The organism is Cryptosporangium sp. NPDC051539 (genome assembly GCF_044454545.1).
Classification (GTDB): Bacteria; Actinomycetota; Actinomycetes; order Mycobacteriales; family Cryptosporangiaceae; genus Cryptosporangium.
The window spans coordinates 1,103,066-1,158,739 of the sequence record NZ_JBITDV010000001.1; the positions used below are offsets into that span (position 1 = coordinate 1,103,066).

General features: G+C 70.2%; 56 protein-coding genes (2 of these 56 only partly in view). 26 read left to right on the plus strand and 30 right to left on the minus strand.

The features are described from left to right. The 5 genes in view from ACIBZJ_RS05250 to fabG are tightly spaced (each overlapping or abutting the next) and all read right to left on the minus strand, a layout consistent with a single transcriptional unit that may run on beyond the window. On the minus strand, nt 1-84 hold the 5' end (the start) of the coding sequence (locus ACIBZJ_RS05250) for an acyl-CoA dehydrogenase family protein (RefSeq protein WP_395925688.1). Its footprint begins 1,089 nt before the window's first position; the window shows 84 of its 1,173 coding nt (coding positions 1-84); its start codon is at nt 82-84; the stop codon falls past the left edge of the window. Then, nucleotides 84-1,301, minus strand: a complete 1,218-nt coding sequence (locus ACIBZJ_RS05255; RefSeq protein ID WP_395925690.1) for a CaiB/BaiF CoA transferase family protein — start codon at nt 1,299-1,301, stop codon at nt 84-86. The genes ACIBZJ_RS05250 and ACIBZJ_RS05255 overlap by 1 nt, the downstream gene beginning before the upstream one ends. Next, nucleotides 1,288-2,451 (minus strand): acetyl-CoA C-acyltransferase, encoded by a 1,164-nt coding sequence (locus ACIBZJ_RS05260; protein WP_395925692.1) that lies wholly within the window; start codon nt 2,449-2,451, stop codon nt 1,288-1,290. Before ACIBZJ_RS05260 ends, ACIBZJ_RS05255 begins: the two co-directional genes overlap by 14 nt. Continuing rightward, nucleotides 2,448-2,909 (minus strand): MaoC family dehydratase, encoded by a 462-nt coding sequence (locus ACIBZJ_RS05265; RefSeq protein ID WP_395925694.1) that lies wholly within the window; start codon nt 2,907-2,909, stop codon nt 2,448-2,450. The genes ACIBZJ_RS05260 and ACIBZJ_RS05265 overlap by 4 nt, the downstream gene beginning before the upstream one ends. Further along, complete coding sequence (gene fabG / locus ACIBZJ_RS05270) at nt 2,906-3,640, minus strand: 3-oxoacyl-ACP reductase FabG (RefSeq protein WP_395925696.1); 735 nt, start codon at nt 3,638-3,640, stop codon at nt 2,906-2,908. Before fabG ends, ACIBZJ_RS05265 begins: the two co-directional genes overlap by 4 nt. A 66-nt stretch (nt 3,641-3,706) precedes the next feature. On the opposite strand from fabG, the gene ACIBZJ_RS05275 reads away from it, so the two are divergent. Next, entirely contained in the window at nt 3,707-4,168 is a 462-nt protein-coding gene (locus tag ACIBZJ_RS05275) for a PaaI family thioesterase (protein WP_395925698.1), read from the plus strand. 100 nt (nt 4,169-4,268) lie between these two features. Beyond that, nucleotides 4,269-5,792 carry an AMP-binding protein gene (locus ACIBZJ_RS05280; protein WP_395926037.1) on the plus strand — a complete coding sequence of 508 codons (1,524 nt, stop codon included), beginning with the start codon at nt 4,269-4,271 and terminating at the stop codon, nt 5,790-5,792. On the opposite strand, the gene ACIBZJ_RS05285 is transcribed toward ACIBZJ_RS05280, so the two are convergent. The 4 genes from ACIBZJ_RS05285 to ACIBZJ_RS05300 form a co-directional block, all read right to left on the minus strand. Continuing rightward, on the minus strand, nt 5,778-6,587 hold the full coding sequence (locus ACIBZJ_RS05285; protein ID WP_395925700.1) for an acyl-CoA thioesterase domain-containing protein: 810 nt from the start codon (nt 6,585-6,587) through the stop codon (nt 5,778-5,780). The genes ACIBZJ_RS05280 and ACIBZJ_RS05285 overlap by 15 nt on opposite strands. A gap of 4 nt (nt 6,588-6,591) precedes the next feature. Next, nucleotides 6,592-7,368, minus strand: a complete 777-nt coding sequence (locus tag ACIBZJ_RS05290; protein WP_395925702.1) for a FadR/GntR family transcriptional regulator — start codon at nt 7,366-7,368, stop codon at nt 6,592-6,594. A 121-nt stretch (nt 7,369-7,489) separates the two neighbouring features. Next, the gene (locus ACIBZJ_RS05295) at nt 7,490-8,641 is read right to left on the minus strand and encodes a thiolase family protein (RefSeq protein WP_395925704.1); all 1,152 of its coding nucleotides are present in this window, start codon (nt 8,639-8,641) and stop codon (nt 7,490-7,492) included. Then, a complete protein-coding gene (locus ACIBZJ_RS05300) occupies nt 8,641-9,048 on the minus strand; it encodes a Zn-ribbon domain-containing OB-fold protein (protein WP_395925706.1) in 408 nt (135 codons plus the stop codon). Before ACIBZJ_RS05300 ends, ACIBZJ_RS05295 begins: the two co-directional genes overlap by 1 nt. 130 nt (nt 9,049-9,178) lie before the next feature. Here ACIBZJ_RS05300 and ACIBZJ_RS05305 point away from each other — a divergent pair, with 130 nt between their 5' ends. The 10 genes from ACIBZJ_RS05305 (at nt 9,179) to ACIBZJ_RS05350 (ending at nt 19,843) form a co-directional block, all read left to right on the plus strand. Next, nucleotides 9,179-10,225: a TIGR03617 family F420-dependent LLM class oxidoreductase gene (locus ACIBZJ_RS05305; protein ID WP_395926038.1), complete on the plus strand. Its 1,047-nt coding sequence runs from the start codon at nt 9,179-9,181 to the stop codon at nt 10,223-10,225. Between the two features lie 4 nt (nt 10,226-10,229). Then, nucleotides 10,230-10,739, plus strand: a complete 510-nt coding sequence (locus tag ACIBZJ_RS05310; protein ID WP_395925708.1) for a MaoC family dehydratase N-terminal domain-containing protein — start codon at nt 10,230-10,232, stop codon at nt 10,737-10,739. Further along, nucleotides 10,739-11,596, plus strand: a complete 858-nt coding sequence (locus ACIBZJ_RS05315) for an enoyl-CoA hydratase-related protein (RefSeq protein ID WP_395925710.1) — start codon at nt 10,739-10,741, stop codon at nt 11,594-11,596. The genes ACIBZJ_RS05310 and ACIBZJ_RS05315 overlap by 1 nt, the downstream gene beginning before the upstream one ends. 19 nt (nt 11,597-11,615) lie before the next feature. After that, nucleotides 11,616-13,151, plus strand: a complete 1,536-nt coding sequence (locus ACIBZJ_RS05320) for an APC family permease (RefSeq protein ID WP_395925712.1) — start codon at nt 11,616-11,618, stop codon at nt 13,149-13,151. Beyond that, a complete protein-coding gene (locus ACIBZJ_RS05325; protein ID WP_395925714.1) occupies nt 13,145-14,785 on the plus strand; it encodes a CoA transferase in 1,641 nt (546 codons plus the stop codon). The genes ACIBZJ_RS05320 and ACIBZJ_RS05325 overlap by 7 nt, the downstream gene beginning before the upstream one ends. Before the next feature lie 62 nt (nt 14,786-14,847). Then, nucleotides 14,848-15,663 carry an enoyl-CoA hydratase/isomerase family protein gene (locus tag ACIBZJ_RS05330; protein WP_395925716.1) on the plus strand — a complete coding sequence of 272 codons (816 nt, stop codon included), beginning with the start codon at nt 14,848-14,850 and terminating at the stop codon, nt 15,661-15,663. Continuing rightward, on the plus strand, nt 15,660-16,397 hold the full coding sequence (locus ACIBZJ_RS05335; protein WP_395925718.1) for an SDR family NAD(P)-dependent oxidoreductase: 738 nt from the start codon (nt 15,660-15,662) through the stop codon (nt 16,395-16,397). Before ACIBZJ_RS05330 ends, ACIBZJ_RS05335 begins: the two co-directional genes overlap by 4 nt. Further along, nucleotides 16,394-17,614, plus strand: a complete 1,221-nt coding sequence (locus ACIBZJ_RS05340) for an acyl-CoA dehydrogenase family protein (RefSeq protein WP_395925720.1) — start codon at nt 16,394-16,396, stop codon at nt 17,612-17,614. Before ACIBZJ_RS05335 ends, ACIBZJ_RS05340 begins: the two co-directional genes overlap by 4 nt. Beyond that, on the plus strand, nt 17,611-18,348 hold the full coding sequence (locus ACIBZJ_RS05345) for an SDR family oxidoreductase (RefSeq protein ID WP_395925722.1): 738 nt from the start codon (nt 17,611-17,613) through the stop codon (nt 18,346-18,348). Before ACIBZJ_RS05340 ends, ACIBZJ_RS05345 begins: the two co-directional genes overlap by 4 nt. Nucleotides 18,349-18,361: 13 nt before the next feature. Further along, nucleotides 18,362-19,843, plus strand: a complete 1,482-nt coding sequence (locus tag ACIBZJ_RS05350) for a class I adenylate-forming enzyme family protein (protein WP_395925724.1) — start codon at nt 18,362-18,364, stop codon at nt 19,841-19,843. On the opposite strand, the gene ACIBZJ_RS05355 is transcribed toward ACIBZJ_RS05350, so the two are convergent. Genes ACIBZJ_RS05355 through ACIBZJ_RS05370 form a run of 4 tightly spaced genes read right to left on the minus strand, consistent with a single transcriptional unit; the run spans nt 19,836 to nt 23,329 of the window. After that, nucleotides 19,836-20,573 (minus strand): enoyl-CoA hydratase, encoded by a 738-nt coding sequence (locus ACIBZJ_RS05355; protein WP_395925726.1) that lies wholly within the window; start codon nt 20,571-20,573, stop codon nt 19,836-19,838. The two genes, ACIBZJ_RS05350 and ACIBZJ_RS05355, sit on opposite strands and share 8 nt — an antisense overlap. An 8-nt stretch (nt 20,574-20,581) precedes the next feature. Then, nucleotides 20,582-21,730: an acyl-CoA dehydrogenase family protein gene (locus tag ACIBZJ_RS05360; RefSeq protein WP_395925728.1), complete on the minus strand. Its 1,149-nt coding sequence runs from the start codon at nt 21,728-21,730 to the stop codon at nt 20,582-20,584. Beyond that, complete coding sequence (locus tag ACIBZJ_RS05365) at nt 21,727-22,539, minus strand: NUDIX hydrolase (protein WP_395925730.1); 813 nt, start codon at nt 22,537-22,539, stop codon at nt 21,727-21,729. Before ACIBZJ_RS05365 ends, ACIBZJ_RS05360 begins: the two co-directional genes overlap by 4 nt. 16 nt (nt 22,540-22,555) lie before the next feature. Beyond that, nucleotides 22,556-23,329, minus strand: coding sequence for an SDR family NAD(P)-dependent oxidoreductase (locus tag ACIBZJ_RS05370; RefSeq protein WP_395925732.1), 774 nt, complete (start codon nt 23,327-23,329; stop codon nt 22,556-22,558). Nucleotides 23,330-23,394: 65 nt separating this feature from the next. Here ACIBZJ_RS05370 and ACIBZJ_RS05375 point away from each other — a divergent pair, with 65 nt between their 5' ends. Further along, nucleotides 23,395-24,891 carry an AMP-binding protein gene (locus tag ACIBZJ_RS05375; protein ID WP_395925734.1) on the plus strand — a complete coding sequence of 499 codons (1,497 nt, stop codon included), beginning with the start codon at nt 23,395-23,397 and terminating at the stop codon, nt 24,889-24,891. On the opposite strand, the gene ACIBZJ_RS05380 is transcribed toward ACIBZJ_RS05375, so the two are convergent. The 4 genes from ACIBZJ_RS05380 to ACIBZJ_RS05395 are packed head-to-tail and all read right to left on the minus strand — an operon-like array spanning nt 24,869 to nt 29,428. Beyond that, nucleotides 24,869-25,945: a serine hydrolase domain-containing protein gene (locus ACIBZJ_RS05380; RefSeq protein ID WP_395925736.1), complete on the minus strand. Its 1,077-nt coding sequence runs from the start codon at nt 25,943-25,945 to the stop codon at nt 24,869-24,871. The genes ACIBZJ_RS05375 and ACIBZJ_RS05380 overlap by 23 nt on opposite strands. Beyond that, nucleotides 25,942-27,072 (minus strand): acyl-CoA dehydrogenase family protein, encoded by a 1,131-nt coding sequence (locus ACIBZJ_RS05385; RefSeq protein ID WP_395925738.1) that lies wholly within the window; start codon nt 27,070-27,072, stop codon nt 25,942-25,944. The genes ACIBZJ_RS05380 and ACIBZJ_RS05385 overlap by 4 nt, the downstream gene beginning before the upstream one ends. After that, entirely contained in the window at nt 27,072-28,277 is a 1,206-nt protein-coding gene (locus ACIBZJ_RS05390) for an acetyl-CoA C-acetyltransferase (protein WP_395925740.1), read from the minus strand. The genes ACIBZJ_RS05385 and ACIBZJ_RS05390 overlap by 1 nt, the downstream gene beginning before the upstream one ends. After that, a complete protein-coding gene (locus ACIBZJ_RS05395; RefSeq protein ID WP_395925742.1) occupies nt 28,277-29,428 on the minus strand; it encodes an acyl-CoA dehydrogenase family protein in 1,152 nt (383 codons plus the stop codon). Before ACIBZJ_RS05395 ends, ACIBZJ_RS05390 begins: the two co-directional genes overlap by 1 nt. A 110-nt stretch (nt 29,429-29,538) precedes the next feature. Here ACIBZJ_RS05395 and ACIBZJ_RS05400 point away from each other — a divergent pair, with 110 nt between their 5' ends. The 9 genes from ACIBZJ_RS05400 to ACIBZJ_RS05440 all read left to right on the plus strand — a co-directional run bounded on the left by ACIBZJ_RS05400 (nt 29,539) and on the right by ACIBZJ_RS05440 (nt 37,728). Further along, entirely contained in the window at nt 29,539-30,681 is a 1,143-nt protein-coding gene (locus ACIBZJ_RS05400) for an acyl-CoA dehydrogenase family protein (protein WP_395925744.1), read from the plus strand. Further along, on the plus strand, nt 30,681-31,658 hold the full coding sequence (locus ACIBZJ_RS05405) for an LLM class flavin-dependent oxidoreductase (protein WP_395925746.1): 978 nt from the start codon (nt 30,681-30,683) through the stop codon (nt 31,656-31,658). The genes ACIBZJ_RS05400 and ACIBZJ_RS05405 overlap by 1 nt, the downstream gene beginning before the upstream one ends. Next, nucleotides 31,655-32,398 carry an SDR family NAD(P)-dependent oxidoreductase gene (locus ACIBZJ_RS05410; protein ID WP_395925748.1) on the plus strand — a complete coding sequence of 248 codons (744 nt, stop codon included), beginning with the start codon at nt 31,655-31,657 and terminating at the stop codon, nt 32,396-32,398. The genes ACIBZJ_RS05405 and ACIBZJ_RS05410 overlap by 4 nt, the downstream gene beginning before the upstream one ends. After that, on the plus strand, nt 32,398-32,970 hold the full coding sequence (locus tag ACIBZJ_RS05415; RefSeq protein WP_395925750.1) for a nuclear transport factor 2 family protein: 573 nt from the start codon (nt 32,398-32,400) through the stop codon (nt 32,968-32,970). Before ACIBZJ_RS05410 ends, ACIBZJ_RS05415 begins: the two co-directional genes overlap by 1 nt. A gap of 11 nt (nt 32,971-32,981) precedes the next feature. Continuing rightward, nucleotides 32,982-33,737 (plus strand): SDR family NAD(P)-dependent oxidoreductase, encoded by a 756-nt coding sequence (locus ACIBZJ_RS05420; RefSeq protein ID WP_395925752.1) that lies wholly within the window; start codon nt 32,982-32,984, stop codon nt 33,735-33,737. A 123-nt stretch (nt 33,738-33,860) separates the two neighbouring features. Next, complete coding sequence (locus tag ACIBZJ_RS05425; protein ID WP_395925754.1) at nt 33,861-35,222, plus strand: family 1 glycosylhydrolase; 1,362 nt, start codon at nt 33,861-33,863, stop codon at nt 35,220-35,222. A 64-nt stretch (nt 35,223-35,286) separates the two neighbouring features. Next, on the plus strand, nt 35,287-36,144 hold the full coding sequence (locus tag ACIBZJ_RS05430) for an enoyl-CoA hydratase/isomerase family protein (protein ID WP_395925756.1): 858 nt from the start codon (nt 35,287-35,289) through the stop codon (nt 36,142-36,144). After that, on the plus strand, nt 36,141-36,965 hold the full coding sequence (locus ACIBZJ_RS05435) for an enoyl-CoA hydratase-related protein (protein WP_395925758.1): 825 nt from the start codon (nt 36,141-36,143) through the stop codon (nt 36,963-36,965). The genes ACIBZJ_RS05430 and ACIBZJ_RS05435 overlap by 4 nt, the downstream gene beginning before the upstream one ends. Beyond that, the gene (locus ACIBZJ_RS05440; RefSeq protein WP_395925760.1) at nt 36,958-37,728 is read left to right on the plus strand and encodes an enoyl-CoA hydratase/isomerase family protein; all 771 of its coding nucleotides are present in this window, start codon (nt 36,958-36,960) and stop codon (nt 37,726-37,728) included. The genes ACIBZJ_RS05435 and ACIBZJ_RS05440 overlap by 8 nt, the downstream gene beginning before the upstream one ends. Here the strand turns inward: ACIBZJ_RS05440 and ACIBZJ_RS05445 are convergent. From ACIBZJ_RS05445 to ACIBZJ_RS05480, 8 genes are read right to left on the minus strand one after another with little or no spacing between them, the layout of a single operon-like run. Beyond that, entirely contained in the window at nt 37,725-39,017 is a 1,293-nt protein-coding gene (locus ACIBZJ_RS05445) for an MmgE/PrpD family protein (RefSeq protein WP_395925762.1), read from the minus strand. The genes ACIBZJ_RS05440 and ACIBZJ_RS05445 overlap by 4 nt on opposite strands. Then, nucleotides 39,014-41,062, minus strand: coding sequence for an acetate--CoA ligase family protein (locus ACIBZJ_RS05450; RefSeq protein WP_395925765.1), 2,049 nt, complete (start codon nt 41,060-41,062; stop codon nt 39,014-39,016). The genes ACIBZJ_RS05445 and ACIBZJ_RS05450 overlap by 4 nt, the downstream gene beginning before the upstream one ends. A gap of 1 nt (nt 41,063) precedes the next feature. Beyond that, on the minus strand, nt 41,064-42,203 hold the full coding sequence (locus tag ACIBZJ_RS05455) for an acyl-CoA dehydrogenase family protein (RefSeq protein ID WP_395925767.1): 1,140 nt from the start codon (nt 42,201-42,203) through the stop codon (nt 41,064-41,066). Then, on the minus strand, nt 42,200-43,000 hold the full coding sequence (locus ACIBZJ_RS05460; protein ID WP_395925769.1) for an N-acyl homoserine lactonase family protein: 801 nt from the start codon (nt 42,998-43,000) through the stop codon (nt 42,200-42,202). Before ACIBZJ_RS05460 ends, ACIBZJ_RS05455 begins: the two co-directional genes overlap by 4 nt. Further along, the gene (locus ACIBZJ_RS05465) at nt 42,993-43,853 is read right to left on the minus strand and encodes an NAD(P)-dependent oxidoreductase (RefSeq protein WP_395925771.1); all 861 of its coding nucleotides are present in this window, start codon (nt 43,851-43,853) and stop codon (nt 42,993-42,995) included. The genes ACIBZJ_RS05460 and ACIBZJ_RS05465 overlap by 8 nt, the downstream gene beginning before the upstream one ends. Further along, nucleotides 43,850-45,328 (minus strand): aldehyde dehydrogenase family protein, encoded by a 1,479-nt coding sequence (locus ACIBZJ_RS05470; RefSeq protein ID WP_395925773.1) that lies wholly within the window; start codon nt 45,326-45,328, stop codon nt 43,850-43,852. The genes ACIBZJ_RS05465 and ACIBZJ_RS05470 overlap by 4 nt, the downstream gene beginning before the upstream one ends. 45 nt (nt 45,329-45,373) lie before the next feature. Continuing rightward, nucleotides 45,374-45,706 carry a PaaI family thioesterase gene (locus tag ACIBZJ_RS05475; protein ID WP_395925775.1) on the minus strand — a complete coding sequence of 111 codons (333 nt, stop codon included), beginning with the start codon at nt 45,704-45,706 and terminating at the stop codon, nt 45,374-45,376. Nucleotides 45,707-45,712: 6 nt separating this feature from the next. Beyond that, nucleotides 45,713-45,979, minus strand: a complete 267-nt coding sequence (locus ACIBZJ_RS05480) for a hypothetical protein (RefSeq protein ID WP_395925777.1) — start codon at nt 45,977-45,979, stop codon at nt 45,713-45,715. Between the two features lie 89 nt (nt 45,980-46,068). Between ACIBZJ_RS05480 and ACIBZJ_RS05485 the strand changes: the two genes are divergently transcribed. Both ACIBZJ_RS05485 and ACIBZJ_RS05490 read left to right on the plus strand, forming a co-directional pair. Continuing rightward, complete coding sequence (locus ACIBZJ_RS05485; protein WP_395925779.1) at nt 46,069-46,311, plus strand: hypothetical protein; 243 nt, start codon at nt 46,069-46,071, stop codon at nt 46,309-46,311. Then, a complete protein-coding gene (locus ACIBZJ_RS05490; protein ID WP_395925781.1) occupies nt 46,311-47,111 on the plus strand; it encodes an SDR family oxidoreductase in 801 nt (266 codons plus the stop codon). Before ACIBZJ_RS05485 ends, ACIBZJ_RS05490 begins: the two co-directional genes overlap by 1 nt. A 37-nt stretch (nt 47,112-47,148) precedes the next feature. Here ACIBZJ_RS05490 and ACIBZJ_RS05495 read toward each other — a convergent pair whose 3' ends face one another. The 5 genes from ACIBZJ_RS05495 to ACIBZJ_RS05515 form a co-directional block, all read right to left on the minus strand. Continuing rightward, complete coding sequence (locus ACIBZJ_RS05495) at nt 47,149-47,976, minus strand: SDR family NAD(P)-dependent oxidoreductase (RefSeq protein WP_395925783.1); 828 nt, start codon at nt 47,974-47,976, stop codon at nt 47,149-47,151. Beyond that, nucleotides 47,969-48,703, minus strand: coding sequence for an ABC transporter ATP-binding protein (locus ACIBZJ_RS05500; protein ID WP_395925785.1), 735 nt, complete (start codon nt 48,701-48,703; stop codon nt 47,969-47,971). The genes ACIBZJ_RS05495 and ACIBZJ_RS05500 overlap by 8 nt, the downstream gene beginning before the upstream one ends. Continuing rightward, nucleotides 48,700-51,405 (minus strand): ATP-binding cassette domain-containing protein, encoded by a 2,706-nt coding sequence (locus ACIBZJ_RS05505; protein ID WP_395925787.1) that lies wholly within the window; start codon nt 51,403-51,405, stop codon nt 48,700-48,702. The genes ACIBZJ_RS05500 and ACIBZJ_RS05505 overlap by 4 nt, the downstream gene beginning before the upstream one ends. Before the next feature lie 93 nt (nt 51,406-51,498). Further along, complete coding sequence (locus tag ACIBZJ_RS05510; protein WP_395925789.1) at nt 51,499-52,728, minus strand: ABC transporter substrate-binding protein; 1,230 nt, start codon at nt 52,726-52,728, stop codon at nt 51,499-51,501. A gap of 135 nt (nt 52,729-52,863) precedes the next feature. Further along, a complete protein-coding gene (locus ACIBZJ_RS05515) occupies nt 52,864-54,066 on the minus strand; it encodes an amidohydrolase family protein (protein WP_395925791.1) in 1,203 nt (400 codons plus the stop codon). A 120-nt stretch (nt 54,067-54,186) separates the two neighbouring features. Here ACIBZJ_RS05515 and ACIBZJ_RS05520 point away from each other — a divergent pair, with 120 nt between their 5' ends. Further along, complete coding sequence (locus ACIBZJ_RS05520; RefSeq protein WP_395925793.1) at nt 54,187-54,756, plus strand: TetR family transcriptional regulator; 570 nt, start codon at nt 54,187-54,189, stop codon at nt 54,754-54,756. Between the two features lie 32 nt (nt 54,757-54,788). Then, nucleotides 54,789-55,674 carry the 5' portion of a phosphotransferase family protein gene (locus ACIBZJ_RS05525; protein WP_395925795.1) on the plus strand. Its footprint extends 155 nt past the window's final position, so 886 of the gene's 1,041 nt are visible here — the first part of the coding sequence; it begins with the start codon at nt 54,789-54,791; its stop codon lies off the right edge, out of view.

Genomic DNA, 55,674 nt, shown 5'->3' on the forward strand with positions numbered 1-55,674 from the left:
GAACTCACCGACGACGTGCTCGTCGAACCACGTCCGCACCTCGTCCCGGAATTCGATCAGCTCCGGGGTGAGCGAGAGATCCATCAGCACTCCTTCTGCGGCTCGGAAACGATGCCGGCCGCGACCAGCCGGTCGACGTCGGTCCGGGCCCGGCCCAGCTCGGCGAGAATCGCCCGGGTGTGCTCGCCGACCGCGGGCACCGCGTCCATCCGGGGCGCCCAGCCGTCGGACACCGGTGGAGGCAGGAGCGTACGCAACGCACCGACGGGCGAATCCACCTCGGTCCAGCGCTGCCGTGCGGCGAGCTGCGGATGGTCGAGCACGTCCTCCGGATAGTTGACGCGCCCACAGGCGATGTCGGCGGAGTCGAGCGCCGCGATCGCCTCCTCGAGTGACCACGCACCGAACACCGGCGCGCAGACCGCGGTGACCTCGGCTCGGTGCTCGGTGCGTGCCGGGCCGGTGGCGAACCGGCGATCCCCGACCAAATCCGGACGCCGGAGCACTTCGGTCGCCAGGCGCGCCCACTCGCGATCGTTCTGCACGGCCAGCACGAGTTTGCGCCCGTCGGCCGTGTCGAACGACTCGTACGGCGAGAGGCTCGGGTGGCTGATGCCGTTCGGCTCGTGGCGGCGTCCGCTGAACTGGGTGAAGTTGATGCTGTAGCCCATCAACTCGGCGATCGCGTCGAGCATGCTGACGCTCAACGCGCGGCCGCGGCCCGTGTGCTCGCGCTCGTAGAGCGCGGCGAGCACGCTGCTGAAGGCATACAGCCCGGCGGCGAGGTCGGCGATGGCGATCCCGGGTTTCGCCGGGCGATCCGGCCAGCCGGTGGTGGCGATCGAACCCGCTTCGGCCTGGACCACGAGGTCGTAGGCGCGACGCCGATCGTAGGGACCGCCCGAGCCGAATCCCGACACGTCGCACGCGATCAACCGGGGATGGCGGGCGACGAGTTGCGCGGCGTCGAGGCCCATCGACTCGGCGGTGCCCGGCGCGAGGTTCTGCACGACGACGTCGGCACCGGCGATCAGCTCGTCGAGGATCGCACGACCCTCGGCCGTCTTGAAGTCCAGCGCCAACGACTCCTTGTTGCGGTTGACCCACACGAAGTGGCTGGCCATGCCGCGGACTTCGGCGTCGTAGTAGCGGGCGAAGTCGCCTTCGCCGACGCGTTCGACCTTGACGACCCGCGCTCCCAGATCCGCGAGTTGCCGCGTCGCGAACGGTGCGCTCACCGCCTGCTCCAGCGCGACGACCCGGACGCCGTCGAGCGGTAGACGGGACTCAGATGCGCTCAAGGAGAGTCCCGGTGCCTTGTCCGCCACCTACACACATCGTGACCAGCGCGTACCGGCCCCCGGTCCGCTCCAGTTCGTGCAGCGCCTTGGTGAGGAGCACGCCGCCGGTCGCGCCCAGCGGGTGGCCGAGCGCGATCGCGCCGCCGTTGACGTTGACGCAGCTCAGGTCGGCTTTCAGCTCCTGTGCCCACGCCAGTACGACCGAGGCGAACGCCTCGTTGATCTCCACCACGTCGATGTCGTCGAGGGCCAGCTTGTTGCGGGACAGCAGTTTCTGCGTGGCCGGGATCGGGCCGGTCAGCATCATCACCGGATCGTTGCCGACGAGGATCGAATCCACGACTCGTGCGCGGGGCCGGAGCCCCAGTTCCGCAGCGCGCGCCTCGGTGGTCAGCAGCAGCGCCGACGCTCCATCGGAGATTTGCGAAGAGGTCCCGGCGGTGTGCAGCGCACCCGGCCGCTCCTTCAGGTTGACCTTCAATCCGGCCAGCCCCTCACGCGTCGTCGGACGCGGCCCCTCGTCGACCGAGATCGAGCGGGTGCCCGGCCCGTCACCTGCCGGTGCCTCGATCGGGACGATCTGTGACACGAAGCGACCTTCGGCGATCGCTTGTGCGGCCCGTCCCTGGGACAGCACGGCGTACTCCTCGAGGTCGGATCGGGCGAGCCCCCAGGTCTCGGCAATTCGGTCCGCGGCCTCGAACTGCGTGGTGTTCTCGTAGCGCTGCTCGTAGCGGGGCGTCTTGGCCGGCCCGTACTCGGGCATCGTGGTGGCGCCCATCGGCACCTGGTTCATCGACTCGACGCCACCCGCCACCGCGGCGTCCACGACCCCGGCGGCGACCAGCCCGTAGGCCAGGGTGAACGCCTGCTGCGACGAGCCGCACTGGGTGTGGATCGTCGACGCGCCCGTGTCGCGCGACAGCCCCGCAGCCAGCCAGGCGGTGCGCGTGAGGTTGCCCGACTGCTGACCGACTTGGCTCACGCAGCCGCCGGTGACCTGGCCGACGTGTGCGGAATCGATGCCTGCCCGTTCGATCACCGCGCCCAGAACTTCGCTGAACAGGTCTCCGGCGAGGTGATGCGAGAGCCCACCCCGCTTCTTGCCCACCGCGGACCGGACGGCCTCGGCGATCACGACGTCGTTCACTGCGCCTCCCGGAGGTAGTAGCGACCGACCGTCTCGGCCGCGAGCGCCGGTTTCGCGGCGTCCTTGACGGCGATCTCGGTGCGGACGATCAGCTGGACCGCGTCGCCCTGTTCGCTGACGTCGATCAGCGTCGAGCCGGCCCGAACCGACGAGCCGACCCGGACGGGTGCGGGGAACCGCAGCTTGTTGACGCCGTAGTTGATCGCCATCGTGGCGTCGACGGAGTAGATCTGCTTCGTGAGCACCGGCAGCAGCGAAGCGCTGAGCCACCCGTGAGCGATCGTCGCCCCGAACGGCCCGTCGGCGGCCCGCGACGGATCCACGTGGATCCACTGGTGGTCACCGGTGGCGCGAGCGAACTCGTCGATGCGGTCCTGCTCGATCGTGAGCCAGTCACTGTGGCCGAGGTGCTGGCCGACGGAGTCGCGGAGCTCCGCCAAAGTACGGAACGTGATCACATGTACCTCCCGCCGGTGACCTCGAGAACCGCACCGGTCATGTAGCTGGACATCGGGCCGGCCAGAAACGCGGCGACGGCGGCGACCTCCGACGGCTCACCGGCCCGGCGGAGCGGAATCTCGGCCATCTTCGAGTTCCAGGCCTGCTCGGGCATGGCCTCGGTCATCGCCGTGCGGATCAGGCCCGGCTGGATCGCGTTGACCCGGACGCCGTCCTTCGCGAACTCCTTCGCGCACGCCTTGGTGAGCCCGACGATCCCGGCCTTGGCGGCGCTATAGTTCGTCTGACCGAAATTGCCGACTTTTCCGGCGATCGACGAGATGTTGACGATCGCGCCGGACCCGCCGGCGCGCATGGCGGCGCCCGCGACCTTGCATCCGATCCAGGTGCCGGCGACGTGCACGTCGAGCACGATCCTCAGGTCGTCCAGCGACATCGTGCGGATCGTCGCATCGCGCGTGATTCCCGCGTTGTTGACCATCACGTCGAGCGCGCCGTAGCGGGTGACGGCCTCGCCGACGAGGGCTGTCATGTCCTGCTCGCTCGTGACGTCGCACCGCACCGCCGACGCTCCGGCGCCGAGTCCTCCGGCGGCCTTCTCGGCACCGTCGGCATCGAGATCACCGAGGACGACCCGCGCCCCGTCGGCGACCAGACGGGTCGCGATGGCCAAACCGATGCCCTGCGCCGCTCCGGTCACGACGGCGACCTTGCCTTCCAGTGAGCCCACCCGCGTTGTCCTCTCCACTGATCAGTGGGGCGACGTTAACAGCTAGATGATAGAACTATAACTGTGTTGAGCCCAGAGGAAGAGCGCGTACATCACGAGTGGTTCGAGGAGCACTGGCGCAAGCACGTGCCGTTCAACGTCGACATCGGTTTGGACATCCTCGACTGGGAGCCCGGCTTCGTCCGGGCGCAGCTGCCCTACCAGGCGCGGCTGTCCGCGCACGACGGGATCTTCCACGGCGGCGTGCTGGCGAGCGCCCTGGACACGATCGGGTCGGGCGCGGTCGTCGCCGGACACGACTTCAACCTCGGCAGCCGGTTCACGACCGTGTCGATGACGATCAACTACATGTCCGTCGCGAGGAACCAAGACGTGTTCGTCGAGGGTGTGTGCGCCAAGCGCGGCCGCCGGCTGAGCTTCGCCCGCGCCTCGGTTCTCGCCCCGGACGGATCCCCGCTGGCCGAGGCCGTGCTCACCGTCAGCACCGCCGGAACCCGGCCCCGGGTGGGCGAGCCCGAGGGACACTGAGGAGGACCGGACGATGGCCGACGAGCACTTGGCGACGGTGTGGGAACAGATCAGTGACCGGATTCCCGAAGCCGTCGCACTGTAGCACGGTGACCGGCGCATCTCCTGGCACGCGTTCGAACGGCGGTCCGCGGCGTTCGCCGGTGCCCTGCTCGCCGCGGGGGTACGACCGGGCGAGACGGTGGCGATCGATCTCCACAACTGCCCCGAGTACCTGGAAGTGTTCTTCGCCGCGCTGAAGATCCGCGCCGTTCCGGCCAACGTCAACTACCGATACTTCGGCGACGAACTGCGTCAGCTCCTCGGGCAGCTGAACACCGAGGTACTGGTGTACGACGCGGCGTTACGCGAGCGGGTGGGCGTCGCCCGGGGAAGGCGCCTGACCGTGGAAACCGGCTCGCCGGATGCGGCGCCCACCGGCGTCGCGGCCTACGAGGACCTGCTCGCCGCCCACGTCCCCGCGGCTCGTATCGATCGCTCCGGCCAGGACACGCTGCTGTCGTGCACCGGTGGGACCACCGGCCTGCCGCGAGCCGTCGAATACCTCCTGGCGCGGACCACCGAGAACGCCCGGGCGACCGCGCAGCGGATGCTCGGGCTCGACGATGCCGTCGACTGGGAGGCGCCCGCAGCGGTCCGCGCCGCGGAGTTGCACGCGCAGGGGCTGTCTCCGGTAGCGGTGCCCGCGTCTCCGCTCATGCACAGCACCGGCCTGGTCATGGCGTCTTTTCCGGTGCTCAGCGCCGGTGGCAGGGTGGTGACGCTGACCTCGCGCAGTTTTGATGCCGACGAGCTCTTCACCACCGTCGAGCACGACCGGCCCCGCACCGTCTCGATCGTCGGCGACGCGTTCGCCCGGCCGATGCTGCGCGCGCTCGATGCCCGGGCCGCAGAAGGCCGCCCCTACGACACGAGCTCGCTCGTCACGATCACGTCGGCAGGCGCCGCGTGGAGCTCCGAGGTGAAGTACCGGCTCCTCGCCCACATCCCGGAAGTCGCACTCGTCGACAACTGCGGTTCGTCCGAGGGCGGGTTCATCGGCACGAGTCACCTCGAACGGGGCGGGCTGGCGTCGACGGATCGGTTCGTGCCCGCACCGGGACTCCGGCTGGTGCGCGCGGACGGTAGCGACGTCCCGGCCTGGTCGCCGGAGCGCGGCATGTTTCTCGTGCCCACCGTGGCCCGCGGCTACCTCAACGATCCGGAGCGCACCGCGAAGGTGTTCCGTGTCATCAACGGCGCGCACTACGTGCTGACCGGTGACTGGGGCGAGTGGAACGACGACGGAACAGTGACACTGATCGGCCGGGGCACGTCGACGATCAACACCGGCGGGGAAAAAGTCTTTCCGGAGGAAGTCGAGAACCTGATTCGCGCGCTGCCCGGCGTGGAGGACTGCGTCGTCCTGGGGCGGCCCGACGAACAGTTCGGCCAGCGCGTCGCCGCGGTCGTGCAGCTGGAGACGGACGAGCCCCCGGCCACGGCCACGGCGCGCATCACCGCCGCGGTCCGGGCCGGATTGGCCAGCTACAAGGTGCCCCGCACCATCGTCTTCTCCCCCGTGCCCCGGGCCCCGAACGGGAAGATCCTGTACCCCCTGGCGCGTCGCTTACTCGACGCCTAGGACGGCGGTGCCCGTCGCGACGGCGACGGGCACACCGTCCTCCGGGCGGACGATCTCGGTGCGGACGGTCGAGAAGCGGTACCCCTGGCGGACGAAGGACGAACGGCAGTTCAGCAGGCCCAGCGCCAGCGGTGCGGGCCGCAGGAACTCGACCGTCAGCGATATCGGTTCGGCACGGACACCCGGTTCCCGGAGAAGCTCCTGAGCCCGGCCGGCGATGGCGGTCATCACCCCACCGTGGACGTGGCCCATGCTGTTGAGCATGCCGGGCGCGAGTGCGACCATCGCCGCGCCGGGCTCGCCGGCCACCGGGACGACGCCGATCGCGGACGGATCCAGTCGGTGCCCACCCTCCAGTGGGGCGGCCGACTCAGCCGAAGCGCGGCCGACCGCCATGACGCCGGTCGCATGTCCGATCAGTGCCCCGGAGTCGTGGTCGGTGATCTCGGCACGTCCGATGCCGAAGGTGGTCCCCACGTACAGCGCCGTGCCCTCGATCCGGAGCTCTCCGGACGTGGCGAACGGCTCGCCCACCAGGTCCACCCGCAGCTCGACGGTGGGACCGGCGGCCACACCCGGAACACTCGAGTTCACTGCCACGCCGACGCCGCAGTCCGCGGCGACCGCGAGGACGACGCCGGGGATCCGTCCGTCGGCACGCGTCGGCACGGGGATCCGGGCCCGGAGATAGCCGGGTCGTGCCTCGATCGGGGTGACGCCCAGTCCGCCCTCGACAGGCATGACGGCCAGGTGCGCGGCGAGGGTTGCTCGATCCGCCAGTGGCGAGACGGTCATCCGGTCAGCCCATCAGGTCGAGCAGAGTCGGACCGTCCGACGGAACCTGCCACGCCCTGGACTCGGTCAGGTGCTTCCGCCAGACCTCTTCCGCCCCGCCGGGCGCGCCGGCCTCGATCAGGTCGACGACACGGTGGTGCGCGCGAAGGCCCTGGCTCAGCCCCAGGGCGTCGCGTGGCGCGCCGAGGTGCTCCTCGACCCACTTCCAGTTCGCCAGCTCGATGATGTGCTGCACCATCCCCGTGAGAACACCGACGGTCTGGTTGCCGGCCAGCTCCACCAGCAGCGTGTGGAAAGCCGTATGGGAACGGATGGCCGCACGCGGATCGTCGGCCAGCGCGTCGTGATCGGCCAGCGCCTCGCGCAGGCGGGTGATGTCCTGCTCGGTACGCCTACTGGCCAGCAGACCTGCGGCGGCGGGCTCGAACAGGATGCGCGCTTCGAACACGTCGTCGAGCGTCGCGTTGCGGTGTTCCAGGATGAATCCGGCGTATCGGGCCGCGACGTCGAGCCGGGGAAGCATGACCCGGGCACCGCCGTGCGCACCCCGGCGCACCGTGATGAGGGACTCCGATTCCAGGATCCGGAACGCCTCACGCAACGTCGGCCGCGACACCCCGAACAGCGTCAGCAGCTCCGCCTCCGACGGCAGGGCATCACCTTCCTTCAGCTCGCCCCGCACGATCTGACGACGCAGGCTGTCGGCGATCAGCTCTGCCGCTTTCGGTAGACGCATCGGGCGCATCAGGTTGGACACGCCGGCCTCGAGAGCTTCGGCCACCGAAATCTCCCCTCACTTCCAGTGATCTCGGACAACGACACAGACGGCCGGGGTCGGACACCCGGCGCATCGGTGCGAGATCGGGTGGAATCGGAGGGCTGTGGTTCGACCGACGCCCGAATCAGCGGGAGAGGATCGTGACCACGGACGCGCCCGGCGCCCCGTAGAGATGGGTGTAGCCGACGCGGGGGTCGCCGGCGACTTGGCGATCGCCGGCCCGGCCTTGTAACTGCAGGACGGTTTCGTAGATCTGGCGCAGCCCGGACGCACCGATCGGCTCGCCGTTGGCGATCAGTCCGCCGTCGGTGTTGACCGGCAGGCGACCGGTGATCTCGGTGGCGCCCTCGGCGATCCACTTCTCCTGCTCGCCGTCGGCGCAGAAGCCGTTCTCCGCCAGGTGGATGACCTCGGAGCCGGCGTCGGTGTCCTGCAGCTGTGCCACGTCGACGTCCTCCGGCCCCAGGCCGGCCTCGTCGTAGGCCTGCTTCGACGCGTCGACCGTCGGGCTGGGCGCGGCGTCGAGAGGGAGCGACGGGCTCTGCAGTTCGAACGCACCGTTGCGGCGGCTTCGCAGTACCGACGCGCGCAGGTAGACCGGGGCGGACGTGAACTCCCGGGCGATGTCGGCCCGGCAGAGCACGACGGCGGCGGCACCCTCGCACGGATTGCAGTACATGTAGCGGGTCAGCGGGTAGTTGACGACCTCGCTGTCGCGGATCGTCTCCATCGGCAGCGCCTTGCGACGCCACGCGTGCGGCGTGAGAGCACCATTGGCCAGATTCTTCGCCGCGACCCGGGCGAGGCTGTCCTTCGAGATGCCGTGCAACCCCATGTAGCGGTTGATCTTCGTCCCGAAGAAGTGCGTGGTGAGGAAGAGCCCGGTCTGGCCGTACCAGGACGGGAGCCCGACCACCGACGGGTCGCCGGCGAACGCGCCGCGCGGGTGCTTGTCGAATCCGATCGCCATCGCGACGTCGGTCTCGCCGTACTGGATCGCCTTCGCCGCCATCTGCAGCGAGACACCCCCCGTGGCGCAGCCGTTGAACACCGCACGCACCGGGATGCCGGTCAGGCCGAGCGAGCCCACGATCGCGTCCGGGTTGCTGACCTCGTGGCTACCGACGAACGCGGTACCCACGCGCGACCACTCGGCCCCGGCGTCGGCGAGTGCGTCGCGGGCGGCATCGGCGCCCATCTCCAGTGCCTGTTTGGCGCCGTGCCGACCGAACGGATGCAGGCCGACGCCGACGATCGCCACGTCGTGTGCACTCATCACGGCTCCTTCGTCACGGGGGCGAACGCATACGTCAGCACCTCGGTGCCGTCCGGGCGCGTGGTGTAGGGGACGACCACCAGCTCCATCTCCATGCCCACCGTCAGGTTCGCCGGGTCGGGCTCGGTGAGCCGTCCCTGCACCAGCAACTCCCCGGGCAGCTCGACGTAGCCCAGGGCGTAGGGCTGGAAGTTCTCGGGGGTGTCGTCGCCGTCGTAGGGAGGAGACGGCGGACGGAACTGCTGCGTCGTGAAGGCCCACAGCGTGCCGCGCCGGCCCAGCAGGTGACGTCGCTCATCGGATCGGGCGGGGAACGACAGCACGCCGTCGCGCTCGGAGGCGATGAGCTGTGGCTGCTCGGACGGCCACGTGAACAGATCTGCTGCCACCGGTACCTGGGTCGCCATGATCGCGACCGTAGCAAGAGTTTGATGATTAAGCTATCTCGCCGGGCATTTCAGCCCCACAGGCCTCGCCGTCACGCTATAAAGCTAACTAATTGGCGGCCTCAGGCCTGTCTGGAGAAGGTGCATCCCACTGAAGATCGACACCAAGCTGATTCGGCCCACCGCAGCCGGCGCCGACTACCTCGGCACGCTCGCGCAGCAGAGCCGGGCTGTCGAAGACGCCGGCTACGACGGAATCTGGAGCACCGAGTCCAGTCACGATCCCTTCTTGCCGCTGGTGACGACGGCTCAGGCCACGTCGCGGCTGCGCATCGGCACGGCCATCGCCGTGGCGTTCGCCCGCAACCCGATGACGCTCGCCTACACCGCCCACGACCTGCAGGTCGCCAGCGGCGGCCGGTTCATGCTGGGCCTCGGGAGCCAGATCAAACCCCACATCGAGCGTCGGTTCTCGATGCCGTGGAGCCATCCGGCCCGCCGGATGCGGGAGTTCATCGAAGCGCTGCGCGCGATCTGGTCGTCTTGGGAGAGCGGCGAGCGGTTGTCCTTCCGTGGTGACTTCTACTCCCACACCCTGATGACGCCGTTCTTCTCGCCCGGCCCCAGCCCGTACGGACCGCCCGAGGTCTACCTGGCCGCGGTCGGCGACCAGATGACCGCGGTGGCCGGTGAGGTCTGCGACGGGTTCATGCCCCACCCGTTCACCACACTTCGGTATTTGGAGGAACGTACGCTCCCGACGCTGCGGCGCGGTCTCGCCGACCGCGGCCGCACCCTCGACGACCTGTCGATCAGCTTCTCCGGCCTGGTCGCCTCCGGCCGCACCGAGGAGGAGTTGGCCGCGGCCGTGCGCGCCGTCCGCGATCAGATCGCGTTCTACGGCAGCACTCCCGCCTACCACCCCGTTCTCGCCCTCCACGGCTGGGGGGACTTGGGCCAGGAGCTCAACCGGCTCTCCCGGACCGACGACGAGAACCGCTGGCGGCAGATGGGCGACCTGATCGACGACGAGGTGCTGCACACGTTCGCCGTGGTCTCCGAGCCCGACCGGGTGGGTGCCGAGGTCGCCGCCCGCTGGGGGTCGATCGCGGATCGGTTCCACTTCTACGCCCCCTATCCCCACGACTCCGACCTGTGGAAGCCGGCCCTCGCCGCGCTCGGCCGCAGTGAGAGGTGAGTTGATGACCACGATCGACGAGTTCCGCAAGAGCAGCGAAGTCGAGCCGCTGGTGCAGGGCCGGACCTGGGAGCAGATGCCTGCGGGTTCGGCGTTCCGCACCGCCAAGCGCACGGTCACCGAAGCCGACCTCGTGCAGTTCATCACCTGGGGCGGATTCAACGAACCGCTGTTCTACGACGCCTCGCACGCGGCGGCCGGCGGCTACACGGGGCGCCTCATTCCCGGCGCGATGATCTACTGCATCGCCGAGGGGCTGATCCTGCAGACCAACGTGCTCAACGGCACCGGGCTCGCATTCATGCACATGGAGCTGACGGTCAAGCGCCCGGTATACGTCGGCGACACGCTGCTCGCGATCGTGACGACGACCGACTCACGGGCGTCGAGCAGGCCCGGCCGGGGTGTGGTCACCGGTCACGTCAGCGTTCGTAACCAGCGCGACGAGGAAGTGCTGGTCTTCACGCCGGTCCGGCTGATCCGGGGCGCGGACTACGAAGAGCCCACGCACTGATGGTGCGGATCGAACGCCGCGGTCAGGTCGCAGTGGTGTATCTGTCCCGACCCGAGCAGCGCAACACGGTGACCTACGCCGTTCTCGACGCACTGATCGAAGCGGTCGACACCCTCGACCGGGACGACGACGTCCGGGCCGTGGTGCTCACCGGCGACGGCGAGTTCTTCTCCGCCGGCACCGATCTGTCGGCCCGGGACGGCTTCGCCGCCGACGGCGCCGACTTCCGGCCGCTGCGCGGCGGCGACCGGGACGTGGGCGGGGAACTGGCGCTGCGCATCTTCGAGGCGACCCTCCCGTTCCTCGCCGCCTTCAACGGCACGGCGGTCGGTATCGGGGTGACGATGACGTTGCCGATGGACTTCCGCATCGCCGACGAGCGTGCGCGCTTCGGACTGCCGTTCACCCGGCGGGGCATCGTGCCGGAGTCGTGCGCCTCGTGGTTCCTCCCTCGCCTGGTGGGCATCTCCCGCGCACTGGACTGGACGATGACCGGGCGTCTGTTCACCGCGCCGGAGGCGCTGGAGGCGGGCCTGATCAGCGAGGTGGTGCCGACCGGCACCGCGCTCGACCGCGCACTGGAGATCGCCGACGGTCTCGCCTCGACCTCGTCGCCGGTCGCCATCGCTCTGACGCGTCAGTTGCTCTGGAAGGGCCTCACCGCACGGCATCCGGTGAGCGCCAACCGGGCCGAGTCCGACGCGCTGCTGGCCCTGAGCGGATCACCCGACGCCCAGGAGGGTGTTCGCGCGTTCCGCGAGAAGCGCCCGGCCCGGTTCGTCTCGGGCCACTGGTCCGGCCTGCCGGATGTGCAGACCTGGTGGGACACCCCGCCGTTTCGTGAACCCGACCGATAAACCGTCTCTGGAGAATGCAGTGTCGCAAGTCCGGACGACTCCTGCCAGCCACCGGGGAACACGGGTCCTCGAGACCCGGCACCTCCTGATGATCCTGTTCGCCACCCACCTGCCGATCACCTCGCTGTGGGCGATCGTGCCGAACGTCCTGCAAGCGGGGAACGTCGTCGCCACCCCGCTGATCTTCCTACTCACCGGCGTGATCTTGCTCGGGTTCGTCACCAGCTACGCCAACATGGCGCGGCGACTCCGGCACCCGGGCGGCCTGTACGTCCAGATCACTCACGGGCTCGGACGGCCCGCCGGGCTCGGTGCCGCCGCCGTGTCCCTGGTCGGTTACCTCACACTGGGCGCCGTCCTGTTCAATTTCATCGGTCTGGTGCTGCACGGGCTGACGGTCTCGCTGTTCGACGTCGACCTGCCGATACCGGTCCTCATCGTCGCCGCGATCATCGCGGTGAGCGCGCTGGGAATGCTGGGCCTGCTCACCGTGGTACGGCTCTTCACCGGCGTCGCCGTGATCCAGGGATTGGCCCTGGCGCTCTTCGTCGTCGGCGCTTTCACCCAGCCCGCCGGCGGACACGTCTCGCTGATCGGGCTCAGCCCCAATTGGCTGCTCAGCGGATCTCTGGGCATCGCACTCTGCTACGCGCTGACGTCCTCGGTCGGCACGGACGTGGGAGTCAACTACAACAACGAATTGGTGGACCCCGAGCGGTCGGTTCCGCGCGCCAGTTACCTCGCCTACGGGCTCATGACCGCGGTACTGGCACTTTCGGCGCTCGCAGTGAGCGTGGCCGGCGGGCCGGAGCAGGTGTCCGACGGAAACGGTCAAGGTGGCGTGCCGTTGATGGCCACCGTCGTGGTCTCCATCGTGGGCGTGGAGCACGCCGCCGCCGTCACCAACTGCATTCTCGTGTTGCTGATCCTCGGTCTGCTCGCGACCGGCATCACCTACCAGAACGCGATCTCGCGTCAGCTGGCCGGCCTCGCCCGTGACCGGGTCCTGCCCGTCGACCTGTCGTTTCAGCACCCCGGCACCCGCTTGGTACTGCGGCTGTTCTACCCGATCGCGGCCGGAGTCATCGCCCTGCTCGTGCCGCGCAGTGTGGTGTACGGGGTGCCGCTGTGGCTGGTCATCGGCAGCGGGTTGTGCGTGCTCACCACGTTGACGCTGGCGGCCGCGGCGGCGTTCGTCTGGTTCCTCCATGGCAGCGAGGGAGACGAGAACCTCCTCGGCTGGGAGGGACCGGTCGTGGCCGGTGCGTTCTCCGTGGTGGTCGCCGGCGGCTGCGTGCTCTACGGCATCACCCATGTCTCCAGCTTCGGTTCGGGAACTCCGGGCAACGCCAGCTGGTACGTCGCGGCCATGATCGTCCTCCCGTTCGCACTCGGCGTCGGCATCGCCCTGGTCTTCCGGATGACCGACCCCTCGCGTTACCGGGCCATCGGCCGGCTCGGCTACGGCTCCGGCGGCCGGGACTGGGCAGCAGACGAAGCCACGTCCCCGCCGCCGAACGTTCCATCCCCGATTCGTGAGGAGGCCCGATGGTGACGGCCGCCGAGTCCGCCCGTCAGAGCCGCGGCCGCACGATCGCGATGACGGCCGAAGAGCGCGACGCATTCCTTTCCGAACAGCGCACCTGCCGCGTCGCCACGAACGGCGCCGACGGCGCGCCGCACCAGTCCCCGCTCTGGTACGCGTGGGACGGCGAGGCCATCTGGCTGAACTCGATCGTGAAGAGCCGCCGATGGAACGACCTGGTCCGCGACCCGCGCGTGTCGGTGATCGTCGACGCGGGCGAGGACTTCACCGAACTGCGCGGCGTCGAACTGATGGGCACTGTGGAGGTAGTCGGCGAGGTGCCCCGCACCGGCGCCGAGGTGCCCGAACTCGTCGAACCCGAGCGTCTCTTCGGCGCGAGGTACGCGGCGGGGCAGTTCCGGCCCGACGGCCGCCACGCCTGGCTGCGGCTGGTGCCGTCGCGGATCGTCTCCTGGGATTTCCGCAAGCGCCATGCTCCGGCCGCCGTGCCGACCGGCCCGCTCGGCGGAGTCAAGGTGATCGAGGTCGCCGGACTCGGTGCCGCGCCGTACACCGCCATGCTGCTCTCGGATCTCGGAGCCGACGTGATCCGCGTCGACCGGCCCGGGGCGAAGTCGGCCGGTGCGGAGCGCTACGCGCTGAGCCGCGGGCGTCGCTCCGTGACCATCGACATGAAGAAGTCCGGCGGCGTGGACACGTTCCTCTCTCTGGTCGACCGGGCCGACGTCCTCCTCGAAGGCTTCCGGCCCGGCGTCGCGGAGCGGCTGGGCTACGGGCCCGACGTGTGCCTTGCCCGCAATCCCCGTCTCGTGTTCGCCCGGATGACCGGCTGGGGCCGGACCGGGCCGCTGTCGCAGACCGCCGGCCACGACCTCAACTACCTGGGTCTCACCGGCGCGCTCACGCTCCTCCAGCGCTCCCGGCACGAACAGCCGGCCACTCCCCCGGGCTTCGTCGCCGACTTCGGCGGCGGCGGACTGATGCTGGCCTTCGGCATCGTGTGCGCGTTGCTCGAGACGCGCACGTCCGGCCGAGGTCAGGTCGTGGACGGTTCGATGGTCGACGGCGTCGCGTCGCTGACGACCCTCATCTACGCGATGACGGCTCAGGGGCGGTGGAAGGACGAGCCGGGCACGAACTTCAGCGACGGCGGGGCGCCCTACTACGATTCCTATCGGACCTCCGACGGCAAGTTCCTCGCTGTCGCTCCGATCGAGCCGCAGTTCTACCGCGTGATGGTGGAGAAGCTCGGGCTGGACCTGGACGAGCTGCCCGATCGCGACGACCCCGCCAACTGGCCGGCGCTCAAGAAGCTGTTCACCGACGTGTTCGCCCGCCGTACCCGCGACGAGTGGGCCGCAGTGTTCGCGGGCACCGACGCCTGCGTCACCCCGGTGCTTACCTTCACCGAGGCCCGCGAGCACCCCCACAACCAGCACCGGGAAACGTTCGTCGAGGCATTCGACGTGCTGCAGCCGGCGCCCGCGCCCCGGTTCGGCCGCACGCCCGGCGCCATCGCCGGACCACCGCCGGTTCCCGGTGCCCACTCGGCGCAAGTCCTCACGGACTGGGGATTTGCACCCGATGCCGTCGACGTACTGCTCGGATCCGGCGCGATCATCCAGGCGCGACCGGAAGCCTAGCTCCGGAATCAGATAGATGATAAACCTATTCATGTAGGGAGATCGTCTGGAGAGGACCCCGCATGACCAACCCGTACGCAGACTTCCCCAACCTGTGCCTGAAGTTGGGGGACCACGGCGTCATGCATTTGATCCTCGACGGGCCCAATCTCAACTCGGTCGGCCCGGGCCTGCACCGTGACCTCGCTGACGTCTGGCCGGCACTGAACCGCGATCCGGACGTCCGGGCCGTCCTGATCTACGGTGCGGGCGAGGCGTTCTCGTCCGGGGGCAACTTCGACCTCATCGACAACATGATCGACGGCTACGAGAGCCGGGCGCGTGTCATGCGCGAGGCCCGTGATCTCGTCCTGAACCTTATTGCCTTCGACAAGCCGCTGATCTCCGGTATCCGCGGGCCCGCCGTCGGCGCCGGGCTGGTCGCGGGGATGCTCGCCGACATCTCGGTGGCCGGCAAGACCGCGCGCATCATCGACGGCCATACCCGCCTCGGTGTCGCCGCGGGTGACCACGCCGTGGTCTGCTGGCCGCTGATGGCCGGCATGGCCAAGGCCAAGTACTACCTGCTCACGTGCGAGACGCTCACCGGCGAGGAGGCCGAGCGCATCGGCCTGATCTCCCGTTGCGTCGAGGACGACCAGGTCATCGAGGAGGCGACCCGGATCGCCACCAAGCTCGCGCAGGGCGCGCCCAGCGCGATCCAGTGGACCAAGCACAACCTCAACCACTTCTACCGCCAGGCCATCCCTGCCTTCGAAGCGTCCCTGGGCATGGAGTGGGTCGGCTTCGGCGGTCCGGAAGTGCGCGAGGGACTGGCCTCCCACCGCGAGAAGCGCCCCCCGCGCTTCGCCGATCTCGACGGAGGAACGCGAGCATGAGCACTCGTACCGCGCTGGTGACCGGTGGCGTGGGCGGCATCGGCCGCGCGATCTGCCGTCACCTGAGCGAGGCCGGCTACACGGTCGCGGTGTGCGACCTCAACGGGGATGCCGCCGTCGAGTTCGCCGGCACGCTGGCCGGAAAGGCCCGCGGTTATGCCGTGGACGTGTCCGACAGCACGAGCGTCGCGTCGGCCGTCAGCGCGGTGAACGACGACCTCGGCGCGGTCGACGTGCTGGTCAACAACGCCGGCATCGACAAGATCGAGCCGTTCGTCGAATCGACCGAGGACACCTGGCGCGCCGTGGTCGAGGTCAATTACCTCGGCACCGTCATCGTCACCCGAGCCGTGCTCGACGGCATGATCGAACGCCACTACGGCCGCATCATCAACATCAGCTCCGACGCCGGTCGCGTGGGCTCGTCGGGAGAAGTCGTCTACTCGGGTACCAAAGGCGCGGTGATCGCGTTCGGTAAGGCGCTGGCCCGGGAGACGGCCAGGAACGGCATCACGATCAACGCCGTCTGCCCCGGTCCCACCGACACGCCGCTGCTCAAGCAGGTCTCCGACCGCAGCCAGCGCATGTACGACGCCATGGCCAAGGCGGTGCCCATGAAGCGGATCGGCACGCCCGACGACGTCGCCCCGGCCGTGGTGTTCTTCGCCGGTGACGGCGCCGCCTTCATCACCGGCCAGACGCTGTCGGTCAGCGGCGGCCTGACGATGTCGTGAACGTCGACTACCCGCCCGGCACCGAGGAGTTCCGCGAGGAGATCCGGGCCTTTCTCCGCCGCGAGTTACCCGACGGCTGGCGCGGCCTCGGCACGCTGGCCGAGGACGAGGCGGTGGAGTTCACCGCCTGGTGGCGTGGGCGGCTCGCCGGCTCCGGCTATCTCACCCCCAGCTGGCCGACGGAGTACGGCGGCGCGGGGCTGTCGCGCCTCCAGCAGGTCGTGGTGTCCGAGGAACTGGCCCGGGCCGGCGTCCCGTTCAACGGGAAGAACGACACGTTCAGCATCAAGATGATCGGCAACCTGATCCTGCGGCTGGGCACCGAAGCGCAGAAGCAACGCTTCCTGCCGCGCATCGTGTCCGGCGAGGACCGGTGGTGCCAGGGGTTCTCCGAGCCCGGTGCCGGCTCCGACCTGGCCGGCCTGCGCACCCGCGCGCGGCTCGACGGCGACGAGTGGGTGATCGACGGACAGAAGATCTGGACGTCGGACGCGCGCACCGCCAACTGGATGTTCCTGCTCGCCCGCACCGACCCGGACGTCCCACGGCACCGCGGTATCAGCATGCTGCTCGTGCCGATGGACCAGCCGGGGATCACCGTGCGGCCGATCGAGATGATGACCGGTGGGAACAACTTCAACGAGGTCTTCCTCGACGGCGCCCGCACCGCCCGCGACCAGATCGTCCTCGGCCCCGGCGACGGCTGGAAAGCCGCGATGGCGCTGCTGGGCCTCGAGCGCGGCGACGAGGCGGCGACCAACCCGATCTTTTTCCGCGCGGAGGTCGACCGGCTCCTCGCGTTGGCCCGCGAACGCGGCCTCGCCGAGGACGCGGTGGTCCGCGACCAGCTCGCCCGCGCGTACACGCGGGTGGAGATCATGCGCTACCTGGGGTTGCGCACGCTGACCGGCTGGCTCAAGGGTGAGGTGCCCGGCCGGGACGCTTCGGTGTCAAAGCTCTACTGGAGCGAGCACCACAAGGCGGTCACCGATCTCGCGGTTTCCCTGCTCGGCACCGACGCGCTCGTACCGTCGGGGCGCCGGCCCGTCCGGCACTACCGCGCCGACGACCCGGACGCGCCCAACAGCTCCGGTTCGTGGGTGAGCACCTGGATGACCGCCATCTCCGGCACGATCTACGCCGGGACGTCGGAGGTGCAGCGCAACATCCTGGCCGAATCGGTGCTGGGTCTGCCGAAGGAGTCCCGCGGCGCATGACGCTCACCGTGGTCACCGGCGGGACACGCGGACTGGGCGCGGCGATCAGCCGCCGGGTGGCGCGTCAGGTCGGCCCCGTCGCGGCGATCTACGGAGCCGACGACCGGGCCGCGGGGTCCTTCGTCGCCGCGGCTCGGGCCGACGGTCTCGACGTCTCGGTGCACCGCGCCGATCTCGCCGACCCCGACGCCTGCGAGGCGGTGCTCACCGCGATCGCGGCCACGCGCGGCCCGGTCGCCCACCTGATCAACAACGCCGGGATCCTCCGCGAGGCCCGGGTCGCCGAGACGACCCGCGAGCTCTGGGACGAGACGTTCGACGTGAATTGCCGGGCCGCGTTCCTCCTCGCCCGCCACGTCTGGGACAGCATGGTCGCTGACCGATACGGCCGCATCGTCAACATCGGATCGGTGACGGCCACCAGTGGCAACGGCAAGCAGGCGGCGTACGGCGCCTCGAAAGGGGCGCTGGTCGGTCTGACCCGGTCGCTGGCGCGGGCCGGTGCCCGGAAAGGCATCACCGTCAACTGCGTGGTCCCCGGGGTGTACGAGACCGAGATGACGACATCGATGAGCGAGCAGGACCAGCGGGCGATCGCGCAGATGATTCCGCTGGGTCGGCGAGGACGGCCGGAGGAGCTGGCGCACCTGGTCGCCACTCTGCTGGATCCCGACGCCGGCTACATCACCGGAGCCGTGCTGCAGGCCGACGGCGGTCTGGGCATGGGCAACTGAGCGGGGGCACGGCGTGTACGAGGACTACCGGCCGGCCGGGTACTCGACCTGGACGCAGCGCGTCCTGGCCCGGCTCGGCGACGACCGGCCGGCACTGATCGAAACCACCTCCGACGGCGCCGAGGAATGGACCGGCGCGGAGTTCCGCCGGATGGTTTCCGGGGCCGTCGACCTTCTCGACCGGGAGGGGGTCACCGAAGGCACGATGGTGCCCGCGCTCCTGGCCACTCGGCCGGCGTCGGTGGCACTGCTGCTGGCCGGAGCACTCTCCGGCCGGCCCCTCGCTCCGCTGGCTCCACGCCTCACCGAGGCGGAGCTCGTGACGGTTGTCGCTGACCTTCCCGGCGAGGTCCTGGTGGCCGAGCCCGGCTCGGTCACCGTCGCCCGAGCCGTCGCGGCCGCCACCGGTAAGCGGGTCGTGCTGCTCGACGGCCCGCTGCACGGCACCCGGGAGTTGACCCCCCGGGACGATCCCGACGGCGTCGCGCTGGTCATGCACACCTCGGGCACCACCGGCCGGCCCAAGCGGGTGCTGGTGCGCGACTTCGCGATGGGCCGCCGCGCCGACGTCGTCGGCTACCTGCTCGATCTGCACCCCGGCGACCGGCTGGTCACCACCTCGCTCTTCCATCACATGGGCGCGCTGGGCAATATCGGTGTGGCGCTGGGCAACGGTGCGGCGCTCGTGACGTTCCCGGCCTTCAGCGTCGACGCGTGGCGCGAACTGGGGAGCGCCGGGCCCACCCACGCGGTCACGATCCCGTCCGTGTTCGAGATGCTCCTGGCCGCCGGCGCGCTCGAATCCCGCACGATGCGTGTACTCGGATACGGTGCGTCGCCGATCCATCCGGACACGATGAAGCAGATCCAGGAGTCGATGCCCGGCGTCGCGTTCGTCAACTTGTTCGGGCAGACCGAGGGCTCGCCGGTGAGCGCGTTGCTCCCCGAGGACCACCGCGCCGCCGCCGCCGGGCGCAAGGAATTGCTCCGGTCGGTGGGCCGCGCTGCGCCCGGCACCGAGCTGCGGATCGACGAGCCGGACGCCGACGGCGTCGGCGAGGTGTGGGCGCGGTGTCCGCACTCGTTCTCCGTCGACGCGGAGGGCTGGCAGCACACCGGCGATCTGGGCCGCATCGCCGAAGACGGCTACGTGTACCTGGTGGGCCGACGCGGCGACAAGATCATCCGCGGCGGCGAGAACGTCTATCCGCTGGAAGTGGAGCAGGTCCTGACGGCGCATCCGGGGGTGCGCCACGCCGTGGTGGTGCCCGTGCCCGATCGCCGGCTCGGTGAGACGATCGGGGCCTACCTGGTCCCGGCTGATCCCGCGAACCCGCCGGGCTTCGAGGAGTTGCGCGCGTTCGCCCGGGTCCGCCTGGCCGGCTTCAAGGTCCCCGTGCTGTGGCGCATGGTCGACGACCTGCCGCGCAACCCGAGCGGAAAGGTGCTCCGCCGGACGTTGATCGCCCGCGCGGAGGCCGCGTTCACTACGTGAAACGCGCCCGGTCGGTACCGGGCACGAGTGCCGCCCCGGCCGCGCGACGCCGGTCCCGCTCGGCGACCTCGTGCGCGAGCGACTCGGCCAGCGTGACGTCACGGCTGACGCGGTAGAGCTGTTTGAGTTCGCGCATGACGCGGGGCTGGCGCTGGGCGATCCCGGTGGCCATCGCGGTAACCGTTCCGAGCAGCTCCTCGTGCTGGACGACCCGGCTCACCAGCCCGGCGGCCAGCGCCTCGGCCGCCGTCAGCACCCGGCCGGTGTAGGACATGTCCATCGCCAGACGCCTGCCGACGGCACGCGGCAGGCGGGCGGTCATGCCACCGCCAGGCAGGATGCCGACGCTGGCATGGGTGTCGGCGAACGTCGCCCGCTCGGAGGCGACGAGCACGTCCAGACCGAGCGCGAACTCCAGACCGCCGGTCATCACCGGGCCGTTGATCGCGCCGATCGTCGGTTTGCTGAGCTCCGCCACGCCGAGGATCGCGTCGGACGACCGGGGCGGTGGCCGACGCGTCCGGGTGAACTCCTTCAGATCCAACCCCGCGCAGAACGCGGGGTCGGCACCGGTGAACAGCACCACGTGGACGTCGTCGTCGGTCTCGGCCCGTTCCAGGGCCTCGGCGAGGCCGGCGGCCAGCGGCGTGTCGATCGCGTTGCGGGCGTGCGGCCGGTTGAGGGTGACGGTGGCGACGCCACCATCCACCACGTAGAGCACGGGGTCCACGGTGTCTCCTAGAGCTGCGACGGGTGGGGCCGGAGGACGTGCTTGCCGACGATGACCCGCTGCAGCTCCATCGAGCCCTGCGCGACCTCGTAGAACTTGGCCTCGCGGTAGAGGCGCTCGACCGGCAGGTCGCGGGTGAGGCCGTAGGCCCCGCAGACCTGCAGCGCGGCGCTGGTCACCTCGCGGGCCGCGCGGCCGGTGACCAGGCGCAGCGCGGCGGCGCGAGGACCGATCGGCGCACCCGCGTCGTAGTGCTCCGCGGTCTCGTGCAACAACGCCCGCGCGGCGAGCACCGAGGCACTCATGTCGGCGAGCAGATTCTGGATCGAGGTGAACTTCTCCCCGATCGATTCGCCCCGGTGGGTGCGTTGCCGTGCGTAGGCGGTCGCTTCGTCCAGCGCACGCTGCGCCACCCCGACGTTGATCGCGGCGACACGCAGCTTCCCGAGCGCCTCGCCACTGAGCATCACGTCGAATCCCTGACCGGGCACGCCGACGAGGCCGTCCGACGGCACGCGCACGGCGTCGAGGTAGACCGGTCGTGCTTCGGTGCCGCCGAAGGCGAGCACGTCGACGGCGGGCCCGACGGTCCAGCCCGGCTGACCGGTCTCGACCAGGAACGCGGACACCTCGGCGTCGGCGGTGAGCGCGAAGACCAACGCGACGGTCGCGACGCCGGCGTAGGAGATGAACGCCTTCTGACCGTCGAGCACCCACCCGCCGCCGTCTCGGTCGCGCCGCGCCCGGGTGGTCAACTGCTTGGGGTCCGAGCCGGTCTGCGGTTCGGTGAACGCCCACGCCGCGACGACCTCACCGGTCACCACGCGCGACAGCCAGCGGTCGGTCAAGGACGGTTCGGCGTGAGCGAGCAACGTCTGACCGACCTGAGTGGTGGTGCCCGGGTAGAGGGCCGCGGTCGCGCAGGCGGAGGCGACTTGCTCGAGCGCGACGACGTACGCGAGCGTGGAGGCTCCGATCCCGCCCTTTTCCTCCGCGAACGGCAGCCGGAAGAGGTCGAGCTCACGCAGCTCCGCCCACACCTCGGGGGCGAAGGTTTGCGCCCGGTCGAGGTCGGCCGCCAGTGGCTCGAGCCGACGCCGGGCCCGCGTGCGGACGGTCTCCGCGATGTCGCGGAGCTCCGGATCGAGCACCGTCATCGTCGGGTACCGCCGTCCAGCTCCGGCGCCACGACCTGCCGTGCGCCGTCGTCCTCCACCACCCGGGGGTGAACCGTCGTGAGCGGCCGGTCCGCCGCCGCGGCCACGATGGCCGCGGCGTTCCCCCGGCCGAGCAGATCCGTGAGTGTGTGCCGTGTCGGTGTCATCAGGGTGAGTTCGCCGGCCTCCGCGGCCCGCAACGCCGCCGCGATGCCGACCCAGCCGCCGCTCTCCGCCTCGGACGTCAGACGGCCCACGGTCTGCCCCTCGGGCAACACCGCCACGAAGAACCGCGTATCGAACCGCCGGGGCTGGTGTTCGGGTGTGATCCAGCGCGCCCACGGGCCGAGCAGGTCCGCGCGGAGGCGTAGGCCGTGCTCGGCCAGCAGCGCGTCGAATCCGATCGCCTGCGATTCCACGGCCAGGCGAGCGTCCGGAGCGCCCTCGACCGGCCCCACCACGGTGCTTGCGTCCGGCCCGGCCAGCAGTACCCCGGTTTCCTCGAACACTTCGCGGACGGCGGCGACGAGGAGGGCCGCAGCCAGCCCGGACCCGCACGCCAGCCGAGCGCCCCAGGCGACGGGGTCCGGCCCGAGCCAGGGAACGGGACGGTAGTCGCTGGCCTGGACGCCGCCGCCGGGGAACACCGACATCCCGGCGGCGAAAGCCATGCTCGCCTGCCGGCGTAAGAGATAAGTCTCCACGCCGTCGTCGGAGTCCCGGAGCAGGACGACGGTAGCCGCGTCGCGGGGGGATGCCGCCCTTCCGTCCCAGGCGTCCAGCAACGCGCGGTCGCGCGGTGAGCTCATGCAATACCTCACTTGGTCAGAAGACGCCGTAACCGCCGTCGAGCCGGAACGTGTCGCCGGTGTGGAACGCGGACTGCTTGCTGGCCAGGTAGACAGCGATTCCACTCCAGTCCGCCTCCGTGCCCCACCGGCGCAGCGGTAAGCGGGCGAGAATCCGTTCTCCCACGCCGGGCTTCTCCAGCCAGGCGTCGAACTGCGGGGAGCGTGTCCAGCCCGGGACGAGTGTGTTCGCGCGAATGCCGTGCCGGCCGAGCTCGACGGCCAGACTCTGCATCAACGCGACGACCCCCGCCTTGGCGGCGGCGTATCCGGCCTCGTGCGGAGCACCGAATCGGACGGCCAGGCTGGCGGTGCCGACGAGGCTGCCGCCCTCACCCTGCGCGACCATCTGCCGGGCGGCCGCCCGCAAGGTCAGGTAGGCGCCGTCGAGGTTGACCGCCATCTCCGCGCGCCAGTCCGCCAGCGTCGAGTCGACGAACCGCGGCCGGCCGAATCGACCGGTGACCGCCGCGTTGGCGAAGCACGAGTCCAGCCGTCCGAACCGATCGACCAGCGCAGCCACGCCCTGCTCCACGGAAGCCTCGTGGCTGACATCGATGACGTCGGCCGCCACCCGGCCGTCGTCCGCGGCCTCGGCCGTCAGAGCATCGAGCGCAGCGGCGTTCTTCGCCGGGTTGGTTCCCCAGATGCACACCGACGCGCCCGCGCGGACCAGACCGGAGGCCAGCCCGAGCCCGATACCCGAATTGCCGCCGGTCACCAGCGCGACCGAGCCCGTGAGATCGAACATCTCCCCACCTCCCGCATTCAGTTATATGATTTACCACAACTACCGTCGAGGCGTAGAGGGTAGGCATGACCGCCGTCAGCTTTTACGAGTACGCGGAGCAGCAACCCGACCGCATCGCCGTGATCGACCCCGACGGCACCACGACCACCTACCGTGAGCTGCACGAGCGGGCGAACCAGATCGCGCACGCCCTGCGCGCGGCCGGGCTCGGTTCCGGGGCCCGGATCGCTCTGCTCGCGGAGAACAGCGTGCGGTACTTCGAGTGGGCGCTAGGCGCGGGTCAAGCGGGTGTCCAGTACGTTCCGGTCAACACGCACCTCACCACCGACGAGACGGCGTACATCCTCACCAACAGCGGCGCGGAGCTCGTCTTCGCCGATCCGCCGTACGTCAAGCGGGCGCGGGCATGCCTCCCGCCCACCGCCCACCTCGTCACCGATCCGGACGCGTTCCGCCGCGGCCGTCCGACGGAGCCTCCCATGCCGCGAGTCCACGCCCAAGTGCTGCTCTACACCTCCGGCACGACCGGGCGGCCGAAGGGTGTGACGTGGGCGGTCAGCGCGACCGTCGACCCGGAGACCGCCCTCGCGGCGCAGGATCCGCTGATGGCACGCCGCGGCCTGCGACACGACCCCGGGGCCGTCTCACTGGTCACCGGACCGCTTTACCACGGGGCTCCCGGCGCTTGGGGCCTGTACGGGCTCCACCACGGACACACCGTCGTCCTGGCCGGTAAGTGGGACAGCGAGCGCTTTCTGCGGCTGGTCGAGCGGTACGGCGTCACCACCGCGCAGCTCGCCCCGATCCACTTCCACCGGCTCCTCCAGCTCCCGGCCGAGATCCGGGAGCGCCATGACACCAGATCGCTCCAGGTCGTCAGCCACGCCGGCGCACCGACTCCGGTGGCCGTCAAGCGGCGGATGATGGAGTGGTGGGGTCCGGTTCTCTGGGAGTTCTACGCCTGCTCCGAGGGGTTCGGCACCTCGATCTCCCCGGTCGAATGGCTCGCCCATCCCGGCAGCGTCGGACGCGCGGACGGCGACGGCGCACAGATGACGATCCTCGACGACGACGGGAACGAACTACCGCCGGGAGAGCCCGGCACGCTGTGGGTCCGCAACCCCGGCGGCATCGGCTCGGAGTACCTCGGTGACCCGGAGAAGACCGCGGCCGGCCGGCGTGGCGAGTTCTACTCCGTCGGCGACATCGCCTACCTCGACGCGGACGGGTGGCTCTACCTGGTCGACCGCCGCACGGACCTCATTCTGTCCGGCGCGGTGAACATCTACCCGGCCGAAGTGGAGAACGCGCTGCGCGACCATCCCGACGTCGAGGACGTCGCCGTCGTCGGGGCACCGGACCCCGAGTGGGGCGAACGGGTGCGCGCGGTCGTCGTGCTACGGCCGGGGGCCGCCCCGGACGAGGACGGCCTCCGGCGTCACGCGGAACGGACGCTGGCCCGGTTCAAGGTTCCGGCCGAGTTCGAGTTCCGCGCCGCCCTCCCCTACACGCCGACCGGCAAGCTGCTCCGTCGCGTACTCAAAGAAGAGCGGCCAGGTTGACCGCGTCGTCCAGGAGCGCCCGGCCGCGCGGGCTGTAGTCGTAGCCGGCCTTCGGATAGCCGTTGCTCAGCAGCGCGAACGACAGCCCGCTCCGCGGGTCGGCGAACGCCGCCTGGTAGGCCGCACCGCTGTTGCCGAACGTCTCCGGCGAGCCCGTCGACGGCAGGTTCGGAGTGCCCGCACCCCGCACCAGCACGAACAACCCCATCGCGGTGTCCACCGTGCCACCGCCGTAGAGCTGATCGCCGGCCGGCACTCCGACCACGTGCGGGCGGACGGCGTCGGCCACCGCCGTCGGCGCCCAGATCCGGTCGTCGCCGTCCAGCGCGGCGAGCAGGGCCTGGTAGTGCAGTGCGACGTCCGCCGCCGTGCCCACCACCGCGTGGGAAGGCTCGCCCGCCGCCACGACAGCTGGATCGTTGAGGTACCACGGTCCCCACGGGTCGACCTCACTGCCGTCGCCGTCGGTGCAGCGCATCGGCGCCACGGTGGCCCGCTGCTCCGCCGGAGGCACGGCCAGGCCGAACGTCAGGCCCAGCGGCGCAACGATTTCCTCCTGCAGGTAGGCCGGCATCGTGCGGCCGTCGCGCCGTTCCACGAACTCCGCGATCAGCCAGGCGACCGACGTCAAGTGGTACTGGAGTACCTCGCCGGGCACCGTGTCGAGGCGCCACTTGCCGAACGACGCCAGTCGCGTCGCGCGGTCGAGCATCTTCGGGTAGCCCAGCGGCGCGAACGGGAACCCGCCGGTGTGCGTCAGCGCGTGCTCGACGGTCACGACGTCCTTGCCGTTGGCGCCGAACTCCGGGATGACGTCGGCGACCCGCTCGTCGAGGCGGAGCAGGCCGTCGCCCAGCAGCTTCCAGGCCACACTGGCGGCCACGGTGCGCCCGACCGACTGCAGCACGAACCGGGGCTGCTTCACCTCGGGGTCGCCGAACGTGTCGAACGTGATCAGTTCACCGTGCCGGGCCACCGCGATCTGCGCCGAGGGCAGATAGCCACTGTCCACCTCGCGGGAGACCCGCTCGCGGAGCGCGTCGACCGCGCTCATCGTCGCTCGCCGATCATCTGGCGGGCGATCACCAGCTGCTGGATCTGGCTGGTGCCCTCGTAGATCCGGAACAGGCGTACGTCGCGGTAGAACCGCTCGGCGGCGACGCCGCGCATGTACCCGGCGCCGCCGTGGATCTGCACCGCGCGGTCGGCGACCCGCCCGACGGCCTCGCTGGCGAAGTACTTCGCCGCCGAGGGCCCGAGCTTGGTGTCACTGCCGTCGTCGAACCGGGCGGCGACGTCCAGTACCAGCGCCCGGGCGGCGAGCGTGTCGGTTTTCGAATCGGCGAGCATGGCCTGCACCAGTTGGAGCTCGGCGATCGGACGACCACCTTGTTTGCGGTCGAGGGCGAAGGTCAACGACTCGTCGACCAGTCGCTGCGCCGCGCCGACGCACAGCGCGGCGATGTGCAGCCGGCCGTGCGCGAGGCTGCGCATCGCGGTGACGTAACCGGAGCCTTCCGCGCCGATCAGCGCTGACCCCGGCACCCGGACCTGATCGAGGTCGACGTCGGCGGTCCACGCTCCGGCCTGGCCCATCTTGTGGTCCCTGGGCCCGATCCGCAGCCCGGCGGCGTCGCGCGGCACCAGGAACACCGAGATGCCGCGGCTGGGCCGCGCTTCGGTCGAGGTGCGGGCGAACACCAGGAAGACGTCGGCGACCGGAGCGTTCGTGATGTAGCGCTTGGAGCCGGTGATCACCCAGTCGTCGCCGTCGGCGACCGCACGCGTGGTCATCGCCGCCGGATCGGAGCCGGCGTCGGGCTCGGTGAGCGCGAAGCTGGCGACCCATTCGCCGCTCGCCACCTTGGGCAGGTAGTCCTTCTTCTGCTCCTCCGTGCCGCCTTCGAGCAACGTGTGCCCGGCGATGCCGTTGTTGGTCCCGAACAGCGACCGGAACGCGGGCGTCGTGTAACCGAGCTCGAAGACCAGCCGCACCTCCTCGGCGGCGGAGAGCCCCAGCCCGCCGTACTGTTCCGGAATCGTGAACCCGTACAGGCCCATCTCCTTGGCGGCCGCCACGATGTCCGGCGGGAACTCGTCGGTGGCGTCGATCTGCTCTTCGAGAGGGACGACCTCGGTGCGGACGAAGTTTCGCACCAGGTCCAGGACAGCAGCCTCCATCACGCCACCCGCTCGAACAGCGCGGCCAGGCCCTGGCCGCCGCCGATGCACATCGTCTCGAGTCCGTAGCGGCCCTCGCGACGGTTCAGCTCGTTGAGCATCGTGGCGAGGATGCGTCCGCCCGTCGCACCGACGGGATGGCCGAGGGAGATGCCCGAGCCGTTGACGTTGAAGCGCTCGAAGTCACCCTCGCCGAATCCCCACTCACGTGTGCACGCGAGCACCTGGGCGGCGAACGCCTCGTTCAGCTCGATGAGGTCGACGGCGCGCAACTCGACGCCGGCCCGGGCGAGGGTCTTGGCGACCGCGGGTACCGGGCCGATCCCCATCGTGCGCGGCGGCACCCCGGCCACCGCCCACGACACGAGACGGGCCAGGGGCGTGAGACCGAGTTCCCCGGCGCGCTCCGGGGTGGTGACCAGGCAGGCCGACGCTCCGTCGTTCTGTCCGCTGGCGTTCCCCGCCGTGACGGTGGCCTCCGGATCCGACTTACCGAGTACGGGGCGCAGCCGGGCCAGGCTCTCGCGCGACGTGTCGGCTCGCGGGTGCTCGTCGGCCGTCACCGTCGTGACGTCGCCTTTCCGGCCCTTGACTTCCACCGGGACGATCTCGGCGTCGAAACGCCCGGCGCTCTGGGCGGCGACGGCCCGCGCGTGGGAGCGCACCGCGTAGTCGTCCTGCTCCTCGCGCGAGATGCCGTACTCCCGACGCAAGTTCTCGGCCGTCTCGAGCATGCCGCCGGGCACCGGGTAGTCCTGGCCGCCCGCGGTGACGCGAGCCCGCGCGAGCCGGTCGTGGAACACGAGTTGCTCGCCGCGCGCGCCCCACCGCACCGTCGGCGAGTAGAACTCGACCTGGCTCATGCTCTCCGCGCCGCCGGCGATCACCACGTCGGCGGCGCCGGTCCGCACCTGCATGGCCGCCCAGATCACGGCCTGCAGACCTGACCCGCAGCGCCGGTCGATCTGCACACCGGCGGTCTCCACGGGCAGCCCGGCGTCGAGCGCGGCCACCCGCCCGATCGCGGGCGCCTCGCCACTGGCGTAACACTGGCCGAAGACGACGTCGTCGACGTTCCGCACGCCGGTACGTTCGATCAGCGCCCTGATCACCGTAGCGGCCAGCGTGACGGCGGGGACGTCCTTGAACACCCCGCCGTAGCGTCCTACCGGTGTGCGCAGGGGTGCGCAGATGACGGCATCCATCAGTAGCTCCTCAGACCCATGCTGCGAGCGATTCCGTTGCGTTGGATCTGACTCGTTCCGCCGGAGATCGGCGCGACGATCGACTCCCGCCAGCGGAAACTCATGACGCTCTCGGTGGAGAACCCGTGTCCCGCGCAGATCTGCATCCCCAGCCGGGCGGCCGCGACGTACGTCTCGGAACCTTTGAGCTTGGCCATCGCTCCCTCGCGCGACGCGGGTAGGCCAGCCGCCAGCCGCCAGGCTGCCCGGTACGCGAGCAGCCGAGCGGAGTCGATCTCGACCTGCATGTCGGCCATCGCATGGGCGAGGGACTGGAACGTACCCACCGGGCGGTCGAACGCCACCCGCTGCTTCGAGTAGTCCAAGGCCTCGTCGAGGGTCGCCTGCGCCACGCCCACGTAGCCGCCGCTCATCAGCACCCGTTCGAGCTCGAGGTTGGAGAGCATCACCTTCCACGCCTCGTCCTGGCCGCCGACGAGGTTCGCCTTCGGGACGACGACGTCGGTGAGGTAGACCTCGTAGGTGCCCAGGATGTGCCGGGCGAGGGTGGGCTGCTGGCGCAGCTCCACGCCCGGGGCGTCCGCGTCCACCAGCATCAGGCTGATGCCGTCGTGTTTGCGGTCGCCCTTGGACGTGCGGACGTACATCATGATCGTGGTGCCAGGCAGGCCGGCGCCGGTGCACCACATCTTCTGCCCGTTGAGCAGGAAGTGGTCACCCTTGTCCTCGGCCCGGCAGCGCAGTGCGGCCGCGTCGGAGCCCGTGTCCGGCTCGGACATCGCCACCGCGTAGCGCGACCGGCCGGTGAGCATGCGCTCGGTGATGTCGGCCCGATGCGCGTCCGTACCCCACTTGTAGACGGTCAGCGAGGGAATCAGCGTGCCGATGTAACACATCGCGATGTCGAGGCTCGCACGTCCCAGCTGCTCGGCGATCAGCGCCAACTCGACCGCGCCGCCGTCGTCGCCGCCCGCCTCCGCGGGGAACGGCAGGCCGAACCATCCCATCTCGGCGATCGCCTTGAAGAGCTCTTCCGGATAGGCACCGGCCTCGTCCCACTCCTTGGCGCGCGCCGGCGGGCAGTGGCGGTCGACGAACTTGCGCGCGACCTCCTGCAACGCTGCGTGCTCCTCCGAAAGACCGAAGTCCACTGGTTCTCCCTCTATCGTCTAGATGATAGAACTATAACTACCGTGCCATATGCCGGACAACCCACGAACCGACTGGCATATAGGTAACTAAATTTGCCGGGAGGGCTCAGATGCGCCGAAAGATCTTCGAACCCGAGCACGCCCAGTTCCGGGAGACCGCCCGCGACTTCTTTCTGAAGGAGTGCGCTCCGCACGCCGCGGAGTGGGAAGCCGCCGGCATCTCGGACCGCGCGGTATGGACGAAGGCTGGCGCGATCGGCCTCCTCGGCTGGGAGGCCCCAGAGCAGTACGGCGGGCTGGACCTCAAGGACTTCCGCTACAACGCGATCCTCACCGAGGAGATGCACGCCACCGGGTCGGTCGGCGTCGGCTTCGGCCTGCAGAACGACATCCTGTCCTCGTACATGGTCGGACTCACCACCGACGAGCAGAAGGCCCGCTGGCTACCGGGGTTCGTCTCCGGCGACCTGATCGTGGCCATCGCGATGTCCGAGCCCGGGGCGGGCTCGGACCTGGCCGGCATCAGCACCACCGCGCGACGCGACGGTGACTACTACGTCCTCAACGGCGCGAAGACGTTCATCAGCAGCGGCTACCTGTCCGACCTGGTGCTCACCGTCGCGAAGACCGATCCCGCCGCCGGGCACCGCGGGGTGAGCCTGATCGCCGTCGAAACAGACACGCCGGGCTTCAGCCGGGGTCGCAAACTCGACAAAATCGGACAGAAGTCCGCCGATACCGCCGAGCTGTCGTACCAAGACGTCCGAGTGCCGGTGACGAACCTCGTCGGCGAGGAAAACCGTGGCTTCTACCACTTGATGCGCAATCTGCCGGCCGAGCGCCTCGGGATCGCGATCCACGCCGTCGCCTCGGCTCGGCGGGCGATCGAGCTGACCGTGGAGTACGCGCACAACCGGAAGGCGTTCGGCCAGCCGATCGGGAACTTCCAGGTCAACCGGCATGCGATCGCCGACATGACCACCAAGCTCGACGTCATGCAGGTGTACGTCGACCGGTGTGTCGAGGCCGTCAACGAGGGCGAGCTCACCGGCGAGGAAGCCGCCGGAGCGAAGTTCTGGGCCACCGAGACCCAGTGGGAGATCGTCGACCGCTGCCTCCAGCTGCACGGCGGATACGGCTACGTCAACGAGTACGAGATCGCCCGGATCTGGCGGGACGCCCGGGTCCAACGGCTCTACGGCGGCACCACGGAGATCATGAAGGATCTGATCGGCCGGAAACTCGGCTTCTGATGAAGGTCGGCGTCTACTTCGACATGCGCAACCCGGAACGGTGGCGCCGGGAGCCGGCCGAGCTCTACGGGGCGTTCCCGGAGCTGTGCGAGGTAGCCGAACACGTCGGGCTGGACAGCATCTGGGCCACCGAGCACCACGGGTTCGACGACGACTACCTGCCGGCGCCGTTGACGCTGCTCGCCGCTGCGGCCGCCCGGACCCGGCGCGTCCGGCTCGGCACCGGCGTCGTGGTGGCTCCTCTCCACTCGGCGGCCACGCTGGCCGAGCAGGCATCCGTCGTCGACCTGCTCAGCGGCGGCCGCCTAGACCTCGGTCTCGGCGCGGGCTACCGGCCACCGGAATTCGCGCTCCACGGCGCGGATCTCTCCACCCGCTACCGGGAAAACGACGCTCGTGCGCGGGAGATCCGCGCCCTCTGGGTGTCCCGGAGCGTCACACCGTCACCTGTGCAGGATCGCCTGCCGATCTGGATGGGCTACCTCGGGCCGAAGGGCGCACGACGAGCCGGACGCCTGGGCGAGTTCTTGCTCTCCCCCGACGCTCGGAACTGGGAGCCGTATCGCGAAGGACTGATCGACGGCGGTCACGATCCCGGATCCGCCCGGATGGGCGGCGGCATCCAAGCATGGGTGAGCGACGACCCCGAGCGCGACTGGCCGGTCGTGTCCCAGCACCTGGCCGAGCAGGTGAACTCCTACCGGCGCCACAACCGGATGGGAGCACCCTTCACACCCGTCGACCCGGAAAAGCTGCGCGCACGACGCCCGGAGGGGCACACGTCGCTGGACTACTTCGTCTTCGGTACTCCGGCCGAGGTCGCCGACTTCGTCCTGTCGTTCACCGCCGGGGCTCCGGTCGACACGGTCTACTTCTGGGCCGGCCTGCCGGGCATGACCGCCACGCAGTTCGCCGCGAACGTACAGAGGATCGGTACGGAGCTCGCCCCGCTGCTCCGCGCGAAAGGACGGCCATGAGGCTGACGGGAAAGGTCGTGCTGGTCACCGGTGCCGGGCAGGGAATCGGACGCGGAATCGCGCTCGCACTGGCCAAGGAGGGCGCCGACGTCGTGCTCGCCGGACGGACACCGTCGAAGTGCGAGGCGGTCGCCGCATCGATCGCGGAGTTCGGCGGCAGCGCGCACGCGGTCGCGTGTGACGTCGGCGTGCGGGCGGAGATGGATGCGGCGGTGGCCGAGACCGTCGACCGGTTCGGCGGCCTGGATGCCCTGATCAACAACGCCGCGACGTCCGTGCGACGTTCGGTGGCCGAACTGACGGACGAGGACGTCGAGGCCTGCTGGCGCAGCGGGGCCGTCGCCACGCTGTACGGCATGCAGGCCGCGCTGCCGCATCTGCGGGAACGCGGTGGTGGCGCGATCGTCAACTTCGGGTCGAGCACGGCGATCAGCGGCAACGCACTGTTCGGGGCATACGCCATGGCCAAGGAGGCGATCCGCGGGCTCTCCCGGGTCGCCGCGCGCGAATGGGGTCGTTACGGGATCCGGGTCAACGTCCTCGTCCCCAACGCCCATTCGCCGTCGTCGGAGGTGTTCCGGGAAGAGCACCCGGAGATGTTCGCCCGGATGGAGAAGGCGCTGATGCTCAAACGCGTCGGCGACCCCGAAGCCGACATCGGCCGCGCGGTTGTGGCGCTGGTCAGCGACGACCTCGCGTACCTCACCGCGGACACGCTGATGCTCACCGGCGGCATCTGATGGACACGGCCTTGCGGCTCGCCCGGGTGGAGGCGCGACTGGAGATCGGGCAGCTGCCGATCCGGTACGCGCTCGCGGTCGACTCCCGCGACCTGGACGCGTGGTGCGCACTGTTCGTACCGGACGTGCACCTCGGCCGCCACGGTCAGGGCCGGGAGGCACTGCTGGCCTACATCACCCCGCAGGTCCGCTGGTTCTACCGCTCGGTGCACCAGATCTGTGGGCACCGGATCGTCCTCGGACCGGACGAAACGGACGGCCCCCGCACCGAGGGCGGACCCAGCACCGCCACGGGCAACGTCTACTGCCGCGCCGAACACGAGGTCGGGGACCGGTGGATCGTCATGGCCATCCGGTACGACGACATGTACCGCAAGGTCGAGGGCGACTGGCTGTTCGAGCGGCGTGCGGAGCACCACTGGTACGCCACCGATGTCGCCGAACGTCCGCAGGCCGTCGGCTTCGACAGCTGGGGGACGAGCGGGCACCCGCCGGCCCTGCCCGGCGCCGACCCGTCGTGGACCCGCTTCTGGACCGGCACGGAGACCGGCGACATCACGTCCGCCCCGTGAGAGGAGCGACAATGCGTTTCGAGGGAAAGGTAGCCGTCGTCACCGGCGCGGGCTCGGGCATCGGCCGTGCCACCGCGTTGCGCCTGGCGTCCGAAGGGGCGTTGGTCGTCGTCAACGACCTGCGAGCGCAAGCAGCCGAGGAGACCGTTCGGCTGATCGGGGGCGGCGAGGCGGTTGCAGGCGACGTGCTCGAGCCCGGATTCGTCGACCGGCTGCTCGACGGCACCGTGGAGCGGCACGGCCGGCTCGACGTCCTCCACAACAACGTGGGCTTCGGAGGCCGGGCCTCGTTCACTGAGGTCGACGACGCCACCTGGGCGCGTGGCATCGACGGGAACCTGGGGGCGACGTTCCGCGGCATCCGCGCCGCGTTGCGGATCATGGGGCCGCGCGGCGGTGGCGTCGTGGTGAACACCGCGTCGATGGCCGGTGTGGCGAAGGTCGCCGGGGTGACGCCCTACTACGGCACCGCGAAAGCCGCCGTCATCCACCTCACCAAGGAGGCGGCCGTCGAGGGCGGTCCGTCGGGCGTCCGGGTGAACGCCGTGGTGCCCGGATCGGTCAGCACCCCCGCGTTCGCCAGCTACCTCGGCGAGGCGGGGTTGGCCCGGTACGCCGCGCAACTGCCGCTGCCCCGGCTCGCCGATCCGGCCGACATCGCCGCCGCAGTGGCGTTCCTCGCCTCGGACGACGCGGCGGCCATCACCGGCGTCGCGCTCCCGGTCGACAGCGGGCTCGCCGCACTCCTGGCCCAACCCGACGCCTGAGTAGGCAGAACAGTGTGACGATTGCGTTGTCGCTCGCTAACCCCGGTGTTAACGTGCCTTTGATCAGCACGCTTCCGTGGGGCAGGTCACAACGACGCGCCCGCCCTGTTCAGGTGGTGAGTCATGTCAGCTGGCGCATTGAGCTCGGTGGCCTGGGGAATCGCGACATTACGCGCGCTGGCCGCCCCCGAGGCACTGGACCCGCCGACGCAGGTGGCCGACAGCGCCGAATCCGCGCGGTGGGCCGGCGACCTCCATGCGCTGACCGGCGCGTCGATAACCACCCACCGCGCGGTACTCGGGTGGAACTTCCTCGAGCCGGAGCGTCCCGGCCACTGGGACCGCGCCGCCGTCGACCGCTGTCTGCGCGGTCTGGACGCCCTGCGCGCGACCGGCCGCGACGTGCGCGTCACGCTCCACCACCAGGACCTGCCGCGGTGGGCCACCGAGGCCGGCGGCTGGCTCGACCGGACCACCGCGCTGCGCTTTGCCGACTACGCCTACGCCGCCGCGGAGCGGTTCGGCGACTACGTCACCGATTGGGTGACCTCCAGCGACCTGGCCGCACCCTCGGTGGGTGAGCACGTCGCCGGCGTGTATCCGACCAGTACCGGCCTCGGTGCACGGGGCTTGCCGTCCGTGCACCACGTGCTCCTCGGCCACGGCTCGGCCACCCGGGCTCTTCGGGAGGCGGGGGTGCGCGGCGGCGTCGGAACGACAGTGATCCTGTTCTCGGGCTACCCGGCGACCGACGACCTGGCGGACCGCGTCGCGGTGGAGCAGATGGAGCAGTGGACCAACCACCTGTTCCTCGACCCGCTTCTGCTCGGGCGTCACATGACGCTCGGTACCGGCGACTCGCCGGTCGAACGCACCGGATGCGTCCGGCCCGGCGACCTCGGGATCATCGCGACGCCCCAGGACGCGCTGACCCTGTCGTGGTTCAACCCGATCCTGGTGGCCGCGCCCGAGAATCTCCCGATGGTGCTGCCGGCGAAGGACTGTTTCGCACCGCTGAACGACGTCAATCGGTTCGTCGCACCACTGGGATTCGCGATCGCACCGTTCGAAGGCGTCAGCACGACGCGGTACGGCCGGCCGGTGATCCCCGAGGCGCTGACCGACGCGCTGGCGACTCTCTACAGGGTCTACGGCAGTGCCCTCCCACGACTGAACGTCGTCGACAACGGCATGGCCGACCCTGGCGACGGCGCCACCGACGACGACCGGCGCGACGAACTGGACGCCCGGCTTTCCTGGCTGGCGAACGCGGTGCGGTGCGGAGTCCGCCTCGGCAGTTACGAGTACTGGCCGGTGAGCGACAACCTGACCAGCAAATTCCAGTACACGTTGCTGTACACCCGCACCGCCACGGACGAAGCGCTGCCGCCGATGCCTCCGATACCCCGGGACTGGACCCGGCTCGGCGAGTTCGCGCCGCACGCAGCGGACACCGCCTCCCCGAAGCTCACCCTGATCAGCTGACCGCTTCTTGCCTTACCGCGCATTGAGTTAGATGATAAGCCTATAACTCAACGCGGGGAGTCGTATGGGCACGACCACACCAAGCACCGGCGTCCACGTCCACCGGGAAGGTCCGCTGGCGTTTCTGCGGCTCGACGGCGCCGATCGGCTCAACCCGATCGGCACGGCCACCTGCCGCGCGCTGGCCGACGCCGTGCGGCAGGTGGAGACCGACGGGACCACCAGGGCCGTGATCGTGCACGGTGCCGGACGGGCGTTCTCCGCCGGTGCCGACATCGCCGAACTCGGAGAGTTCACCGACGGTGCCGAGTTCACCGCCTACGTTCACGCCTTCACCGACGCGCTGGCGCTGATCGAGCGCAGCCCGCTGCCGTTCGTCGCGGCGCTGAACGGGCCGGCGTTCGGCGGTGGTCTGGAGCTCGCTCTCGCCTGTGACCTGCGGGTCGCGGCACCCGGCGGCAAGCTGGGGTTACCCGAAGCGAAGTTGGGCGCGCTGCCCGGCGCGGGTGGTACTCAACGGCTTCCCCGCCTGGTCCCCTACGGCGTCGCGATCGAGATGCTGATGCTGGGCGCGCCGGTCGACGGCACGCGGGCGTACGCGGTCGGCCTGGTGAACCGGCTCGCCGACGACGTCCTCGCCGAAGCCCGCGGATTGGCCGCCCAATTGGTGGGCGGCGCCGCACTGGTTCCCGCGCGGACGAAGTCCCTGCTGCGCGACACGCAGCGCGCCACCGTCCACGAGGGCATCGAGCGGGAACGCGCTGTCGCTACCGAACTTTTCGTCAGTCCCGACGGCCGCGAGGGTTTCGCCGCGTTCCTCGCCCGGCGCCCACCGGCGTTCGCCGCCGCACCGGCCACCACGGCTGCGGCCCCGGCTGCGGCGCCGGCCCCGGCCCCGGCTCTCGAAGGAGAACACGCATGACCGAGCCCCTCGTCCGGCGCGAGGTTTCCGAGGGCGTCGCCGTCCTCACCTTCAACCGGCCCGAGCGCAACAACGCCTGGTCGGTACCGATGGAAACCGAGTATTACCAGCACCTGCGCGAGTGCGGCGACGACCCCGACGTGCGGGTGATCGTGGTGACCGGTGAAGGCAAGAGCTTCTGCCCCGGCATGGACGCGCAGACCCTCGCCGATCAGGCCGCCACCGGCACCTCGACGTTCCCGCACCGGCGCCAGCCGACGACGTTGCCCCGGGAGATCCGCAAGCCGGTGATCGCGGCGATCAACGGGGCGTGCGCCGGGATCGGCCTGATCGCCGCGATGAACTGCGATCTGCGATTCGCCTCGTCGAGGGCGAAAATCACGACCTCGTTCGCGCAGCGCGGCATCATGGCCGAACACGGACTGGCGTGGTCGCTGCAGCGCGTGGTCGGTCCTTCGCGGGCGCTCGACCTGCTGTTCTCCGCACGGATAGTGCAAGGAGCCGAAGCCCTGTCGCTGGGCGTCGTGGACCGGATCTTCGAACCCGAGGACCTGCTGGCCGAGACCCTCGATTACGCGAAGAAGATCGCGGTGTTCTCGTCGCCGACCGCGATGGGCGTCATGAAGCAGCAGGTCTACCAGGCGGCCGAAAGCACTCAGGAGGAAGCACGCACGATGGCGATCCGCTGGTGGTACGACGTGCTCAAGCCGCACCCCGACTTCAAGGAAGGGGTGCAGTCCTACCTGGAGAAGCGCGAGCCCGCGTTCGCCCCGTGGGATCCCGCGACGCCCTCCGAGCCGGCCCCGCTCCCCGTTGACTGACACCCTCCTGGTCACCACCGAGGACGCCGTCCGGATCCTCGTCCTCAATCGCCCGGCCGTGCACAACGCTCTCGACGAGGAGCTGGGCACCCGCTTGCGCGACGCGATCCGCGCTGCCGACGCGGATCCCGCCGTGCGAGCGATCGTGCTCACCGGCGCGGGGAGCCGTGCGTTCTGCGCCGGCGGCGACCTCAAGCAGATGGTCAGCCGCGGGCCGTTGATGGGCAACGGTGCCCGGGTGATCACTCGGGCGCTCCGCGAGCGTCCGTCCAAGCCCTTGATCGCGGCGGTCAACGGGCTGGCCTACGGCGGCGGTCTGGAGATCGTGCTCGCGTGTGACCTCGCGGTGGCCTCGGAGACCGCGACGTTCGCGCTGCCGGAAGTGCGGCGCGGTGTGCTGGCCACCGGCGGCGGGTTGGTGCGGCTGTCGCGGTTGGTCGGCCAGCGCCGGGCGCTGGAAATGACGCTGACCGGCGCGCCCGTCGACGCGCTGACGGCGTCGAGCTGGGGTCTGGTCAATGGCGTGGTGGCTCCGGAGCGGGTGGTGCCGGCCGCCGTCGAGCTGGCTGCCATCGTGTCGGCGAACGCTCCGCTGGCGGTGGCGCTGAGCAAGAGCACGATCCTGGCGGGCGACGGCGTGCCGGAGGATCAGGCGTGGGACCTCAACGACGCCGCGTTCGAACGAAACCGCCACAGCGACGACGCCTCCGAGGGTCCGCTGGCCTTCGCGGAGAAGCGCGCGCCGGTGTGGACCGGGCGCTAAGCAAGCGGCAGTGCCCGTACCGGCAGTTCGTCCGGGAACCCGCTGATCGACGCGAGCATCTGCGGTCCCCGCGCTCCCAGAGCACTCGTGGACAGGAATTTGGCGCGGAGCTGTTCGTCGGTCAGCGGACGGTCCGGGCTTCCTGACCGGTCGGGGACGTCGATCGAGCGGCGTTCTCCGTCCGGCAGCACAGCGGTCACCCGGGCACCCCGGTGCGCCGGGAAACGGTCGTCGATGTCCTCGTCGACCTCCAACGTCACCTCCACAGCCTGCCCTTCAACACCGTTCTCGAGGTCGTCGAGCGCGCCCCGGCCCTGGAGCAGCGCCACGGCGACGAGGTACGGGATGCTGAAGCGGCGCTCGGCAGCGGTGCGCGGCTCGCGGATCCCCGCCACTGTCGTCGCGGTCGCGTAGGTCGCGACGATCAGCCGATCGACGTTTCGCACCCCCTGCGCCCGCAGTTCCAACGCACCGTCGATGGGCGAGAACGCGTGGCCGCAGCAGGCGTACGGCTTCACCGTGACCTGCTCGATCGCGAACGGACGGGCGAGCGGGGCCGCGCTCACCGCCCAGTCGGTCGTGGCGCCCGTGGCTGCGGCCAGGCCCGCGTCGCCCTCCAGGACGTCGGACGCTCCGGTGACACCGCCGGCCGCGGCGGCGACGGCGACGACGCCCGCCTGGGCCGCGTTGCCGGAATGCAGCGGCTTCCCGGCGGCGTCGCTGCGGAAGGTCTGCTGGAGGCCACCGGCCATGGTCGCGGCCAGCGACAGCGCGTGCCCGAACGTCACCTGGTCGAGCCGGTGGAGCGAGGCCGCCGCGGCCGCCGCCCCTACCGCGCCTGCCGTCCCGGTGGTGTGCCAGTGCCGGTAGTGCGTCGGACCGAGATCCGCGGCCACCCGGCAGCCGATCTCGAAGCCCACGACGAGCGCGCGCCACAGCTCCCCCGCCGTGGCATCCATCTGGTCGGCCACGGCGAGGGCCGCGGCGATCACCGGCGCGCCGGGATGGAACAGGCCCGGCGCGTAGATGTCGTCGAGCTCGAGTGTGTGTGCGGCGGTGCCGTTGATCAGCGCCGCGACGTGGACCGGGGCGATTCCCGGCGTGCCCAGGAGACGGCTCGTGCCGCCGCCGACGTCCAGACCGGCGCGCAGCGCCCGTGCCGGGAGGCCGTCGGAGCCGCCCAGCGTCACGCCCAGCCAGTCGACGAACGCCCGCCGCGTCGCGGCGCGCAGTGCGGCGTCGGGCACCGGGATCTCGCTCGCCCGGCGGGCCAGCGTTTCGACGATCACGCGTCCTCCACCACCGTGACGACCGCGTCGACGGCGACGACCCCGTTCGCCAGCACCAGCACCGGGTTGGACTCGGCTTCGACCACGGACGGATCGAGGGCCAGCGTCGACATCGCGCTGACCGCCGCGGCCAGCGCCGCCAGGTCCCCCCGCGGCGCGCCGCGATAGCCGGCCAGGAGGCGCAGCGCACGCACTTCGCCGATCATTCCGGCGGCTTCCTCGACGGTCACCGGCGCGCGTCGGAGGCTGCGGTCGCGGTAGACCTCGGCGAGCAGCCCGCCGGCGGCGAGCACCACGATCGGCCCGACGTCGGGATCGCGGCGCAACCCGATCAGCACTTCGGCGAGCGCGCCGCCGACCTGCTGTTGCACCAGCAGCCGGGCGGCGGCAAAACCGGGACGCGCCGCCGCGGTGGCTGTCGTGATCCGTTCGGCCGCGCGCGCCAGGCCGGCGCCGTCGGTCACACCGAGCACCACACCGCCGACGTCGGACTTGTGCGTCAGCTCGGCCGACAGCACCTTGACGACGGCCGGCCCGGCCACGGGAAGGTCCGAGGGAACGTCGGTGGCCGGAACGACCGTCCGCGGCGCGACGTCCAGCCCGGCGCGTTCGAGCACGGTGGCCGACGCGTCTTCGTCGAGAGTCACCGCCGCGCCGGGCCGAACCGGAACAGCGCCGCGCCGCACCGGACGCCCGCGACCGAACGTCGCCAGCACCGCGTCCGCGCAGGCTTCGGGAGTGCGGAAGGCCGGCACCCCGCGGGCCCGCAGTTGCGCAAGCGCCTCGGGTGCCGAGGGCACCACGAACACGGCCAGTGGCTTGGCCGCGTCGGCGCACGCGAGGATCGGCGCGACGCTCACCTCGGGCGTGAAACGCGCGGAGCTGCCGGGCACCGCGATCACCGCATCGAACTCGGGTGCGGCCAGAACCACCTCCAGCACCGCGCGGATCAGCTCCGCCCTGGTGCCCGCCAGTGTGAGGTCGATCAACGCACCGCCGTCCGGCGTCACCCCCAGTTCCGCCAGCCGCTCGGCCGTGGTCGGTGCCGGCGGGACCACCGTGGCGCCGCGCGTCGCCAGGCTGTCGACGACCATGGCGCCGCCACCCCCCGTGGTGGTGACGACGCACACCCGCGGCCTCGTGGGGACCGGAGGCACCCGCCGCACCAGGAGCTGGGCCTCCAGCAGCGCCTCCAGCGTGGTCACCCGCGCGATCCCGAGGTCGCGGAAGAGTGCGTCGGCAACGGCGTCGTCGCCGGCGAGTGCGCCCGTGTGCGATACCGCCAGCTCCGCGGCCGCCGCCGAACGCCCGAGCTTGTACGCGACGATCGGCTTGCCGGCCTTCGCCGCCGCCTCGGCAGCGGCTTCCAGATCGGCCGCCGCGTGCAGGTTCTCCAGGAACAGCGCGAGCGACCCCACCGCGGGGTCGTCGATCGCGGCCAGGCAGATCTCCCCCAGCGACAGATCCATTTCCGCGCCCGTCGATACCATCCCGGCGAACCCGAGCCCCATCTCCGAGCCCCGGCTCAGGAGCGCTCCCAGCACGCTCCCCGACTGCGACGCGACGAACACGTCTCCCGCCGGTAGGACGGCCTCGGCAAAGGCGGCGTTGCCGGTGAGCGCCAGCCGGCGGCGCGGGTTGGCCACTCCGAGACTCCCGGTGCCGAGCAGCCGCAGTTTCGAGGAGTCGAGGATTCCGCGCAGCGCTGTCGCCCGGGCCCGTCCGGCGGGAGTCGAGGGCAGGAAACCGTCGGCGACCACCGTGGCCACACCGACACCGATGCGTGCGCACTCCCGCACGGCCTCCACCGCCGCGTCCGCGCCGGTCATGATCAACGCGTGGTCGGGAACCTCGGGAAGAGCCTCCAGCGATGGCCAGGCCCGCTCCCCCAGGACGGTGTCCCGGGAGGGATTCACCGGATACAACGCGCCGTCCCAGCCGTGCCGCCGTAGGTACTCGACCGGCCGCGCTGTCGTCTTCCCGGGTGTGCCCGACGCTCCGACGACCGCCACCGACGCCGGATCGAGCAGCTGTCGGTAGAACACCTCAGCGAGCCCGCTGTGAGAACTTGCGGCCGAACACCGACTCGGCGATGCGGTTCTTGAGGATCTCCACCGATCCGCCCGCGATCATCCATCCGCGTGTGCGCCGGAAGCAGTACTCGACGATCGAGTCCTCACCGAATCCGGTTCCACCCATGGCCTGCATCGCGACGTCGGCCGCGAAGAAGCCGGCCTGGTTGGCGGCGAGCTTCGCCATCGCGGTGTCCACCCCGCTGGGCAGCCCGTCGCGGTCTCCGTTGGTGGCTGCCCGGTCTAGCAGCAGCTGCGCGGATTCCAGCTTCACCGCCGCGTCGGCGAACATCCACTGCAGGCCTTGGAACTCCGCCAGCGGCCGGCCGAACTGCTCACGGGTGAGGAGGTACTCCGTCGCCACGTCGAACGCGTGCCGGCCGACGGCGATCGAGCGGGCGCTGTTACCGAGCCGCTCGACGTTGAAGCCGCTGATCTGCTTCTTGAACCCGCCCTCGCCGAGCAGCACCTGCGTGTCGGGCACGTGACAATCGTCGAAGTAGAGCGGGCACCAATGCTCGCCGTTCAGGTACCGGGAGGGCGGGCCGACGGTCAGGCCGAGCGCGTTCCGGTCGACCAGGACCGAGCCGATGCCCCCCACGCCGGGCCCGAACCGCACGTACACCAGATAGACGTCGGCGTCGGCGCTGTGGGTCGAGAACACCTTGGTGCCGGAGACCCGCCAGCCGCCCCCGTCGCGCGTGGCCGAGGTGGTCAACTCGGTGACGGCTGAGCCCGCACCGGGCTCGCTCATGCCCAGCGCGATGAGCAGGTCTCCGGACAGCAGCCCGGGCAGGTAGCGCTCGCGCTGCTCGTCCGTGGCGTATTCGGCGAACGTCCGGATCGGCCCGAAGTTGCCCGCTTGAACGATGTCGGCGCTCCGCGGACAGGCACTGGCCACCGCTTGGATCGCGGTGATCGCCGCGCGGAGGCCTGCGCCCTGCCCGCCGCGATCCTCGGGAATGCTCAGGCCGAGCAGGCCCTGGCGGGCCAGCAGCCGAGCCACGTCCCGCGGGTACTCGCCCTGGTGCGCACGCTCCAGGGCACCTTCGGCCAGCCGGTCCTTCGCGAACTCCGCCACCGAGCGCCGGAAGTCCTCGAGTACGTCGTTCATCGCGGTCCCTTCGGAGGTCGGTGAAGCGCCGCTACCGGCAGGCTCACGTCGACGCGCTCGTAGCGGTCGAACACCTGCGGGTCGTGGCCCGGCACGATGTGCGCGGTGGAGTCGGCGAGTCGTTCGATGCGCTGGTAGCCGTCCAGCACGGTCTCGACATCGACGACCGCGGGGAACGGGTTGCGTTCGGCGAGGTTGTCGTAGAAATGGACGGCGTCGCCGGCCAGCACCACCCAGCCCCGCGCGGTGTGCACGCGGACGACCTGCGTGCCGCGGGTGTGGCCGCCCACCAGGTGCAGCTCCAGACCCGGCGCGAGCGTCAGATCGCCGTCGGGGGCGAGCACCGTGCCGGTGTAGAGGTCGCGCACGATGCCCACGACGTCGTCGGGTTCGTAGAAGTGGCTGAGCGAGCGGTGCCGCATGGACGGACCGGCCGCGTAGGCGAGCTCGGCGCGCTGCACGACGACTTCGGCGCCGGGGAAGTCACCGACGTTGCCCGCGTGGTCGTAGTGCAGATGAGTCAGGACGACGTGCCGTACCTCGGCGGGGTCGAAGCCCAGCGCGCGGACCGCGTCGGCGGGCCGGGTGTCCAGTACGCGGCCCCGCCGGGCGCCGGCCTCCGCGCTGAACGCGGTGTCGACGACGAGCACGTGGTCACCGGAGGCGGCCACCCACACGATGAAGTCGATGCCGGCCGTGCCGGTGCGGTCGCCGGGACGGAGGAAGTTGTCGCGGGCCTGCCGTTGTGCCCGCCCCACCCGGACGCCCCACACCTCCCAGCACGGGAGCTCAGCCACGGCCGTCGACGAGCTTGATCATGACCGGGTAGTAGTTCGGGCCGTAGCCCGCGTCGCTCGTCCGCCGTAACAGGTCCATCGTCTGCTGGGCGGCGTGGGCGGGAACCTCACCGTCCTCGGCGAGCTGCAACGCGAGCGCGAGGTCCTTGATCGCGTAGTCGGTGGGGAACGCTCGCTCGGGGAATTCGTCGGGCAGCATCGTGGCCGTACCGGTCCGGCGCAGCGCGAAACTGTCGGCGGAGCCGAGCGTCAGGGCCGAGAACAGCGCCTCCCCGTCGACGCCGGCCGCGCGGCCGATGGCGAGCGCCTCGGCCAGCGCGTTCATGGTGAGGAACAACACCATGTTGTTCAGGATCTTCAAGACCTGGCCATTGCCGACGCCACCGGCGTGGACGACGTCGGTGCCCATGCACTCGAGCAAGGGCCGGAGGGTCTCGAAGACATCTCCCGGGGCGCCGACGGTGATCAGCAGGGTGCCGTCCTCGGCGGCCTGGCGGGTGCGAGCCACCGGGGCGTCGGCGAACACGACGCCGTCGTCCGCCAGCCGCGACGCCAGCGCCCGGCTGCGGCCCACCTCGCTGGTACCCATGTCGACGAGAACGCGTGGCTTGTGCGCCACACCGGCCAGGATGCCGGCGACCGATTCGACTTCGCTGATCGTGGGCAGCGACAGGAAGACCACGTCCGCCTCGAGCGCCGCGAGGTCGGGCACCACGTCGGCACCGAGCGCCGCAGCCGGTTCGGTCGCCTCCGGCATCGGGTCGTACACGACGACCCGCTGCCCGGACTTGCGGATCAGGTTGGCGCACATCCGGGAGCCCATGACTCCCAGCCCGACGAACCCCAGGCTCATGCGACGTCCACGATGATGCTCTTGACCTGCGTGTAGTGCACCATGACCTCGGTCCCCTTCTCGCGGCCCAGGCCGCTGCTCTTGTAGCCGCCGAACGGGACCTCGACCCCGGCACCCGTGTACCGGTTGACCTGGATCTGCCCGGCCTGCAACCGCGCAGCGACGCGGTGAGCGGTGGTGACGTTCCCGGTGAACACGCCGGCGGACAAGCCGTACTCCGTGTCGTTGGCGATCTGGACGGCCTCGTCGAGGTCGTCGAACTCCAGCACCGATTGGACCGGCCCGAAGATCTCTTCGCGGGCGACGCGCATCTGGTTGGTGACCCCGCGCAGCAAGGTGGGGCTGACGAAGTGACCCGCTCCGTCGAGCACCTCGCCACCGATGACGACCTCGGCGCCGTCGTCGTGGGCCGCACCCAGATAGGCCCGGACGCGGTCGAGTTGCGGCGCGGAGATCAGCGGACCGACGTCGGGGTCGTCGAGGCCGTGGCCGAGCGAGAGGCCGGCCATGCGCTCGGCCAGCTTCTCCACGAACGGCGCGGCGACCACCCGGTCGACCAGTAGCCGGGTGGTGGCGAAGCAGGATTGACCGGAGTTGCGAACCACGGCCAGAGCGCCGGCCCGCGCGGCTTTGTCGAGGTCGGCGTCGGCGCAGACGATCGTGGGTGACTTGCCACCGAGCTCGAGGTTGACGCCGACGATGCGCTGCGCGGCGACGGCACCCACGGCCCGACCGGCGGCGACCGATCCGGTGAACGTGATGTGCCGGACCTGTTCGTGGGCGGTCAGGGCGGCTCCGGTGGAGCCGCCCTGACCGAGCACGACGTTGCACAACCCGGGTGGTAAGCCCGCCTCCGTCAGGAGCCGGGCCGTGTAGAGCGACGTCAGCGGAGTGAGCTCGGACGGCTTGACCACCACCGCGTTACCGGCCGCCAGACACGGCGCAACACCCCGGGTGAGCTGGCTGAGCGGGGCGTTCCAGGGCGTGATGTGAGCCACGACGCCGAACGGCTCCCGGACGGTGTACGCGAACGTCCCTGGTGGCTGCGGGATCGTCTGGCCCTGGATCTTGTCGGCCAGCCCCGCGTAGTACTCGAAGTACCGCACGCTCACGCTGATGTCGGCCGTCGCCTGAGCCAGCGGTTTGCCCGAGTCGATGCTCTCCAGCCGGGCCAGGAGGCCGGCGTGGGCCCGGAGCGCTTCGGCGACCACGTGCAGACGTCGTCCGCGCTCGGCGGGCGCCAGTCCGGCCCAGAGACGAAATGCCTCGTGAGCGCTCTCCACCGCCGCGGCGACACCCGGCGTGGAAGTCTCCTCGAAGCGTGCGATTACCGCGCCCGTCGCCGGGTCCTCGACGTCGAACATCGTGCCGTCGCCACGGGAGGTGAACTCCCCGGCGATGAACGCCGTCAGCTCGGCGGGCAGGCCGGACTCGCGCAGTGTCTGTCCGACGTCAGGCCGGTCGGTCTGCAGCATGACAGCACCTCTCGCACCTTAAACAGTTATAAGATAACGCTATATCTAAGGCTGTCCGGCACGCAACTTCACGAACAGTCCCTCGGCGTCCGCGACGAGTTGGTCTCCGCGGAAGAGCCGGCCGGTGGCCCACCGCTTCCGCCCCTCCGTCCGGTCGACGCTCGCCTCCACACGCAGCTCGACCCCGATCGGGGTGATCTTTCGGTAGTTGACGGTCAAGTAGGCCGTGCGTCGCGGCGGTGGGGGGTTGTCACTGTTGGCCATGATGCCGAGCACTTCGTCGAACAGCAGCGTCACGGTGCCGCCGTGCGCGGCGTTATTGCCTCCCAGGTAAAACGTCCCGAACGTGACGCGGCCGCGGACCACGGACGTCGACACGTGGTCCTAGATGACCGGCAGCAGCAGCGAATGCCCGCGCCCGGGCAGGTCACGCCGCCGACCGGCGTAACGCTCCCACTCGTCGGCGCGGTATTTCTCCACGTCGGCGGCGATCTCGTCGAGGCGCGCGGTCAGGGCGTCGAGGCTCTCACCCGGCGGTGCCGCCATCGCGACCGCGTCCTGCAGCCGGCGCATCGCCGTCACCAGCGGGGGGTAGTCCGCCCCGCCCGCCGTCGGATCCGCGCTCTGCTGTTGCCACGGATCTACTTCCACGCTTGAGTGCTCCATATGGATAGACTATTAACCTAAAGAGGGTAGAGCCGTGCAGCCGCGGCGTGTGTCTGACCACAGAAGGGGCCCGGATGATCGACGACGAAGACGAAGAAGTCATGGGCGAGCCGAGTTTCGAGCTCCGCCTGCGCGACGGCGAGCCGCTGGTGAGCGGCTGCTACTTCATGCACCCCGTCATCGAAGTGTCGGGTTTCGCGTGGGCCGACGGCGACGACCGAATCCTCGTCACCGCGACCGACGGCAGCGAGTGGTACGCCGACCGGGTGCCGCGCGTCGGCAAGGCGAACGTCGTCCTGCACCGCACGCAACCCTGATGGACCTCCGCGGCAAGTCGGTGGTGATCACCGGGGGCGGGAACGGGATCGGGCTGGCGCTCGCGCGGCGATTCGCCGCTGCCGATGTCCGCGGCGTGGTCGTCGCGGATCTCAACGGAGGCTGGGCCTCGAAAGCGGCAGCGGCGCTCGAGGCTCCCGCGCTGGGCGTCGCCTGCGACGTCGCCGACCCCGACGCCATCGGCCGGCTCGCCGATCAGGCCGAGGAGACGTTCGGGCCGATCGACGTGTTCGTCTCCAACGCCGGCTACTCCGACCCCGTCCCCGGCGACCTGGACCAGCCGGTCGACCGGTGGCGCGACATCGTGGACGTCAACCTGCTCGCCCATGTCTGGGCGGCACGCCGGGTCGTGCCGTCGATGGTGGAGCGCGGTGGCGGCTACCTGCTCCAGACGATCTCCTCGGCCGCGCTGATCACCGGCCCGTCGGGGCCCGGGTACACCGCCAGCAAGCACGGCGCACTCGGGTTCGCCGAGTGGGTGTCGCTGAACTATCGCCACCAGGGCATCCGGGTCTCGTGCCTGTGCCCCAACGCGGTCTACACCGGGATGTTCGGCCGTCAGCCCGGCGACGACTCCGAGCCACCCGACGTGGGCAGCCTCGGCGAAATCCTCACGCCGGAGAGCGTCGCCGAGACCGTGTACACGGCGATGACCGGCGACGAGCCGTTCCTCATCCTGCCGCATCCGCGCGTTGGCGACTCGTTCCTGCGCAAGGCCACCGATTACGACGGATGGCTCGAGCGCACGTCCGGGCGGCTGCAACGGATGCGCGGCGACTGAACAAGGGCCGCGGGCCGGGTCGACCCGGCCCGCGGTTTCACCCTCTCCGTGCGGCCAGCGCGTCCGCGAGGCGCTTGACCAGGTCGGTATCGCCCGGACGGCCCAGCACGTACTCCCGCACATGGCCTCCCGCCGTGTGCACCACCCGCGCGGTGACGTCCGCGGCCTCGTCGGTGCACAGCAGGACCAGCACCTCGGCCACCCGCTCGGGTGACAGGTCGATACCCTCCGGAATACCGGACTCCTCGAGGAACCCGCGCGACATCCGCGTCAGGGCGCCCGGGGACACCGCGTTGACCGTCACTCCGTGCGCCGTGCCCTCGGTGGCGGCGGCCATCGTCAGTCCCCACACCGCGGCCTTCGCCCCGGAGTACGCCGCACCCGTGTCGTGCAGGCGGGACAGCGCCGCCTCCGAAGTCACGTTGACGATCCGGCCGTAGCCCTGCGCGCGCATCAGCGGCATCGCGGCACGGATCGTCCCGACCACGCCGACCACGTGCACGTCGAGATGCCGGCGCAGTTCCTCTTCGGACACGTCGGCGAAGCGGGCGGAACCGAGGACGCCGGCGTTGTTGACCAGGATGTCGATGCGCCCGAACTCGGCCACGGTCCGTCGCACCGCGTCCGCCGCACCCGCGAAACTCGCCACGTCGGAGGTGTCCGGCACCGCGCGGCCGCCGGTCGCGACGATCCGCGCGGCCGACGCCTCGGCCACGGAGGCGTCGGGGTGCTCTCCGGTGGTGTCCACTCCCGTGTCGTTGACGACGACGGCCGCACCCGCCGCCGCGAGCGCTCCGGCATACGCGGCGCCGAGCCCGCGTCCGGCCCCGGTGACCAACGCGACCCGGCCGATCAGATCAGTCAACGCTCGCCGCCTCCTCCGTCGCGCTGCCGACGTACGCGGCGAAAACGTCGCTGGTCAGCAGCTCCTTGGCCGTGCCGCGGTAGACGATCTCCCCGCGGCGTAGCACGTACGCACCGGACGCCATTCCCAGCGCCCGCGTCGCGAACTGGTCGACCAGCAGCAGCGCACCGCCCTCGTCCGTGAGGCGCGCGAGGAAAGCGAAGATCTCGTCGACGACGATCGGGGCGAGCCCCAGCGACGCCTCGTCCACCAGCACCAGGCGCGGGTTGCGCACGTAGGCGGCGGCCATCGCGAGCATCTGCTGCTGGCCTCCGGACAGCGTCCCCGCCGGCTGGGCGAGCCGCTCACCGAGGATCGGGAACGCCGCGGTGGCGCGCTCGACGGCGGCTGCCGTCCGCCCGCGCCCGCGCCCCGCTTGCAGCGCCAGGTTCTCCCGGACGGTCAGCGACCGGAACACGCCACGGCCCTCGGGGACGTGACACAGGCCCAGGCCGAATCGCTTGTGCGGGGGCGTCGTCGTGACGTCCTCCCCGAACAGGGTGATACTGCCCCGGGTCGCCGGCAGAAATCCACTGATCGCGCGGAGCAGTGTGCTCTTGCCCGCGCCGTTCGGGCCCAGCAGCGCGGTCACCTCACCCGCCGGAATTTCCAGGGTCAGATCCCGGAGGATGACGGTCTGGTCGTAACCGGTCTGCAATCCCGACAACTCCAGGGCGTTGTCGCTCATACCGCGGCCTCCCGGACGTCTTCGATGTCGTCCGCGGAGGAGCCCAGGTAGGCCGCCTGAACCACCGGGCTGGCCGCTGTCTCCTGCGGAGTGCCCTCGAAGAGCAGCTTGCCGAAATCGAGGACGTAGATGTAGTCGCACGCGCTCAAGACCAGCGGCATGTCGTGTTCGACGAGCAGCACACCGCAACCCCGCTCGCGCACCACCTGCCGGAGCACCTGCTCGAACGCCGCGGTTTCCCGGGCGTCCAGGCCCGAGGAGGGTTCGTCCAGCAGGAGGACGTCGAATCGACCGGCCAGGCAGCGGGCCAGTTCGACGAGACGGCGCTGACCGGTGGACAACTCTCCGGCCTGGCGCTCGGCCAGATCGGTGATGCCGCACAGCGCGAGCGCGTCGCGGGCCGCCGCCAGTGCTTCCCGCCGCTGCGCGGGTCGACCCACCAGCTGCGCGAGGACGCTTCCGCCTGCCTGACCGGATTCCCGGCCCAGGGCGACGTTGTCGAGCACCGACAGCGAGTCGCCCAGCTGCATCCGTTGGAAGGTGCGGCCCAGGCCGGCCCGGCCCCGTGCCGCCGGGCCCTGGCGGGTGATGTCGCGGCCCTTCAGCGCGACGGTGCCGCCGATGCGGCGGTTGAGGCCACTGCACGCGTCGAACGTCGTGGTCTTGCCCGCCCCGTTGGGGCCGATGAGCCCGGTGATCCGGCCGCGCGGCGCCGCGAACGTCAGCCCGTCGACGGCGACGAGACCACCGAACCGCACCTGAAGGTCCGTGACCTCGAGACCGGCCGACGGCTCGAGGACAGCCGGCGGTGTCTCCGGGTGGCTATCCGGGACGGCGTGCGGCGGGTTGCGCCGCAACCGGTCCAGCACCGCGCGCAACCGATCGGGCACCTCGGGCTGCCGCCGGGCGATGGCGACCTGCACGGCGAAAACCCCGAACAGCACGTTGAGCCAGTAGGTCGTGTCCGCGCTGGTCAGGTAGCCCGGGAGGACGGCCACGACGCCCATGAACACCGCGTACCAGGGTTCGCCGAACGGAGCCAGGGCGAGGATCGCCAGCAGCACCAGCGACTGGAACGACCCGTAGTGCAGATCGCTCGACGTCGCGTAATGCACCGAGCTTCCGTAGAGGATTCCTCCCACGCCGGCCAGGAACGACGACGCGCAGAAGACGATGACGCGGGTCCGATTCGTGGAGAGCCCCAGTGTCGCGACGGCGACCGGCGAGGCGGACAAACCCCGGAGCAGCCGGCCCAGGCGCGATTGGACGATGGCGACCACGAGCAGGCTCACGAGGACGACCACAGCCAGCACGAAGTAGTAGTAGGCGCTGTCGCTCTCGGCGAACGACGGCCGCGGCATCGTGCGACCGTCCTGCAGGGTGGTGAACATGAAACCCCGGGAGTAGAGCAACCGCTCGACCAGGATGCCGAATCCGAAGGTGGCGAGGGCCAGGAAGATCCCGGACAAGCGCACGGCGGGAATGGCGATCAACGCGCCGACCGGAACGACGATCAAGCCGGCCAGCACCAGGGCCAACAGCCATGGCACGCCGTGGTCGACGGCGAGCTGCGAGAACGCGGTGGCTCCGATCGCGCCGAAGGCGGCCGTGCACAACGAGACCTGCCCGGACGTCCGGACCAGCAGACCCAGCGACAGGATCACCACGACCTGCGTGAGACCGATCGTGAAGTACGGCAGCTTGTCGCCACCCACCAGCAGCGGGACGAGCGTGAGCGGCACCAGTACGAGCACGCCGGTCAGTACCCGGACCGCTCCCGGCGCCCGGTACTCACGGCGGACCGCCGGTGGCGCCGCCGACAACGGTTCGGCGAGCCTGCGTCGCGGACGTATCAACAGCACGAGGAAGAGCAGGATGAACGGGATGCTGTCCGGGAGACCCGCCAAGCCGGGGACCTCGACGGCCACCCGTTGCGACAGGGCGGCCAGCACACCGATCAGGATCCCGCCGACGAACGTCAGCGGAATGCTGGAGAACGCTCCGACTGCGGCCGCGCCGAACGCCTGCACGACCAGGAACGTCAGTCCGATCGCGTCCAAGCCGATGAACGGCAGTACCAGCACTCCGGAGGCGGCGGCGAACGTCGATCCGATGACCCAGGACGTCCGCCGCACCCTCGTCGGACTCGTCGACTGCATGGCCAGCAGCTGCGGGTCGTCGACCACGGCCCGCATCGCCAGGCCCGTTCCGGTGAAGCGGAACAGCACGTAGAGGAGGGCGGCGCCGACGACCGCGACGAGCGTCACCCAGAGTTGGGCGTAGGAGATGTTGACCCCGCCGACGCGGATGAACTCGAGCGCTCGCGGCAGATACTGGGCGACACGGATGGTGTCGGCGCCGAACAGGATGCTGGCCAGGCCCTGCACGATCAGGATCAGCCCGACGGTGCCGACGATCTTCGCCGCCGACGACCGGTCGGCCAGCCGCCGAGCCAGTGGTTCGAGAAGGAGGCCCAGCAGCGGGCCGGCCACGAAGACCGCCAGCACGAAGGCCAGCGGCCAGGCCACACCCTGTTCGTAGTGCAGGAAGTAGAAGAAGCACGCTGCCGCGGTCGCAATTGCACCGTGACCGAAGTTGAAGATGCCGGACGTCTTGTACGTCAGTACGAGTCCGGTGGCGGCCAGACCGAAGATCGAGCCGGTCGCGATGCCGCTCACGATGAACGGGAGGTAGGTGTCCACCAGCCTCTCCCTTCTGTTGAACGAGCCCGTCGCTGGACGACCCCGAGTGGGGTGGCGGCCGGGACCGGCGCGTGCCGGTCCCGGCGCCGTGACTCAGGAGTTGGCGCAGACCTTCTCGCTGGGAGACGTGGTCTTACCGTCGGCGACCTTGAGCACGAAGGCACAGGGGTGGGAGAGGGGCGCCGTCGGCTGCCCCGCGGTGAAGGTGATCTTGTTGGCCAGCAGCCCGTCCAGGTCCTCGTTCTTGACCTGGTACAAGGCGTCCATCACGTCCTTGCGGGTCGGGTTCGGGCCGACGTCGGCCAGCGCCTTACGGAGGACTTCCAGACCGGACCAGGTCAGACCGGCCGTGCCCTCGTGCCAGTTGTCGTCCTTGGCGTAGTTCAGCATCGCGTCGCGGAAGACCTTGGCCGGTGCGAGATCGGCCACCGACGGGAAGGCGTAGGCGGGCCCCCAGATCGTCACGTTCTTGAGCTCGGCCATCTGCTTGCTCAGCGCGTTGGCCGACGACCCCCAGGTCGGGTTGTAGCTCTGTGCCTGGCAGTCCTGAATGAGCTTGATCGCGGGCGCCGTGGACAGGTTGAGCTGGACGTAGTCCACGCCCTTCTGCTGGAGCTGCAGGCATTGGGCGGTGTAGGAGGTCGCCGTCGAGCTGATCGGCAACGCCGTGTATTCCATACCCAGCTTCTCGGCGTTCGCCTTCTGCATGCCGACGGTGCTGGCGCAGGCGGCGATCTCCGCGCAGTAGAGCTCACCGTACTTCTTGGCTTTGCCGAAGTTCTTCGCCACCAGCAGCTGCGTGTACTTGCCGCTCACGACGTCGGTGACGGTCGGGAACATGCCCGTCTCCTTGTACCAGTCACCCGTGTTCGCACTGCCGCTGATCAGCGGCACACCCTTGGCGCGCACGGCCGACCCGTAAGCCGGCGCGAGGTTGTCCGAGCCGACCACGATCGCCAGCACGTTCTCCTGATCGATGAGCTTGGCCGCCGCGGCCTGCGCCTTCGCCGGGTCACCGCCGTCGTCGACCGACACGATCTTGATCGGGTGACCGTTGATGCCGCCGGCGGCGTTGAACCACTCGGCCCAGGCCGGCGCGACCGTGTCACCCTGGCTGCTGCTGGAGGCCTGCGGACCGGTCAACGAGCCGATCACACCGATCACCAGCGGCGTGCCGGTCGGCTTCGGGCCGGTCGGCTTCGGGCCCGCGCTCTCACCGGCGTTGGCGGAGCTACCGTTGTCGCTGCTGGCACCGCACGCGGCCAGCGTCAGCACAAGGAAGCCCGCGATCAGACCTCGGGCGACTTGCTGTCTGTTGAGCATGTGAGGGACTCCATCGTCGGCTCAGGTGTGACCCAGGTCGCGTCAAGGTATAGGTAGATATTCTTACTAGTCAACGGTCGGGGTCAGGCCAAGGGCGGCGCGGAGGTCCGCGCCGCCCTCGGTAAGTCAGTCTGTTCAGTTGGCTCCGAGCAGCTGCAGACCGTTCTCGCGCAGGAACCGGCGGCGGACGTCGTCGCCCAGCGGCTCCGCCCGGGTGTAGAACTCCGCGGGCTCGCGCAGGCCTTCGGCGTGCGGCCAGTCCGAGCCCATGACCAGGCAGTCCACCGAACCGAGCCGGTTCACCAGACCCGCGGTGTCGTCTTCCGGGTAGGGCACGACGCTGATGTGCCGTTTGAAGATGGCGCTGGGCCGCTCCTTGAGCTGACCTCCGAGCCACCGGCCGTTACGCGCCATGCCGCGGCTCTTGTCCATGTGCTTGATGAAGTGCGGGATCCACTCCGCGCCGTACTCGCTGACCAGCACCTTGATATCGGGGAAGCGGCCGAACAAGTTGTCGAAGATCAGCGCGGACAACGTGTCAGTGATGGGTCGCTCACCGTAAGTGTTCTGCCACTGCCAGGCGGAGAACTGAAACGGAGGCACCAGGCCCCAGCCCCAGTGCGGTGCGACGTGCTCCTGGTAGTGGTACTCGGTGATGTGGTACGCGACGATCACGCCGGCCTCGTTGACCCGGGACCAGAACGGGTCGAAGTACGGGTCACCCGGTGAGCGCCCGGCGACCGGGCCGGGCGGCAGCATGATGAACTTCGCGCCGGCGGCCAGCACTCGGTCCAGCTCGGCGACCGCCCGATCCAGGTTGTCCAGGGACAACAGCGCCGGCGCGTAGATCCGGTCCTGGGTGTTGAAGCCCCAGTCCTCGTCGATCCACCGGTTGAACGACTCGAGGTTGTCGTAGAGCGGCTCGCCGTCCAGGTAGGCCCAGGCAAACAGGCCCCACCCACCCGGATACATGATCGACCGCTCGATCTGCTGCTCCGTGAGCTGCTTCAGACGCGCCTCGCGGTCCAGGTACTCGGTCTGGATGGGCTCGTAGAACCGCTCGGCATCGGTCGCGTCGCCCGAGGCCCGTTGCCGCAGCATCTCGGCGAGCGAGCCGGGCACGTAGGCCTGGTCCAGATCCGCCTCGAGCGCGGTGACGATCCGGTTGTTCGCCAGCAGAATCTTCTTGCCGGTGGCCGACATGATCGGCCGCACCGAGGTGTCCAGCTTGTCCTTCGGCATGAAGCGCGTGAAGCAGTCCTCCGCCTCGACGCAGTGCTGGTCGAAGTCCAGCAGTTTGTAGGGGAGTTCTCCGACCGAGCTCTCGATCAGCGCCATCTCTGCCGTCCTCGTCTGTAGGGGAGTTCGTGAGAGTGACTCTCAACTTGCCAGTGGCTAGCATGTTGCCACCGAACAGCTTCTCAAGGAAGTTATTCTTCTAACTGATTGCGGGGCAACATGGGTGGTTTGCGCGAAAGAAACCGGCTCCGCACCCGGCAGGACATCGTGGACGCGGCGCTGGACCTGTTCGCCGAACGCGGCTACGAGGCGACGACCACCGACGCCATCGCGCTGACCGCCGGTGTCTCCCCCGCCACCTTCTTCCGGTACTTCGCCACCAAGGAGGACGTCCTCTTCCACGACGAGCACACGGCGGCAGCCGCGCTGGTGGCACTGGTGCGCGACCGCATCGACCACTCGCTGACGCTGTCGGCGCTGGAGGAACCGATGGTGACGTTCGCGGACTCGCTCACCGACGGCAGCGTGCCGCAGCTGACCCATCTCGTCATGACGACCAGGACCCTCGAAGCCCGGAGCCTGCGGATGCCGCTGCGGTGGCAACACGACGTGGCGTTCCAGCTGGCGGCCGAGCGCGGCCTGGAGCACCCCGGCCTGACCGAGACGGGCTTGGCGGCGCTGGCCGTGACGTGCCTGACGAGTGCACTGCGGCACTGGGACTACCGGTCTCCGACGCTCGGCGGTCTCGTCCACGACGCCTTCTTGCTTACTAAAGAGGTAAATCCTTGACCTAATAAGCGAAGCGCTGCTAGACGTTGGTCATGGCCGAGACAGCAGCCGCACCGCTCGTGGACGTCCGTGTCTTGACGGACTGGCTCGACGAACACCTCGACGGTCCACCCGAGCCGCTGACCGCCGAGCGCCTCGGCGCCGGCACCGGTATCGGCAACGCGCTGTTCGAGGTCCACCGGGGGTCCGCGGTCTACGTCCTGCGTCGCCCGCCATCGGTCCTGAACGACCGGAGCGCCGGCAACATGCTCCGCGAGTGGCGGATTCTCACCGCGCTGGAGGGCACCCCGGTCCCCCATCCGACGCCCCGCCTGCTCTGCGAGGACAGCTCCGTACTCGGGGCGCCGTTCCTGATCATGGACAAGGTCGACGGCTTCACGCCGGGATTCGCGTTACCGGAACCGTTCGACTCCGATCCCGGCCTCCGCCGTGACCTGGCGTATGCCTACGTCGACGCGCTGGTCGACCTCGCGGACGTCGACTGGCGCGTCCGTGGACTGCAGGACCTGGGCAGGCCCGAGGGATTCCTCCAGCGCCAGGTGCCCCGCTGGCTGGCTCAGCTCGACCGCTACCGCACTCGAGAACTTCCCGAGCTCGACTTCGTCGCCGGCTGGCTGGAGGAGAACCGCCCCGCCGATCATCCGATCGGCCTCATGCACGGGGACTACAGCCCGTTCAACGTGATGGTCGCGCCCCGGCCGCCGGCTCGGCTGGCCGCCGTCGTCGACTGGGACACCGGCACGATCGGCGACCCGCTCCTGGACATCGGTCATCTGCTCGCCCGGTGGACGAACCCAGGTGAGGAGCCGGTGCTCGGCGAACAGGCCGGTGGCACCGCGCACTATCCGACGCGTGCGGAACTGGCCGCGCGGTATGCCCAGCGCTCCGGCCGCGACCTGACCGCGCTGCCGTATTACC

Bases quoted from the DNA above. Each gene is read 5' to 3' on its own strand.
- ACIBZJ_RS05420 (WP_395925752.1), top strand. From the start codon at position 32,982: ATGCGTTTCGAGGGAAAGGTAGCCGTCGTCACCGGCGCGGGCTCGGGC.
- ACIBZJ_RS05390 (WP_395925740.1), bottom strand. From the start codon at position 28,277: ATGGATGCCGTCATCTGCGCACCCCTGCGCACACCGGTAGGACGCTAC.
- ACIBZJ_RS05430 (WP_395925756.1), top strand. From the start codon at position 35,287: ATGGGCACGACCACACCAAGCACCGGCGTCCACGTCCACCGGGAAGGT.
- ACIBZJ_RS05325 (WP_395925714.1), top strand. From the start codon at position 13,145: ATGGTGACGGCCGCCGAGTCCGCCCGTCAGAGCCGCGGCCGCACGATC.
- ACIBZJ_RS05370 (WP_395925732.1), bottom strand. From the start codon at position 23,329: ATGTTCGATCTCACGGGCTCGGTCGCGCTGGTGACCGGCGGCAATTCG.
- ACIBZJ_RS05415 (WP_395925750.1), top strand. From the start codon at position 32,398: ATGGACACGGCCTTGCGGCTCGCCCGGGTGGAGGCGCGACTGGAGATC.
- ACIBZJ_RS05285 (WP_395925700.1), bottom strand. From the start codon at position 6,587: ATGACCGTCTCGCCACTGGCGGATCGAGCAACCCTCGCCGCGCACCTG.
- ACIBZJ_RS05380 (WP_395925736.1), bottom strand. From the start codon at position 25,945: ATGAGCGCGGTCGACGCGCTCCGCGAGCGGGTCTCCCGCGAGGTGGAC.
- ACIBZJ_RS05520 (WP_395925793.1), top strand. From the start codon at position 54,187: ATGGGTGGTTTGCGCGAAAGAAACCGGCTCCGCACCCGGCAGGACATC.
- ACIBZJ_RS05330 (WP_395925716.1), top strand. From the start codon at position 14,848: ATGACCAACCCGTACGCAGACTTCCCCAACCTGTGCCTGAAGTTGGGG.
- ACIBZJ_RS05490 (WP_395925781.1), top strand. From the start codon at position 46,311: ATGGACCTCCGCGGCAAGTCGGTGGTGATCACCGGGGGCGGGAACGGG.
- ACIBZJ_RS05470 (WP_395925773.1), bottom strand. From the start codon at position 45,328: ATGCTGCAGACCGACCGGCCTGACGTCGGACAGACACTGCGCGAGTCC.
- ACIBZJ_RS05365 (WP_395925730.1), bottom strand. From the start codon at position 22,539: ATGAGCTCACCGCGCGACCGCGCGTTGCTGGACGCCTGGGACGGAAGG.
- ACIBZJ_RS05385 (WP_395925738.1), bottom strand. From the start codon at position 27,072: ATGGAGGCTGCTGTCCTGGACCTGGTGCGAAACTTCGTCCGCACCGAG.
- ACIBZJ_RS05455 (WP_395925767.1), bottom strand. From the start codon at position 42,203: ATGAACGACGTACTCGAGGACTTCCGGCGCTCGGTGGCGGAGTTCGCG.
- ACIBZJ_RS05410 (WP_395925748.1), top strand. From the start codon at position 31,655: ATGAGGCTGACGGGAAAGGTCGTGCTGGTCACCGGTGCCGGGCAGGGA.
- ACIBZJ_RS05315 (WP_395925710.1), top strand. From the start codon at position 10,739: ATGGTGCGGATCGAACGCCGCGGTCAGGTCGCAGTGGTGTATCTGTCC.
- ACIBZJ_RS05295 (WP_395925704.1), bottom strand. From the start codon at position 8,641: ATGAGTGCACACGACGTGGCGATCGTCGGCGTCGGCCTGCATCCGTTC.
- ACIBZJ_RS05500 (WP_395925785.1), bottom strand. From the start codon at position 48,703: ATGAGCGACAACGCCCTGGAGTTGTCGGGATTGCAGACCGGTTACGAC.
- ACIBZJ_RS05515 (WP_395925791.1), bottom strand. From the start codon at position 54,066: ATGGCGCTGATCGAGAGCTCGGTCGGAGAACTCCCCTACAAACTGCTG.
- ACIBZJ_RS05425 (WP_395925754.1), top strand. From the start codon at position 33,861: ATGTCAGCTGGCGCATTGAGCTCGGTGGCCTGGGGAATCGCGACATTA.
- ACIBZJ_RS05300 (WP_395925706.1), bottom strand. From the start codon at position 9,048: ATGGCGACCCAGGTACCGGTGGCAGCAGATCTGTTCACGTGGCCGTCC.
- ACIBZJ_RS05375 (WP_395925734.1), top strand. From the start codon at position 23,395: ATGACCGCCGTCAGCTTTTACGAGTACGCGGAGCAGCAACCCGACCGC.
- ACIBZJ_RS05360 (WP_395925728.1), bottom strand. From the start codon at position 21,730: ATGACGGTGCTCGATCCGGAGCTCCGCGACATCGCGGAGACCGTCCGC.
- ACIBZJ_RS05510 (WP_395925789.1), bottom strand. From the start codon at position 52,728: ATGCTCAACAGACAGCAAGTCGCCCGAGGTCTGATCGCGGGCTTCCTT.
- ACIBZJ_RS05435 (WP_395925758.1), top strand. From the start codon at position 36,141: ATGACCGAGCCCCTCGTCCGGCGCGAGGTTTCCGAGGGCGTCGCCGTC.
- ACIBZJ_RS05400 (WP_395925744.1), top strand. From the start codon at position 29,539: ATGCGCCGAAAGATCTTCGAACCCGAGCACGCCCAGTTCCGGGAGACC.
- ACIBZJ_RS05345 (WP_395925722.1), top strand. From the start codon at position 17,611: ATGACGCTCACCGTGGTCACCGGCGGGACACGCGGACTGGGCGCGGCG.
- ACIBZJ_RS05485 (WP_395925779.1), top strand. From the start codon at position 46,069: ATGATCGACGACGAAGACGAAGAAGTCATGGGCGAGCCGAGTTTCGAG.
- ACIBZJ_RS05335 (WP_395925718.1), top strand. From the start codon at position 15,660: ATGAGCACTCGTACCGCGCTGGTGACCGGTGGCGTGGGCGGCATCGGC.
- ACIBZJ_RS05465 (WP_395925771.1), bottom strand. From the start codon at position 43,853: ATGAGCCTGGGGTTCGTCGGGCTGGGAGTCATGGGCTCCCGGATGTGC.
- ACIBZJ_RS05405 (WP_395925746.1), top strand. From the start codon at position 30,681: ATGAAGGTCGGCGTCTACTTCGACATGCGCAACCCGGAACGGTGGCGC.
- ACIBZJ_RS05310 (WP_395925708.1), top strand. From the start codon at position 10,230: ATGACCACGATCGACGAGTTCCGCAAGAGCAGCGAAGTCGAGCCGCTG.